The organism is Acinetobacter sp. 1294243 (assembly GCF_000588015.1).
Taxonomy (GTDB): Bacteria; Pseudomonadota; Gammaproteobacteria; order Pseudomonadales; family Moraxellaceae; genus Acinetobacter; species Acinetobacter pittii.
Genome location: NZ_JFXG01000002.1, coordinates 288,357 through 346,027, shown reverse-complemented (window position 1 = coordinate 346,027; position 57,671 = coordinate 288,357). Strand labels below are relative to the sequence as shown.

General features: G+C 39.3%; 54 protein-coding genes, 1 tRNA gene and 2 pseudogenes (2 of these 57 cut by a window edge). 22 read left to right on the top strand and 35 right to left on the bottom strand.

What is annotated here, in order from left to right:
• From J655_RS09310 to ahcY, 4 genes are all read right to left on the bottom strand, one after another.
• Positions 1 to 865 carry the 5' end (the start) of a putative bifunctional diguanylate cyclase/phosphodiesterase gene (locus J655_RS09310; RefSeq protein WP_017480722.1) on the bottom strand. It extends 1,988 nt beyond the left edge of the window, so 865 of the gene's 2,853 nt are visible here — the first part of the coding sequence; the start codon lies at positions 863 to 865; its stop codon lies beyond the left edge, outside the window.
• 134 nt (positions 866 to 999) lie between these two features.
• The gene (locus J655_RS09305) at positions 1,000 to 1,722 is read right to left on the bottom strand and encodes a 16S rRNA (uracil(1498)-N(3))-methyltransferase (protein ID WP_032052293.1); all 723 of its coding nucleotides are present in this window, start codon (positions 1,720 to 1,722) and stop codon (positions 1,000 to 1,002) included.
• Between the two features lie 18 nt (positions 1,723 to 1,740).
• Positions 1,741 to 2,577, bottom strand: coding sequence for a methylenetetrahydrofolate reductase [NAD(P)H] (gene metF, locus J655_RS09300; RefSeq protein WP_017386552.1), 837 nt, complete (start codon positions 2,575 to 2,577; stop codon positions 1,741 to 1,743).
• Positions 2,578 to 2,647: 70 nt separating this feature from the next.
• A complete protein-coding gene (gene ahcY, locus J655_RS09295) occupies positions 2,648 to 4,030 on the bottom strand; it encodes an adenosylhomocysteinase (protein ID WP_032035703.1) in 1,383 nt (460 codons plus the stop codon).
• A 221-nt stretch (positions 4,031 to 4,251) separates the two neighbouring features.
• Between ahcY and J655_RS09290 the strand changes: the two genes are divergently transcribed.
• A complete protein-coding gene (locus tag J655_RS09290; protein WP_032052292.1) occupies positions 4,252 to 4,788 on the top strand; it encodes a cysteine peptidase family C39 domain-containing protein in 537 nt (178 codons plus the stop codon).
• A gap of 37 nt (positions 4,789 to 4,825) precedes the next feature.
• Here J655_RS09290 and J655_RS09285 read toward each other — a convergent pair whose 3' ends face one another.
• The 3 genes from J655_RS09285 to lipA form a co-directional block, all read right to left on the bottom strand.
• Positions 4,826 to 5,209, bottom strand: a complete 384-nt coding sequence (locus J655_RS09285) for a carboxymuconolactone decarboxylase family protein (RefSeq protein WP_032005273.1) — start codon at positions 5,207 to 5,209, stop codon at positions 4,826 to 4,828.
• A gap of 106 nt (positions 5,210 to 5,315) precedes the next feature.
• Positions 5,316 to 7,778: an acyl-CoA dehydrogenase gene (locus tag J655_RS09280; protein WP_032052291.1), complete on the bottom strand. Its 2,463-nt coding sequence runs from the start codon at positions 7,776 to 7,778 to the stop codon at positions 5,316 to 5,318.
• 279 nt (positions 7,779 to 8,057) lie between these two features.
• Complete coding sequence (lipA, locus tag J655_RS09275; protein WP_002118167.1) at positions 8,058 to 9,071, bottom strand: lipoyl synthase; 1,014 nt, start codon at positions 9,069 to 9,071, stop codon at positions 8,058 to 8,060.
• 196 nt (positions 9,072 to 9,267) lie between these two features.
• Between lipA and sthA the strand changes: the two genes are divergently transcribed.
• A complete protein-coding gene (gene sthA / locus J655_RS09270) occupies positions 9,268 to 10,680 on the top strand; it encodes a Si-specific NAD(P)(+) transhydrogenase (RefSeq protein WP_002118117.1) in 1,413 nt (470 codons plus the stop codon).
• A gap of 243 nt (positions 10,681 to 10,923) precedes the next feature.
• Here sthA and J655_RS09260 read toward each other — a convergent pair whose 3' ends face one another.
• The 4 genes and pseudogenes from J655_RS09260 to map form a co-directional block, all read right to left on the bottom strand.
• Positions 10,924 to 12,138 (bottom strand): MFS transporter, encoded by a 1,215-nt coding sequence (locus J655_RS09260; RefSeq protein WP_032042287.1) that lies wholly within the window; start codon positions 12,136 to 12,138, stop codon positions 10,924 to 10,926.
• 170 nt (positions 12,139 to 12,308) lie between these two features.
• Entirely contained in the window at positions 12,309 to 13,655 is a 1,347-nt protein-coding gene (locus J655_RS09255; RefSeq protein WP_017480732.1) for an MFS transporter, read from the bottom strand.
• A 404-nt stretch (positions 13,656 to 14,059) separates the two neighbouring features.
• A pseudogene (locus J655_RS09250) lies at positions 14,060 to 15,177 on the bottom strand (OmpW/AlkL family protein).
• Positions 15,178 to 15,381: 204 nt separating this feature from the next.
• Positions 15,382 to 16,209, bottom strand: coding sequence for a type I methionyl aminopeptidase (gene map, locus J655_RS09245; protein WP_002118165.1), 828 nt, complete (start codon positions 16,207 to 16,209; stop codon positions 15,382 to 15,384).
• A 210-nt stretch (positions 16,210 to 16,419) separates the two neighbouring features.
• Between map and rpsB the strand changes: the two genes are divergently transcribed.
• The 6 genes from rpsB (at position 16,420) to J655_RS09215 (ending at position 20,790) form a co-directional block, all read left to right on the top strand.
• Positions 16,420 to 17,172 (top strand): 30S ribosomal protein S2, encoded by a 753-nt coding sequence (rpsB, locus tag J655_RS09240; RefSeq protein ID WP_002118204.1) that lies wholly within the window; start codon positions 16,420 to 16,422, stop codon positions 17,170 to 17,172.
• 137 nt (positions 17,173 to 17,309) lie between these two features.
• Entirely contained in the window at positions 17,310 to 18,185 is an 876-nt protein-coding gene (tsf, locus tag J655_RS09235; RefSeq protein ID WP_002118238.1) for a translation elongation factor Ts, read from the top strand.
• 65 nt (positions 18,186 to 18,250) lie between these two features.
• Positions 18,251 to 18,736 carry a DUF3465 domain-containing protein gene (locus J655_RS09230; RefSeq protein ID WP_032005281.1) on the top strand — a complete coding sequence of 162 codons (486 nt, stop codon included), beginning with the start codon at positions 18,251 to 18,253 and terminating at the stop codon, positions 18,734 to 18,736.
• Positions 18,737 to 18,841: 105 nt separating this feature from the next.
• Entirely contained in the window at positions 18,842 to 19,666 is an 825-nt protein-coding gene (locus tag J655_RS09225; RefSeq protein WP_032052290.1) for a helix-turn-helix transcriptional regulator, read from the top strand.
• Positions 19,667 to 19,754: 88 nt separating this feature from the next.
• Positions 19,755 to 20,471 carry an AzlC family ABC transporter permease gene (locus J655_RS09220; RefSeq protein ID WP_032005283.1) on the top strand — a complete coding sequence of 239 codons (717 nt, stop codon included), beginning with the start codon at positions 19,755 to 19,757 and terminating at the stop codon, positions 20,469 to 20,471.
• A 1-nt stretch (position 20,472) separates the two neighbouring features.
• Positions 20,473 to 20,790 carry an AzlD domain-containing protein gene (locus J655_RS09215; protein ID WP_016145923.1) on the top strand — a complete coding sequence of 106 codons (318 nt, stop codon included), beginning with the start codon at positions 20,473 to 20,475 and terminating at the stop codon, positions 20,788 to 20,790.
• A gap of 43 nt (positions 20,791 to 20,833) precedes the next feature.
• Here J655_RS09215 and J655_RS09210 read toward each other — a convergent pair whose 3' ends face one another.
• The 11 genes from J655_RS09210 to J655_RS09160 form a co-directional block, all read right to left on the bottom strand.
• A complete protein-coding gene (locus tag J655_RS09210) occupies positions 20,834 to 21,283 on the bottom strand; it encodes a DUF962 domain-containing protein (protein WP_032004595.1) in 450 nt (149 codons plus the stop codon).
• A gap of 573 nt (positions 21,284 to 21,856) precedes the next feature.
• Positions 21,857 to 22,468, bottom strand: coding sequence for a septal ring lytic transglycosylase RlpA family protein (locus J655_RS09205; RefSeq protein WP_002118141.1), 612 nt, complete (start codon positions 22,466 to 22,468; stop codon positions 21,857 to 21,859).
• A gap of 289 nt (positions 22,469 to 22,757) precedes the next feature.
• Positions 22,758 to 23,759 (bottom strand): lytic murein transglycosylase B, encoded by a 1,002-nt coding sequence (gene mltB, locus J655_RS09200; protein ID WP_032052289.1) that lies wholly within the window; start codon positions 23,757 to 23,759, stop codon positions 22,758 to 22,760.
• Between the two features lie 19 nt (positions 23,760 to 23,778).
• Positions 23,779 to 24,921 carry a rod shape-determining protein RodA gene (gene rodA, locus J655_RS09195; protein ID WP_005068220.1) on the bottom strand — a complete coding sequence of 381 codons (1,143 nt, stop codon included), beginning with the start codon at positions 24,919 to 24,921 and terminating at the stop codon, positions 23,779 to 23,781.
• A gap of 126 nt (positions 24,922 to 25,047) precedes the next feature.
• On the bottom strand, positions 25,048 to 25,698 hold the full coding sequence (locus J655_RS09190) for a hypothetical protein (protein WP_002118229.1): 651 nt from the start codon (positions 25,696 to 25,698) through the stop codon (positions 25,048 to 25,050).
• Positions 25,699 to 25,721: 23 nt separating this feature from the next.
• Positions 25,722 to 26,534: an NADPH-dependent 7-cyano-7-deazaguanine reductase QueF gene (queF, locus tag J655_RS09185; protein ID WP_005068224.1), complete on the bottom strand. Its 813-nt coding sequence runs from the start codon at positions 26,532 to 26,534 to the stop codon at positions 25,722 to 25,724.
• Entirely contained in the window at positions 26,531 to 27,304 is a 774-nt protein-coding gene (locus J655_RS09180) for an ABC transporter permease (protein ID WP_002118099.1), read from the bottom strand. The genes queF and J655_RS09180 overlap by 4 nt, the downstream gene beginning before the upstream one ends.
• Positions 27,301 to 28,236 carry an ABC transporter ATP-binding protein gene (locus tag J655_RS09175; protein WP_002118101.1) on the bottom strand — a complete coding sequence of 312 codons (936 nt, stop codon included), beginning with the start codon at positions 28,234 to 28,236 and terminating at the stop codon, positions 27,301 to 27,303. Before J655_RS09175 ends, J655_RS09180 begins: the two co-directional genes overlap by 4 nt.
• Positions 28,237 to 28,353: 117 nt before the next feature.
• Positions 28,354 to 28,430, bottom strand: a tRNA-Arg gene (locus tag J655_RS09170).
• Positions 28,431 to 28,532: 102 nt separating this feature from the next.
• Positions 28,533 to 29,162: a hypothetical protein gene (locus J655_RS09165; protein ID WP_080612825.1), complete on the bottom strand. Its 630-nt coding sequence runs from the start codon at positions 29,160 to 29,162 to the stop codon at positions 28,533 to 28,535.
• Positions 29,163 to 29,306: 144 nt separating this feature from the next.
• Positions 29,307 to 29,993: a putative quorum-sensing-regulated virulence factor gene (locus tag J655_RS09160; RefSeq protein WP_017480755.1), complete on the bottom strand. Its 687-nt coding sequence runs from the start codon at positions 29,991 to 29,993 to the stop codon at positions 29,307 to 29,309.
• Positions 29,994 to 30,111: 118 nt separating this feature from the next.
• Here J655_RS09160 and J655_RS25130 point away from each other — a divergent pair.
• Positions 30,112 to 30,264, top strand: a pseudogene (locus J655_RS25130) (alpha/beta hydrolase); the annotation flags it as partial.
• A gap of 14 nt (positions 30,265 to 30,278) precedes the next feature.
• Here J655_RS25130 and J655_RS24430 read toward each other — a convergent pair.
• Entirely contained in the window at positions 30,279 to 30,440 is a 162-nt protein-coding gene (locus J655_RS24430) for a hypothetical protein (protein ID WP_081311970.1), read from the bottom strand.
• Between the two features lie 60 nt (positions 30,441 to 30,500).
• On the opposite strand from J655_RS24430, the gene glyA reads away from it, so the two are divergent.
• Positions 30,501 to 31,754, top strand: a complete 1,254-nt coding sequence (gene glyA / locus J655_RS09155) for a serine hydroxymethyltransferase (protein ID WP_032052288.1) — start codon at positions 30,501 to 30,503, stop codon at positions 31,752 to 31,754.
• A gap of 62 nt (positions 31,755 to 31,816) precedes the next feature.
• Here glyA and J655_RS09150 read toward each other — a convergent pair whose 3' ends face one another.
• Genes J655_RS09150 through adeF form a run of 3 tightly spaced genes read right to left on the bottom strand, consistent with a single transcriptional unit; the run spans position 31,817 to position 37,711 of the window.
• A complete protein-coding gene (locus J655_RS09150; protein WP_032052287.1) occupies positions 31,817 to 33,292 on the bottom strand; it encodes an efflux transporter outer membrane subunit in 1,476 nt (491 codons plus the stop codon).
• Between the two features lie 12 nt (positions 33,293 to 33,304).
• Positions 33,305 to 36,484, bottom strand: a complete 3,180-nt coding sequence (gene adeG, locus J655_RS09145; protein ID WP_032052286.1) for a multidrug efflux RND transporter permease subunit AdeG — start codon at positions 36,482 to 36,484, stop codon at positions 33,305 to 33,307.
• A 6-nt stretch (positions 36,485 to 36,490) separates the two neighbouring features.
• The gene (gene adeF / locus J655_RS09140; protein WP_032052285.1) at positions 36,491 to 37,711 is read right to left on the bottom strand and encodes a multidrug efflux RND transporter periplasmic adaptor subunit AdeF; all 1,221 of its coding nucleotides are present in this window, start codon (positions 37,709 to 37,711) and stop codon (positions 36,491 to 36,493) included.
• Between the two features lie 200 nt (positions 37,712 to 37,911).
• Between adeF and J655_RS09135 the strand changes: the two genes are divergently transcribed.
• From J655_RS09135 to J655_RS09115, 5 genes are all read left to right on the top strand, one after another.
• Positions 37,912 to 38,940, top strand: coding sequence for a LysR family transcriptional regulator (locus J655_RS09135; RefSeq protein ID WP_032005296.1), 1,029 nt, complete (start codon positions 37,912 to 37,914; stop codon positions 38,938 to 38,940).
• A gap of 176 nt (positions 38,941 to 39,116) precedes the next feature.
• Positions 39,117 to 39,902 (top strand): ABC transporter substrate-binding protein, encoded by a 786-nt coding sequence (locus J655_RS09130; RefSeq protein WP_032042290.1) that lies wholly within the window; start codon positions 39,117 to 39,119, stop codon positions 39,900 to 39,902.
• Positions 39,903 to 39,993: 91 nt separating this feature from the next.
• Positions 39,994 to 40,683, top strand: coding sequence for an ABC transporter permease (locus tag J655_RS09125; protein ID WP_032052284.1), 690 nt, complete (start codon positions 39,994 to 39,996; stop codon positions 40,681 to 40,683).
• Complete coding sequence (locus tag J655_RS09120; protein WP_032052283.1) at positions 40,680 to 41,393, top strand: ABC transporter permease; 714 nt, start codon at positions 40,680 to 40,682, stop codon at positions 41,391 to 41,393. The genes J655_RS09125 and J655_RS09120 overlap by 4 nt, the downstream gene beginning before the upstream one ends.
• Positions 41,394 to 41,402: 9 nt before the next feature.
• On the top strand, positions 41,403 to 42,179 hold the full coding sequence (locus tag J655_RS09115) for an ABC transporter ATP-binding protein (RefSeq protein ID WP_005068251.1): 777 nt from the start codon (positions 41,403 to 41,405) through the stop codon (positions 42,177 to 42,179).
• A gap of 74 nt (positions 42,180 to 42,253) precedes the next feature.
• Here J655_RS09115 and abeS read toward each other — a convergent pair whose 3' ends face one another.
• From abeS to J655_RS09095, 4 genes are all read right to left on the bottom strand, one after another.
• The gene (gene abeS, locus J655_RS09110; RefSeq protein WP_004791191.1) at positions 42,254 to 42,583 is read right to left on the bottom strand and encodes a multidrug efflux SMR transporter AbeS; all 330 of its coding nucleotides are present in this window, start codon (positions 42,581 to 42,583) and stop codon (positions 42,254 to 42,256) included.
• A 236-nt stretch (positions 42,584 to 42,819) separates the two neighbouring features.
• Positions 42,820 to 43,083 (bottom strand): YfhL family 4Fe-4S dicluster ferredoxin, encoded by a 264-nt coding sequence (locus J655_RS09105; RefSeq protein ID WP_002118193.1) that lies wholly within the window; start codon positions 43,081 to 43,083, stop codon positions 42,820 to 42,822.
• A gap of 2 nt (positions 43,084 to 43,085) precedes the next feature.
• Positions 43,086 to 44,456, bottom strand: coding sequence for a tRNA 5-hydroxyuridine modification protein YegQ (gene yegQ, locus J655_RS09100; RefSeq protein WP_032042294.1), 1,371 nt, complete (start codon positions 44,454 to 44,456; stop codon positions 43,086 to 43,088).
• 56 nt (positions 44,457 to 44,512) lie between these two features.
• The gene (locus J655_RS09095) at positions 44,513 to 45,979 is read right to left on the bottom strand and encodes a PLP-dependent aminotransferase family protein (RefSeq protein ID WP_081403780.1); all 1,467 of its coding nucleotides are present in this window, start codon (positions 45,977 to 45,979) and stop codon (positions 44,513 to 44,515) included.
• 229 nt (positions 45,980 to 46,208) lie between these two features.
• Here J655_RS09095 and J655_RS09090 point away from each other — a divergent pair, with 229 nt between their 5' ends.
• On the top strand, positions 46,209 to 47,078 hold the full coding sequence (locus J655_RS09090; RefSeq protein WP_032005304.1) for a PhzF family phenazine biosynthesis protein: 870 nt from the start codon (positions 46,209 to 46,211) through the stop codon (positions 47,076 to 47,078).
• A gap of 55 nt (positions 47,079 to 47,133) precedes the next feature.
• Here J655_RS09090 and J655_RS09085 read toward each other — a convergent pair whose 3' ends face one another.
• Positions 47,134 to 47,913, bottom strand: coding sequence for a ferredoxin--NADP reductase (locus tag J655_RS09085; protein WP_002118187.1), 780 nt, complete (start codon positions 47,911 to 47,913; stop codon positions 47,134 to 47,136).
• Between the two features lie 101 nt (positions 47,914 to 48,014).
• On the opposite strand from J655_RS09085, the gene tsaA reads away from it, so the two are divergent.
• Positions 48,015 to 48,755 (top strand): tRNA (N6-threonylcarbamoyladenosine(37)-N6)-methyltransferase TrmO, encoded by a 741-nt coding sequence (gene tsaA, locus J655_RS09080; protein ID WP_065421955.1) that lies wholly within the window; start codon positions 48,015 to 48,017, stop codon positions 48,753 to 48,755.
• Between the two features lie 5 nt (positions 48,756 to 48,760).
• Here the strand turns inward: tsaA and J655_RS09075 are convergent, their stop codons facing one another.
• The gene (locus J655_RS09075) at positions 48,761 to 50,032 is read right to left on the bottom strand and encodes an MgtC/SapB family protein (RefSeq protein WP_002118218.1); all 1,272 of its coding nucleotides are present in this window, start codon (positions 50,030 to 50,032) and stop codon (positions 48,761 to 48,763) included.
• A 255-nt stretch (positions 50,033 to 50,287) separates the two neighbouring features.
• Between J655_RS09075 and J655_RS09070 the strand changes: the two genes are divergently transcribed.
• The 4 genes from J655_RS09070 (at position 50,288) to J655_RS09055 (ending at position 54,593) form a co-directional block, all read left to right on the top strand.
• Positions 50,288 to 52,045 (top strand): GspE/PulE family protein, encoded by a 1,758-nt coding sequence (locus J655_RS09070; protein WP_032005307.1) that lies wholly within the window; start codon positions 50,288 to 50,290, stop codon positions 52,043 to 52,045.
• A gap of 80 nt (positions 52,046 to 52,125) precedes the next feature.
• Positions 52,126 to 52,485: a NirD/YgiW/YdeI family stress tolerance protein gene (locus tag J655_RS09065; protein ID WP_017398588.1), complete on the top strand. Its 360-nt coding sequence runs from the start codon at positions 52,126 to 52,128 to the stop codon at positions 52,483 to 52,485.
• A 108-nt stretch (positions 52,486 to 52,593) separates the two neighbouring features.
• Positions 52,594 to 53,256 (top strand): response regulator transcription factor, encoded by a 663-nt coding sequence (locus J655_RS09060; protein WP_014207221.1) that lies wholly within the window; start codon positions 52,594 to 52,596, stop codon positions 53,254 to 53,256.
• The gene (locus J655_RS09055) at positions 53,253 to 54,593 is read left to right on the top strand and encodes a sensor histidine kinase (RefSeq protein ID WP_032005311.1); all 1,341 of its coding nucleotides are present in this window, start codon (positions 53,253 to 53,255) and stop codon (positions 54,591 to 54,593) included. Before J655_RS09060 ends, J655_RS09055 begins: the two co-directional genes overlap by 4 nt.
• Before the next feature lie 72 nt (positions 54,594 to 54,665).
• Here J655_RS09055 and hemP read toward each other — a convergent pair whose 3' ends face one another.
• Positions 54,666 to 54,836, bottom strand: a complete 171-nt coding sequence (hemP, locus tag J655_RS09050; protein WP_002118129.1) for a hemin uptake protein HemP — start codon at positions 54,834 to 54,836, stop codon at positions 54,666 to 54,668.
• A 136-nt stretch (positions 54,837 to 54,972) separates the two neighbouring features.
• Between hemP and J655_RS09045 the strand changes: the two genes are divergently transcribed.
• A complete protein-coding gene (locus tag J655_RS09045) occupies positions 54,973 to 55,869 on the top strand; it encodes an NUDIX domain-containing protein (protein ID WP_032005313.1) in 897 nt (298 codons plus the stop codon).
• Positions 55,870 to 55,894: 25 nt separating this feature from the next.
• On the opposite strand, the gene J655_RS09040 is transcribed toward J655_RS09045, so the two are convergent.
• A complete protein-coding gene (locus tag J655_RS09040) occupies positions 55,895 to 56,443 on the bottom strand; it encodes a tetratricopeptide repeat protein (protein ID WP_002118198.1) in 549 nt (182 codons plus the stop codon).
• Between the two features lie 21 nt (positions 56,444 to 56,464).
• A protein-coding gene (gene mrcB, locus J655_RS09035) for a penicillin-binding protein 1B (protein WP_032052280.1) crosses the window boundary here: on the bottom strand, positions 56,465 to 57,671 show its 3' portion. It continues 1,190 nt past the right edge of the window; only the last 1,207 of its 2,397 coding nucleotides appear in the window; its start codon lies off the right edge, out of view — the gene reads right to left on this strand; it ends in the stop codon at positions 56,465 to 56,467.

Here is a 57,671-nt window from a genome sequence, read left to right as displayed (position 1 = left end):
CCCAATCCCAAGGTCGAATACCCGCAGTTTCATGTGCAAAAGCTAAATTATAGTGATGGCTTTCGAGTTGCTCATTCATTTTGGTGAGGTCATAGGTACGTTCACGTACTTTTTGCTCAAGTAAATGATTATTAAATTGAAGCTGGGCTTCAATATCTTTGGACTTATTCACTTCTTGTTGGAGTTGTACACATAATTCTTCAGCCCATTGGGTATGCTGGTCTGAAATTTGAACAAGCTGTTTATTTTTTAATAATAATTGAGAGATCTTTTGGTAATTGCGTTGAGTTGCATATGCACAAAGCACAGTTGCGACAAAGGTGAGGTTATAGGCGAAATAAAAAGGTAGCTGAGTAATTGGATTATGTGTGAATTGAGCAATTAGTAGAGGGAGGGTACTAGGGATAAATAAGAGATAAAAATATCGGGGTTGCTGTGTTAAAAAAGTAAGGCCAATGATATGAGCCGAAGTAATAAATAAAGCAATTAAAATATGAGCATCTGGTAGTGCAATTAAGTCAGGAGGTAGATAAAAATGAATAATTGTGACATTTATTCCAATTAAAATTCCTGAGAATAAACAAATACTTTGTAAGGCACGATCAGCTTTTTTTGTAAAATCAATCGTGCGATAGTGAGTTAAAATATTTGGAATAAATAATAAGCAGACAAGAGCGACGACGGTAAGGCCAATAGACCAGCTAAATATTGTTATTGTAGATGAAAAATAGTAAGAAAAAATACCATATGAAATGAGGCACAGTAATATCAGGCTAATTAAATACCAGCGGATATATTGAGTTGAAAGTTTCAGCTGTTCAATTTTTGTTTGATGCTGTAGATATTCTTCCTGAAGCCCAGACATAAGATTTTTCTATCCTATTTTTTTACATATATACAGAAAGAATCTGATTTATCAGTGAAAAAGAATTTGAAATTTTATTCATACAATAAAAGTAAGTTAACTTTAAATAATGATTTAATCAATGTGCAGAGAACTTAGGTGGATAAAAATCGATAATTTAAAATAGATAAGGCAACAATAGGGGCAGTTTCTGTACGCAAAACTCGGTCACCAATGCACCAGTTCATGAATCCAGCTTGATTGGCTTGGGTAATTTCATTTTCACTTAGGCCACCTTCTGGGCCAATCAATAAGGCAAGTTCAGGCTGTATCCCCGCCAATACATCTTTTTGTTCTTTTTCTGGTGCTAAAACAAATTTAGATTGAGGAAGCTCAGAAGAACTTAACCATTCATGAAGAGAAATAGGCGCTAATACTTCTGGAACCAAATTGAGGCCACATTGTTCACATGCTGCAATTGCAACAGCTTGCCAGTGATCTAATTTTTTTTGATCTCGATCGTATTTTAAGCGCATTTCACAACGCTCACTTGTTAGCAATTGAATCTGGCTTACACCTAATTCAGTGGCTTTCTGAATGGCATAATCCATTCGATCGCCTTTACTCATGACTTGACCTAAAACAGCTTTAAAAGGGGCATCACGGTTTGCAGGGTTAAAATCCTCAATGGTGACAAACGCATTTTTTTTATTAATTTCGGACAAAGTCGCGAGATATTCACCACCTTGTCCATTAAATAGAGTCGCTTGTTCTTGTAGTTGTGCACGTAAAACGCGCACCCAATGATGGAATACTGATTCTGTCAGTTGAATTGTTGAGCCAACTGTAAGTTCAGTTTCGATAAAAAAACGGTTCATTGGGTACGCCTTACAAAATTAATTTAAACCAAGATCAACAACAAGTTGACGAGTTGGTTCGACTTGATTCATTGAATAGAAGTGTAAGCTTGGTGCGCCGCCTGCAATAAGGCGTTCGCATAACTTAACAACAACTTCATGACCGAAAGCTTTGATACTTTCACTGTCATCACCATAGGCTTGTAATTGCTTACGGATCCAGCGAGGAATTTCAGCACCCGTACCGTCTGCAAAGCGAATTAAGTTGCTTGCATTGGTAATAGGCATGATTCCTGGAGCCACCGGAATGTTAATTCCAGCTTGCTCTAAACGCTCTATAAAATAAAAGTACGAATCTGGATTAAAGAAGAATTGAGTAATTCCTGCATTGGCACCAGCTTGTACTTTTTCAATAAAACGTTGAATATCTGAATCAAGATTTTCAGCTTGAGGATGCATTTCTGGATAAGCTGCAACTTCAATATGAAAATGGTCACCTGAGTGCTCACGAATAAAACGTACTAAATCCTGTGCGTAAGGAAGTTCCCCAAGTCCAACCTGACCAGAAGGTAAATCACCGCGTAAAGCAACAATACGGTTAATACCTTGAGCTTTATATAAATCCAGTAACTCAGCAATACGAGCTTTATCATCACCAATACAAGAAAGGTGAGGTGCAACTGGTGTACCTTTACCATTGAAATCATCAATAGCAGCCAGAGTACGTTCGCGAGTAGAACCACCAGCCCCATAAGTAATTGAGAAAAACTCAGGGTTCAGAAGTTGTAATTCTTGGTGAACAATACGAAGTTTTTCAGCACCAGCATCAGTTTTTGGTGGAAAAAACTCAAAAGAAATAGGTGTACGTTTAGTCATGTCAAATCCTTGTAAACAGCGAAACATTTTAGAAAAAAGGGCAGTCGGTTCACCGTCTGCCCTTAAGTTCTTAGTATTTGTAAGCGTCAGACTTGAATGGGCCCTCAACAGCTACGCCTAAATAATCAGCTTGCTCTTGAGTTAACTGGGTAAGTACACCACCGAAACCTGCAACCATTGCAGCAGCAACTTCTTCATCAAGTTTCTTAGGAAGAACTTCTACACGAATTTTTTCAGCTTTTTCACTTGCAGGAAGGTCAGCAAATTTCTCTTGGAATAAGTGAATTTGACCTAAAACTTGGTTAGCAAAAGAACCGTCCATTACACGTGATGGGTGACCAGTTGCATTACCTAGGTTTACAAGGCGACCTTCAGAAAGAAGGATAAGGTAGTTATTTTCATCTTCTGAACGATAAACTTGGTGAACTTGTGGCTTAACTTCAACCCACTTGTAACCACGTAAATAAGCTGTATCGATTTCTGTGTCGAAGTGACCGATGTTACATACAACTGCACCAGCTTTTAAGCTGTCTAACATTGCTGCATCGCACACGTGGTAGTTACCAGTTGTTGTTACAACGAGGTCAGTGTTGCCAAGAAGATCTTGGTTAATATCTTCTTTTTTACCTGTTTGTACGCCGTTTTTGTATGGAGATACAACTTCATAGCCATCCATACATGCTTGCATTGCACAAATTGGGTCAACTTCAGTGACACGAACGATCATGCCTTCTTGACGTAAAGATTGAGCAGAACCTTTACCCACGTCACCATAACCCACTACAAGTGCACGACGGCCAGACAAAAGCATGTCAGTTGCGCGTTTGATTGCGTCATTTAATGAGTGACGGCAACCATATTTGTTGTCGTTTTTAGATTTAGTAACTGAGTCATTTACGTTGATTGCAGGAACTTTCAAAGAACCGTCTTTCCACATTTCGATAAGACGTTGAACACCTGTTGTAGTTTCTTCGGTAATACCGTGAATACGTTCTAAAAGAGCAGGGTATTTTTCATGAACAAGAGCAGTTAAATCACCGCCATCGTCCAAGATCATGTTGGCATCCCAAGGTTGGCCATTTACATTAATCTGTTGCTCTAAACACCATACGTATTCTTCTTCAGTTTCACCTTTCCAAGCAAACACTGGAATACCGCGAGCAGCAATTGCAGCAGCAGCGTGGTCTTGAGTAGAGAAAATGTTACATGATGTCCAGCGTACTTCAGCACCTAATTCAACAAGCGTTTCAATAAGAACAGCTGTTTGAATGGTCATGTGAATACAACCAAGAATTTTTGCGCCAGCAAGTGGTTTAGAAGCTGCATAGCGTTTACGTAAGCCGATCAAAGCTGGCATTTCTGCTTCAGCAAGTTTGATTTCTTTACGGCCGTAGTCAGCAAGAGAAATATCAGCAACTTTGTAATCTGTAAATGAAGCATTAACCGCGTTCATCAGGATCTCCTAGGAAAAAATAGTATTGATCATTCTGTTCGCGGATGCCGTTGTTGGTTAAAACGACTGTTTAACCGATCGTCGAGCCTGGCAAATTGATCTTTAGTGCCGATCAATTGTCGCAGCATCCCTCGACTAGCGAAACATTGTACTTGGAAAAGCTTTTAGTGCCAATCCAGTTTTGTTTATTATCTGCGTAATTATCACTTTAGATTCTAATTATGGCATTAAATATTCCCGAGTCATTGGCAAGCCTAGAGTCAAACTGTGGCGTTTTTGCAGTTTGGATGGTGCTTCAGCATCATGGAGTACAAATTGATGTGGTTGAGCTGATTAATGTTTGCCGACACGATGAAGGAGGCACCTATACTATTGCCTTAGCTGTTGCTTTAAAGAAACTAGGATTTGAAGTGTCATTTCATTCAGATGAGGATCCTAGCATTAGCCAAAGCGAACGTATGAGCTATAAAGAGGCAAAGGTATTAAAAATTCCAACTGGACCAGCGCTGAGCTATCAAGATATTCAAGCTGCAATTCAAAACGGAAAAATGGTGATTGTCTACTACGATACTTTAGAAGGTATTGGAAATCAGTCGCTCATTTATTCTATAGATCAAAATGAAATCTGCTTTTTTGATAGTTTTGATCCGATGTCAGCGGCAGTTTTTGAAAAGCAGCGTCAAGTAGAGGGGATTTGCCGTCAGGCTATTGTGATTGATGATCGTAATTTTCAGATGCATTCATCCAAAATGAATTAGATAAAAAGAGCCAGTAGAGTGCTGGCTCATATTGAAGTTATTTTTGTTGATATTCTTGAATTATTTCTAAAGCAGCACGAAAAGCTTCTTGTGTAGCAGGGGCGCCGCAATATGGCAGGCTGTGCAATAGAGTTTCTTGAATCTCTTCAACTGTACAACCATTGTTGAGTGCACCACGAACATGGCCTTTGAGTTCGGTTGGTGATTTTAGTGCCGTGAGCATTGCCAAAGTAATTAATGAGCGATATTTACGAGGTAGCACACCTTCACGTTGCCAAGTCGATCCCCATGCATGCTCGTTAATCCAGTCTTGCACAGGCTGGGTAAAGGGTACGGTATTTTCTTGTGCACGCTTTACAAAAGCTTCTCCCATCACTTCTGTGCGAACTTTTAATCCATTTTCGTAATCTTGCTTAGACATTAATTTCTCCTAAAAATAAAAGCGTCGATTGACGCTTTTATAGCTGTTTATTAATTAATGCGAATCAAAAATGATTGCAATAGTGAATTAGTGGAGGCATCAGTCACTAAATTTGATGAGGGTTCGACAAAGGAAGATCTTTATTTAAATCTTCATCAAACACATCTGTAAGCATGCTATCGAATCGAATTGCGTTGTATTGCAATAATTGTTGAGCTTCGCTTTCAGAAATAAAGCCTTCTTTTATCGCTTGTGCAATATTCTCTTCGAAAGTCAGTCCTGTAAATTTGCCTTTAGATTCAGCTTTTTTAAACTTATCCCAAAGCGGTTCAAGCGTTCGCAGAATTTGGAAAGTATGCTCTAAACGACCAGTTACATCATCGGCTTTGGTTGAATAAAATACGTGATGTTTAAGCTGTTCTCTGAAAGGGTGCTCTTGCATCATAAGTTCAGCGACTTGTTGTTTTAATTCATCATCTGGTTTTGAAATGACACGACCAAAAGGGAAACAGATCCATTTTACAAATGCTGCTGGAAGTTTGGCTGGGAAGTTTTCAAATAATCCCCAAAATGCTTCCTGAATATTCAAGAAAGCTTTTTGTAGCGCTAATTTAGCGTGAAGTTGTTCAGCTTCAGTTTTTTGTCCAGCTTCATAAAATTTTAAAATCGCAGTAGAAATAAAGAGGTGCGCGTGAATATCTGCCAAGCGGCCTGATAACATTTCTTTGCGTTTTAGATCTCCTGCAAGTAAGCCAAGTGACATATCTGAAACAAGTGCGAAGTTGGCACTAAAACGATTAATCGTTTTATAGTAACTTGCAGTGAATTGATCTGCTGACTGAGGCGCATCGCTTGAGCCACCTGTCCAACCGTAGGCAAATGATCTAGCACCGCGATTAAAGGTATAGGCTAAATGTTTAAATAACAAATCATCGAATTTTTTGACTGAGTTATTTTTATCTTCAGATTGAAGGAGTTGTAACTCTTCAAATAGATAAGGATGACAACGCATTGAGCCCTGACCAAAAATCATCAATGAACGGGTCAAAATATTTGCGCCTTCTACTGTAATAGCAATCGGAATCGCTTGATAGGTAAGTGCAAGGAAATTACGTGGTCCAAGTTGAATAGCACGTCCTCCAGCAATATCCATTCCGTGATTGACAACTTTACGCATCGTTTCAGTTGCATAATATTTTGCCATAGCAGTCATCACAGCAGGTGTTCCACCTTGGTTTAGGCCACATGTCACTAAATAACGGAATGCTTCAAGCATATAGGCATCGCTGGCAATTTCACTAGTTGCTTCTTGTACGCCTTCAAATTTACCGACAGAAATATTAAATTGCTGGCGAATTTTTGCAAAAGCACCAACGGTTAAATAGCTCATTTCACCTGCGGCTGTGGCTAGAGCTGGAAGGGAAATACCACGACCAACACCTAAGCACTCCATGAGCATACGCCAGCCTTTACCAGCATTTTCTTGACCACCAATAATCCAGTCAATAGGAATAAAAATATCTTCTCCTTCTACTGTTCCATTCATAAATGGTGAACCAGGATAATGTCGTGCTCCAATTTTCACACCTGTATGACTTGCAGGAATTAAAGCACAAGTAATACCGTATTCTGTTTTGTTTTTATCTCCGAGTAGGCCTTCTGGGTCATAAAGTTTAAATGCTAAGCCAACAACGGTGGCAATTGGTGCGAGCGTAATCCAGCGTTTAGAGAAATTCATTCTTAGCCCAAGAACTTGAGCACCTTCATATTCGCCGTAGCAAACAACACCCGAATCTGGAATCGCGCCTGCATCTGAACCTGCTTCTGGACTGGTTAAACCAAAGCATGGGATCTCTTCACCTTTAGCAAGGCCCGGTAAATACTGCTGTTTTTGTGCATCTGTACCGTAGTGCATGAGTAGCTCACCCGGACCTAATGAGTTTGGAACCATACAACTCACAGCTGTGGTGAGTGAGCGGGAAGCAATTTTGCTCATAATACGACTTTGGGCAAATGAGCTAAATTCTTTGCCGCCAAAGGATTTTGGAATAATGAGTCCTAAAAAACCCTTATCTTTAATAAATTGCCAAACTTCTGGTGGTAGATCTTTTAAGTGATGATGAATTTCCCATTCATCTAGCATGCTACAAAGGAGCTCAACTTCATTGTCGATAAAACTTTGTTCTTCTGCTGACAAGGTTGGGTAGGGATATTTTTCAAATTGTGACCAATCGGGTGCCCCCATAAATAATTCTTTTTCCCCCCAACTGGTACCTGCCTCTAAAGCCTCTTGTTCAGTCGTACTGATGCTCGGCATTGAGTTTGCTAATGTTTTATATGCAGGTTGAGTAATCAGATTAAAGCGTAATGGTGCAAATAAAATAATGATACTAAGGGCAATAAGGGGAATACCTAAAAGGAGAGCCCATGGCGTTAATATGAGTGCAGTAAGTATGGCTACAGCAATCGTAATAACACTACCAATGGTTCTGTTTAGATTAAAAAAGAAAATTGCCCATATTGCAAAAAGCTGAATGACAACGCTTAAAACAAAGAGTAGGAAAATCATACTTGCTCCTTGCTAGATAAGCCCTCAAGTTAGAAGTTACAAAAAAGCGAGGAGAGATTTAAGGCTTAACTAGCTAATTTTTAATGCTGTTTAAATTTAATTTTTTATGTCGCAATTGATGTATATGCTAGAGCAGGGATATATCGTACTTTTAGGTATAAGATATTTTTAAGTGAAAGTGTAATGGGTTGTTTTATCGATTTGTCAAGAAATGTTATTGATTTTCTTATACAAATAAAAAGCCCTCTGAAGTAGAGGGCTTTTATAGATATTTAAATTTTAAGCTTCGACAACTTGAACAGCGATTTTTTTAGCTGGATCTACTTTGCGACGAACTTCCGGTACTGGTTCACCGTGGTATTGACGATCAGCAAAGTAACTTGAACGAACCATTGGTGCAGACCAAATATTTCTAAAACCAAGTTTACGGCCATGCTCTGCATAACGTTCGAACTCTTCTGGCGTTACAAAGCGGTCAATTGGCGCGTGTTGTTTAGAAGGTTGTAAGTATTGACCAATAGTCACATAGTCAACATCATGAGCACGCAAGTCATCAAGCAATGCAATAACTTCTTCTTCAGTTTCACCGATACCCACCATCAAACCGCATTTTGTTGGGATGTCAGGACAATATTCTTTAAACATTTTTAATAAGTTTAAAGAATGTTGATAGTCTGAACCTGGACGCATTGCTTTATATAGACGTGGCACAGTCTCAATGTTGTGGTTAAATACGTCTGGCGGACATTCAGTCATAATGCGTAAAGCAATGTCCATACGTCCACGGAAATCTGGTACTAAAATCTCAAGCAATGTATTTGGGCTTAGTGCACGAGCTTCTTTAATACAGTCCACAAAGTGTTGTGCACCGCCGTCAAGTAAGTCATCACGGTCAACCGAAGTAATTACCGCATATTTGAGCTTAAGATTAGCAATTGTCTCTGCCATGTGACGAGGTTCATCTGCATCGAGTGCATTTGGACGACCATGTGCTACATCACAGAAAGGGCAACGACGTGTACAAATATCACCCATGATCATGAATGTTGCTGTACCACCACCAAAACATTCTGGTAGGTTTGGACAAGCAGCTTCTTCACAAACGGTATGGAGTTTTTGAGCACGTAAAGTGGTTTTAATACGCTGAACTTCTTCTGGTGCCGTCATCTTGACACGAATCCAGTCAGGTTTACGCGGCACTTCAACCGTAGGTACAACTTTTACAGGAATTCTTGCGACTTTTTCTGCGCCACGAAGTTTTACACCCTGTTCAGGTTTACGGTGTTCTGACATATTTAACTTTTCCACTCGTTTATAGAGACATTGACATTGTATTATAGCGAACTTCTGCAGTTAATAGCGGAAAATAACTATTCATATAATAAATGTGGTTATTCAGAAATATAGGGTTGAGAAATACATAAATTCACCGCATATTAGCCATAATTTATTATAAAATATGGTCATTCAAGTGAGGAAGGAGCTTTCAATGCCACGTAAAAAAGAGGTCGTTAGTGGGAATTTCGTTAAATACGATGCGGTAGTTCTCGGTTCTGGACCTGCAGGTGAAGGCGCGGCAATGAAGCTTGCAAAAGCGGGTAAGCGTGTTGCAATTGTAGATGTGCGTGATCAACTGGGTGGTAACTGTGCACACGTTGGTACCATTCCAAGTAAAGCATTACGTCAAACAGTTTCTAGTATTATCCGCTATCAGCGCGATCCAATGTTTCAAAAAGTAGGTGAATGGAAACAGTTCACCATGAAACAGGTTTTGCGTAATGCACACAAAGTAATTCAACAACAGGTTGATACGCATACACGTTTTTACGATCGCAATAAAATCGGTGTATTCCACGGCCGTGCATATATTCAAGATAAAAATACAGTTTTAGTTTTTAGCCATGAAGGCATTAAAGAAACAATTATCTGTAAGCAAATTGTGATTGCTACAGGTAGTCGTCCTTATCATCCGCAAGGTTTAGACTTTGATCATCCTCGCGTATTCGATTCGGACAAAATCCTTGATCTTGATTATTCAATTCAAAAAATCATTATTTACGGCGCAGGTGTTATTGGCTGTGAATATGCCTCAATCTTTATTGGTCTAGATCATAAAGTTGACTTGATTAATACTCAGCAAAAATTATTAAGTTATCTAGATGATGAAATTGCTGATGCTTTGTCTTATCACTTACGTGAACAAGGTGTATTGATTCGTCACAATGAGCAAATGGATCATCTTGAAACGTTTGATGACCATGTTGTACTGCATTTACAAAGTGGTAAAAAGATTAAAGCCGATGCGATTCTTTGGTGTAACGGCCGTTCAGGTAACACAGAAGGCTTAGGTCTTGAGAATGTTGGGTTAGTACCAAATAACCGTGGTCAACTTTCAGTAAATGATCAATACCAAACTGAAGTTGAAAATATTTATGCTGCTGGTGACGTGATTGGTTGGCCATCACTTGCTTCTGCTGCTTATGACCAAGGGCGCTGTGCTGGCGCAAACATGAGTGGTGAAGATGCGAAGCCAGTACGTGATATCCCAACAGGTATCTATACCATTCCAGAAATCTCATCAATTGGTAAAAATGAACAGGAACTAACGGAAGAGAAAATTCCGTATGAAGTAGGTCAAGCTTCTTTCCGTCATTTGGCTCGTGCGCAAATTACTGGTGATACAGTGGGTGAGTTAAAAATTCTTTTCCACCGCGACACTATGGAAATTTTAGGTATTCATTGTTTTGGTAATAACGCTGCCGAAATTATCCACATTGGGCAAGCAGTTATGCACAGCCCAAACAATACTCTGAAATATTTTGTTGAAACAACGTTTAACTATCCAACAATGGCAGAAGCATATCGTGTAGCTGCGCTTAATGGTATGAATCGTTTGTTTTGATTTTAAATAAGTTTTCCATAAAAAAGCCCGCAAACTTGCGGGCTTTTTTATTTTCATTAGACCATAGGTTTTTTATATTTTTATGACAATTTGCAGTATGCGTCTGGCTGTCTATATCTCTAGTGGGCACAAAATGCTTGATTGAAATATACAAATAAATCAGGAGTTTGTTTCCATAAAATGATTGAACATGCCAGCAGAGTAATCACGAGCAAAGTCATAATTGTTTTCAAAAGTAAGGCATTATGCGTCATGAATAACAGCCTCCTCATTTACAAAGAAATGTACGATTACCCCTAATATACTCAAAGCTATTGAACATAGCCAAATCGCATTGTAATTACCTGTTAAGTCATGGTTAACACCGCCAAGCCAACCGCCAAAGAAAGAACCGACTTGATGGGTGAAAAACACAATACCACTTAACATTGAAAGGTATTTAACACCGAACATATTCGCTACAATGCCGTTGGTAAGTGGAACTGTAGAGAGCCATAAAAGTCCCATAATGACGCCAAAAGCATATACCGTATAAGTGCTTAGAGGTAATAATAAAAAGGCGATGATTGCGATGCCACGGCTACCGTAAAGTGCCATCAATAATTTAGGTTTTGAGAAACGATCTCCTAACCAACCAGCACCATAAGTCCCCACAATATTAAATAGTCCAACTAGTGCCAGAAACACAGTGCCTGTAGCTGCATCAAAGCCGTGATCGATTAAATAGCCCGGCAGATGAACACCTAAAAAGACCACCTGAAATCCACACACTAAAAAGCCTAAAGCTAACCACCAGAACGGCTTATGTTTTCTAGCAATATTCAGTACTTGTTTAAATGTGAGTTGAGGTTGAACAATTGCTTTTAGCGTTTGATTGCTTGGTCCTTTTAGCATCCATGCTAGGGGAATGATAAACGCAATTAACAGCGCACTCACCATTAAAGCTGACGACCATCCTACCGTTTTAAGCAAGAGAAGGGTGGAAGGTAGCATAATAAACTGACCAAAAGAGCCTGCTGCACTGGCAATACCCATTGCCATACTTCTTTTTTCTGGAGGGGCAGCTCGGCCTACTGCACTCAGTAAAACCGTAAAAGAGGTTGCTGATAAAGCTAAACCAATAATAAGACCTAAGCTTAAATTCAAAATGAGTACACTTGAACTAAAAGCCATTAAAAGTAGGCCTAGGGTATAAAGTAAGCCACCAACAGCAACTACAACTTTACTGCCATATTTATCTGCAATTGCACCGGTAAAAGGCTGAACAGCTCCCCAGATCAGGTTCTGCATGGCTATCGCAAGACTAAAAACATGCTGTCCCCAGCCAAATTCATGGCTCATGGGTACAAGGTAGAGACCGAAACCATGACGGACACCTAATGAAAGGGCCAAAATAATTGCACTGCCAATCAGCATATAGATGAGGGACTGAGAAAATTGGTTGCCAGTTTTAGTCATGATTAATGGAAAATTATAATAATGATGATTTATTGTAGAAGATATATCGAAAAATATCGATATAGTTAGAGGGAATATTTAAGAAGAATTAAAAAGTTCTTAAGGATCGTATTTTATGAGAAGGAAATTAAAGAAGCAGACACCATTTTGATCTCTGCTTCTTGTAGAAATTATGCTGCGGAATTACGTTCAAGTAATGCTTGTTCAAAAAGTACTTGTTCTTTTTCTTTATGTTCAGTCGTGAAGCGAATTAGAATTACGCTACAGCCAGCGATTATAACCAACCCACCTAAAATAAATAGACAAGTTTGAATATCGAGTACACCTTTTAATAAGAAACCAGCTGCAACTGCACCAACATTACCACCTGCACCAATAATGCCTGCAACACCACCTAATGCATTACGATCAATAAATGGTACAAGAGCATATGTCGCGCCACAAGCCATGTGAGTAAACAGGGCAAAAATCGTCATAGAAATAATTGCAAGAGCTATCACATTCATTTGAGAGAAAAGAATTAAGAATAAACCTTCACCTAAAATCATGAGTACTAGTACTTTAGTACGGCCATCTAAACCTTTTTTGAGTGCGACTTTATCGGAAATAATACCGCCAAGTGCACGAGCAAAGAGTGCAAGAAGACCAAATATCCCCGCGGTTAAACCAGCAGTTTTTAAATCCATTTTGAAGTGATCAACATAGTACATTGCTGCAACGTTATGGATAAAAATTTCAATACCGAAACATGCACCGTAAGCCACAAATAAAATCCAGACACGGTAGTTACGAGCAGCTTGCATCAAAATTGCCATGCCACCTTTTTTACCACTGCCAACTTCAATACCTTGTGCGCGGACTTCTTTGAAGTTTCCTTGAGGACAGTCTTGGGTGAGTTTCCAATAAAGAATACCAACAATGACCATCATTACGCCTGGTACGATTAATGCAACACGCCAACCCATAGTTTGTTCGACACCGAACATGACAATTGCACTAAGTAATAAAGGCATTAGAGCTTGGGTTGCACCGCCACCAGCATTACCCCAACCAGCTGCTGCCGCATTTGCTGTACCTACAACATTAGGTGCAAACATAACGCTTGTATGATATTGCGTAATAACAAAGCTTGCGCCAATTGCACCAATCAGTAAGCGGAAGAATAAAAAAGACTCATAACTGTTAGCAGCAGCAACGCCAAATACAGGAATACTGCCAAGCAAGAGAAGGGCTGTATAGGTAATCCTCGGGCCATATTTATCACAAAGCGGACCGACAACGAGTCTTACTAAAATCGTAATTGCAACGGCGGCAATATTGATATTGGCAATTTGATCTTTGGTTAAGCCGAACTCACCTTTAATAACCGGCATGAGTGGTGCGCAAGCAAACCATGCGAAGAAGCACACAAAGAATGCGAGCCAAGTCATGTGGAAAGCGCGCATTGCAGGAGTAGAAAAGCTAAATAATTTTATTTCAGTTGCTTTTTTTGCATCTAGATTGATATTTGAAGACATACGCCGTCCCTCTGAACTGAACGAAATTTTAATTTGCATGGCAATTTATTGCCTATCTGCAGACCGATCAGAGCGGACATCGTTGGCCGTCTTGGTTTATTCATTGAATCATCGTTGACTCATCATGCTGTAAATAAAGCAAGGGTCGTGCCAAAAAATTATTTTTACTAAAAAGGAAAAATTACTTTCTAATTCTATTGGGTTAGTTTATTAAAAATAAAATTAATTAAAAAATAGAAATAAATCAGTAAATGCTCATAAGAGAGGAATACGGTAAATTTTTTCTATCGGCTTTATAAAAGTGCTCATTTTTTTAGCATTTTGATTTAAAAAGAAGCAAAATGTAAAAAAAAGAAAGCTATAAAAACATGCATAAGTTTTTATAGCTTTGGGTGACACAAAAATTAGAAGCGGTAACCGACACCAACATATGTAATGAGGGGGTCAATATCAATTTTGGTATTCGCTTTAATTAGCTCTTTACCTGTATTTTGGTCAGTCACATAGATTTTTGCTTCATTATTCATTTTGGAATATGAAACTGAACCAACAACAACCAGTTTGGGTTGAAGTCATAAGATGCACCTAAAGTCACAATAGGGGCAAAAGTATCGGTTGCTTCTAGTTTAACGATAGGGTTTGCTGATGATGTTTTTCGATCTAATGCTGCACCTGCTTTACCATCATGGATATTCTGGATCATGTGACCCGCTTGAATTAAATCGGCCTCAATACCGGGATTCATTTTTAAATCATTAAAGTATGCATACATCACGCCAGCCCCGATATAAGGACGGAACTTATTTACCCCTGATTTACCAAATTGATAATGTAGTTCAACGGCTGGTAACCATGCACGAGCAGTCGCAGCCTTCCCCCCCTGAGAAAGATCAGTAATATGCAGGTCTTGTTTTAAAGGAATATCTCCACCTGCCTTGGAAATTCCATCTCCTATGATTCCTCCAATCGAAGATCCATCTTTTAGTGGAGTCGCTTTTCCAGAAAGGGGAGCGTAAATATTACCTTTTCCATTAATATCTACTTTAGGAGGAATACCACCTTTAATTTCTAAAGATAAATTGTCCGTAAAGTTGTAATTAAACATAAGACCAACAGTATCAACATCAGCAGCTTCTAAGCCAGAACCTTGTTGTTGCCATTGAGAAAGACCATTAACTTCTGCTGTACCTGCAAGTGATGAGGGAAGAGTGTCTGTAAACTTATCAAGAAGGCTAATAGTGCTATACCAGAATTTTCCTGAAGTTTTACTTTGGTCGATTGCATCTAAAACGGCTTTTGTAGATACATCTCCAACTTTAGATGTTGTACCTTCTGCAACGCTAGTATTGATATTGACAGGGTTTCCTGAGCCTTGAGGCATAGCATGGAGCCAACCAGCAGAGACAGAAAAACGTTTGAAGCCATCGCCATCTTTAAAACTAAAATATGGTGAAGCGGCATAAGTGAATGTTGGCAGAGCAAAAAAGGCAACTGTCATACAAAATAATGACTTTTTCATCATAAAAGGACTCCATGTCCGAGCATTTGTTTACTGATTTTTATTGAGCTCACCATAACGCGTTTTATTGAAATAATTGTGTATTAAAAATTAATAATTGTAATTTTTTTGAAATATTTGTTTATATTTAGAAAGATTTATTAATAAAAAGTACATAATAAATAATAAAAGACTACACAAAGTAGCCTTTTATTTAAGTTTTTTAAATTATTGGTTGAAGCGAGATAAGTCTTCTTCAGGACGAGCAGTTAAGACTTCAATGCCTGTTTGGGTGACTAAAATAGTATGTTCATACTGAGCTGAAAGTTTATGGTCTTTGGTTACGACAGTCCATTTGTCACCTAACAATTTAGTTTGCCATACGCCAGCATTTACCATAGGTTCAATCGTAAAAGTCATACCTGCTTCTAAACGCATACCTGTACCAGCTTGACCATAATGGAGTACTTGAGGTTCATCATGGAAAACAGTTCCAATACCGTGACCACAATATTCGCGTACTACACTAAAACGTTCTGATTCGACATACTTTTGGATTGCGTGGCCGATATCACCTAAATATGAACCATCTCTAACAGTTGCCATCCCACGATACATCGCTTCTTGAGCAACTTTGCATAGACGGTTGGCTAAAATAGAAGTTTCACCACCAACGACATACATCATGTTGGTATCGCCGTGATAACCATCTTTAATGACAGTAACGTCAATATTAAGGATGTCACCATTTTTTAAAATTTTATTTTCAGAGGGAATACCATGACAGACAACATGGTTAACCGAAGTACAAATAGAGTGTTGAAAAGCAGGGCGCCCAGGAGCTCCACCATAGCCTACACATGCAGGAATAGCATGTTGCACATTTTCAATGTGATTACGACAAATGGTATCAAGTTCAAGTGTACTTACACCTGCCTTAATATGGGGCTTGATCATCTCTAGAACTTCAGCCGCCAGTCGTCCTGCAATGCGCATTTTTTCAATTTCATCTGGAGTTTTGATTAATCGACGTGGAGCTGTATAAGTACTGTTCATGATCTCTAAAAACTTTTGGTAATTTACAAGTGTCTATGGTATAAATAGCCGCCCATTTTATCAAATGCTTTTCGTGAATATCTTTTACGAACAATTTTGATAGATGGAGTAAAAAATCCGCACATATATCGTCACATTACTCTGGGTGCCCGTAAAAAGGTGGAGAATGCGGATATATGGAGGCCTAACCCAACTTTTAAGGTAAAGAAAATGGCAGATTACAACGTAAGCATGCGCGACCTTCTTCAAGCAGGTGCGCACTTTGGTCACCAAACTCGTTTCTGGAACCCAAAAATGCGTCAATACATTTTTGGCGCGCGCAACAAAATTCACATCATCAACCTTGAGCACACTGTTCCTGCGTTAAATGATGCTTTGAACTTCGCTAACCAATTAGCAAGCAAAAAGAACAAAGTTTTGTTCGTTGGTACAAAACGTGCTGCTTCTAACATCATCCGTGAACAAGCTCAACGCGCTGGTCAACCATATGTAGATCACCGTTGGTTAGGTGGTATGTTGACGAACTGGAAAACACTTCGCCAATCTATCAACCGTTTAAAAGATCTTCAAACTCAATCTCAAGATGGTACTTTTGCTAAGCTTACTAAACGTGAAGCTTTAGAACGTGCTCGTGAGATGGAAAAACTTGAGCGCTCTTTAGGCGGCGTTAAAAACATGGGTGGTTTACCTGACGCATTATTTGTAATCGACGTTGATCACGAAGCGATTGCAATCAAAGAAGCGAAGAACTTAGGTATTCCTGTTATCGGTATCGTTGATACAAACTCTAACCCAGACAACGTTGATTACGTTATTCCTGGTAACGACGATGCGATCCGTGCAGTAACTCTATATGCTTCAGCTATGGCTGACGCAATTCTTGCTGGTAAAGAATACGCTCAATCTCAAGCGAACGCTCAAGCAAAAGGCGATGACGCTGCGAAAGACGCTTCTGAGGCTTAATGCGTTTTGACGCAGGCTTGTCATTTTTGCGACATGTAATGGTGGCAAATTAAGCGTCGAGAGTGCAAACGGCCCAGAGTTTCTTTGGGCCGTTTTTGTTGAAAAGATTTATTTTCTACCGATTTTAGGAGATCAACATGACTGCAATTACTGCAAGCATGGTAAAAGAATTACGTGACCGTACTGGTCTTGCAATGATGGAATGCAAAAAAGCATTAACAGAAGCGAACGGTGACATCGAGCTTGCTATTGATAACCTTCGTAAATCTGGTCAAGCTAAAGCTGCTAAAAAAGCTGGTAACATTGCTGCTGACGGTGCAATCACAATCGTTCAAGAAGGCAACAAAGCAATTTTAGTTGAAGTTAACTGTCAAACTGACTTCGTTGCTAAAGACGAAAACTTCTCTAACTTCTCAAAAGCTGTTGCTACTGCCGCTTTAGCTGCTGGTGAAACTGATGCTGCTAAAATCGCTGAATTAAAATTAGCAGACGGTCAATCAGTTGAAGAAGCTCGTATTGCACTTGTTCAAAAAATCGGTGAAAACATCCAAGTTCGTCGTGCGAAAATCGTTGAAGGCGAAAACTTGGCTATCTACAAACACGGTTTAAAAATCGGTGTTGTAGTTTCTTATACTGGTGATGCTGATACTGGTAAAGGTATTGCAATGCACGTTGCTGCATTCAACCCAGTAGCTGTAAATGCTGAAGCTGTTCCTGCTGACCTTATCGCTAAAGAAAAAGAAATTGCTGAAGCGAAAGCGTTAGAATCTGGTAAGCCAGCTAACATCGTTGAGAAAATGGTAACTGGTTCAGTTGATAAATACTTGAACGAAGTTGCTCTTGATCGTCAAATGTATGTAATCGACAACGACAAGAAAGTTGCTGATGTATTAAAAGCAACTGGTACTACTGTTGCTGAATTCGTACGTTTCGAAGTTGGTGAAGGTATTGAGAAGAAAGCAGAACTTAGCTTCGCTGAAGAAGTTGCTGCTGCTCAAGCTGCTGCGAAGTAATTCGTATCACAATAAAAAAAGCCCCATTGGGGCTTTTTTTATCTCAGTTAAAATAAGGGTATACAATGACAAATAAAAAAAATCTCAGTATTGCTGGTGTGATTATTTTATTGATTGCTGCGTATTTTGGTCTAGATTTATCTGGGCATAAGCAAAGTCAATCACCCTCATCAACTATACCCGCAGCTCAGCGTAATGAAACTACATTTTTAAATAATGGGGTGGACACTGTAAAAGCTGCTTATGAGCAGAGACAAAGTAATGTTCAAGTGCAGGGAAGAGGTCGAGTCAAAACAATTTTAAGAGATGATAATGATGGGTCAAGACACCAGAAATTCATTCTAGTATTAAAAAATGGTCTTTCAATTTTGGTTGCACATAATATCGATTTGGCACCTAAAATTTCTAATCTAAATAAAGGTGACATCGTTGAGTTTTATGGCGAATATGAGTACAACCCAAAAGGTGGTGTACTACATTGGACTCATCACGATCCACAAGGTCGTCATGAAGGTGGATGGCTTAAACATGACGGACAGATCTATCAATAAAGCTCACGTGAACGTTTAATCAGATTATTTTCATAGAGCAATTTTGTTCTATTCAGTTTATTAAAACATGCTATGGTTTTTTTATTGAATAGATGAGACGTATTTATGCAGCGGGAGCAAGCCGATTATCTGCATGTGCGAGAGTTGGGCGGTTTAGAGTTATTAAAAGCACATTATCACCAAACACAATTTTCAAAGCATACTCATGAAGGGTACTGTATTGGTGTGATTGAAGAGGGAGCACAGTCTTTTTTTAGGACGGGACAGCTGCATGTAGCTCCTAAAGGCGACATTATTTTAGTAAACGCTGACGAAATTCATACTGGTTCATCGGCTGTTGAGTCAGGGGGGCGTTATCGAGCGATCTATCCAACACCTGAAATGTTAGCAGAAGTTAGTCAAGATTTTTTTGAAAACCCACATGGAGCACCATGGTTTCCTCAAGCTGTGATTCGCGACCTAGGTTTGGCTCAACAGCTTTGCTTACTTTTTGATTTATTAGAACAAAAAGATAATTTTCTACTCAAAGAAACGATGTATTTAACAACGTTAGCTTGTCTTATGAAGAGACATGGTAAATCAAATCATACTTTTTGTGAGTTACCAGAAGCATATTCAAAAATATTAAGAGTTAAAGAATTACTCGTAGAAATGCCTGAAACAAACTTTTCTTTACAAGATTTGGCTGACATGGTCGGCTTGAGCGCTTGGCATTTCTTAAGGCAATTTAAAAAATATGTAGGTCTGCCACCTCACGCTTGGCTTGTACAAGCACGTTTACAAAAAGCAAGACAGTTATTAAAACAGGGGGACCAAATTGCCATGGTGGCACAACAATGTGGTTTTTCTGACCAAAGCCATTTTAACCGTCACTTTAAAAAAGCAATGGGCGTCACACCCACTCAATATGTAGCAAGTTTGAACATATAAATAAATTAGTTTTAAAGCAATTTTATCCAATATAAGTCGGCACTCATCAAGCATGGTATAGAGATGTTTCTTATATTGGATTTTATATATGAATATTCAGCTTAATCAGCCGGTTGGGTTTTCAAAAAATAAGCCATCCTATTTATTTTTACGTGGTGTAATGGATATTTTGCCCTTATCAATTTCTGTTATTCCGTGGGCAATCTTAGCGGGATCTATGGCAATTCATGCAGGATTATCTTTCTATAAAGCATTAGCAATGTCTGGACTCGTCTTTGCTGGAGCTGCTCAGTTGGTTAGTTTAAGCATGGCTATGGAAGGTGCTTCTGTTTTTACAATTTATTTGACTATTTTCTTTTTAACGGCTCAGCATTTTATTTATGCATTAACTTTAAGAAATGACATTTCTATTTTGTCTTTACCTAAACGATTGAGTTTAGGCTTTTTATTAACAGATGAATTGTTTGCGGTGAGTGCTCCATTTGAAAAAAGAAGTTCGGAATATCTGTTGGGAGCCGGTTTATGTTTTTATTTATTTTGGGTTGCTTTTAGTTTGGTGGGAATACTGCTGGCGACAGTGATACCTGATCTTTTAAATTACCATTTGGATTTTTCGATTGTTGCTATTTTTATTGCCATGATTGTGCCGTTATGTAAAGGATTTCCAGTCATAGTTGGTGTGCTAACAACTTGTTTAAGTGGGTTTTTATTTAAATTTTATCAAATTGAGGGTGCGATTTTACTTTCAGGATTAATGGGAATGTTAATTGCTGTTTTAACTGAAAAAATAGGTAAGGAGCAATAATATGTCTTGGTTTATGATTTTAGGCTTGGCAGCAATCGTCTTTTTTAATCGCTATTATTTTTTAGAACCTCAAGTAAAAATTAAACTGCCGCTTATTCTGAATAAGATGCTTAACTATTCTGCACCTTGTTTGTTAACTGCAATTTGTATTCCAGTTATTTTTTTCGATGGTAATCATTTAAGAGGCGTGATAAATAATCCTTATATTTATGCAGCAATCTTTTGTATTGTAATCGCTATGTACCTAAAAAAAGTTCTTTTAAGTGTGATAGCAAGTTTAGGATTTTTTTATTTTATAAATTTTCTAATAAATTACTAACATGCAAAAGCTGAATCGAAAGGATTCAGCTTTAAGTTAATCTTTAAGCAGGAGCTTGTTGTTGTCTGCTTTTCCATTTAGGTAAAATTTTTGAGAGATAAGCATCCATACACCAAACTGGTCCAATTAGTAGGAATTGTAAATCTTTAAAGAACGAAGGTTTTTTGCCTTCGACTTTATGTCCGTAAAATTGTCCAACCCAAGCAATCACAAAAATAGCGATATAAAACCCGACTCCTACAGGTAGGGTATAAATGAGCCATGCCATAACAACAAGTAAAGCAGCCATTGCCACAGCAAGTACAAGATCTAAACGTGCATAAAATACTAAGGTCAACACAAGTAATAAAGCAGTAAGCAATGTGCTGAAATGTGCAATGATTCCAATAATAGAAAATAAAATGGCGGGAACGCAAAGCCAGTGAATTTGTTTATTGGTTGGATTTTGATGACTTTCGCTATATTCATCAAACCATTCAGTAATGGATTTCATTAGTAGCACACTCCTTGTTTTAACTTTGATTTATTTTTTTTGAGTATATTTTAGCCTGTTCTTGAGGATCTCGACAAGAAACTAACACTATTCAACTATAGGGAGCGTTGTATTAAAAAAACTAAGAAAGGGCAAATGAAAAAATAAAGCGAGTGTGATTGACAAGGTGGACAATTCGACCACAAGAATGGGGCTATTTTTCATAATATTTTTTCTGTGTTGCTAGATGATGAAATCATCTAAAAAAGCGTAATTTTGAGATTGATGGGAAAATTGTATGAAAAAGCTCTACTCATCTACTCTAAAAACGCCATAAATAGCCTTTATTTTGGAAAAATGGTACTAGGGTAGCGCAAATTTAAAAAAGACGCTCTAAACGCAAATTAGACGTAAAATTAACTGGTATTAAATAAACATAGTTTTTTGTTTAAAAAATATTCAAATTCAGAGCTGGATAAGGGTCAAAAAAAGAGGATTTTTTAACTTTACGTTAGGAATTATTTTGATAACTTAAAATATAAAAAAGCCGCAGAAAAAATTGCGGCTTTTTACATGAACTCGAGAGGCTATAACTTATGAAGTTGGGCCATCAACACGCTCAATATTTACTTTAGCTGTACCAGCATTGGTAATACCAAGACGTTTAGCTGCACCGTATGATAGGTCAAGTACACGGTTGCCATGGAAAGGACCACGGTCATTTACTTTTACAACCACACTTTTACCATTGTCTTTATTCGTTACTCGAATGTAACAGTTCAACGGTAGGCTACGGTGAGCAGCAGTTAAAGCATTCATGTCGAATGTTTCACCACTTGCAGTTTTACGACCATGGAACTGGCGGCCATACCAAGATGCCATACCAGTTTGGCTAAACTTACGAACAGTGTTTGAAGCTACTGTGTTAAGTTTTTCAATCACTGAAGGCTCATCTTCAGGGATTTCAATTTTTGCTGCGATAGCTTGACGACGGATTTGATCGCCAGAACGTTCAGTGATTGAAAGACTGTTAATGTTAGAAAAACGAGAATTAAAGTTTTGAGTATCTTTACTCAATACACGTGCTGCTAGATTAGGACCATCTACATCACTGTTTAATGATGATGACTGCACCATTTCAGCGTGCAGTGGGGCCATACTTAAACTAGCCGTCAGTGCAAGAACGTATTTCAGCGATAACTGCATTTGTATAAACTCCTGAGAACATGTACTTTTTTCTTTCAGCCATTGACTGAAATTTAAAGTGAACATGCCTTATTATTCACTTTTGCAATTGCTATATTGGGGTGGATAATATTCATCGGTTACGGAGAGTGTCTAGTCTTTAACGAGAAATCTTTACAAAAAGGGCAAAAACTTACAGTTTTAGGTTAAAAAATAATCAATAATGTAACAAGTTATTAAAAATGTATGTATTGTGATCTATTTAACAAAAATATTTATTGACTTTTACATAAAGTATAAAAAAGCTAGCCTATCGGCTAGCTACTTCGGTGCCTAATAACCATACAGCAGTAGCGTACATACGGCTCTTATTATAAGTCGTAATCACTTGAAAATTCGGGTAAGTTAAATAGTAAATTGGTCCATTATAGTCTTGTAATTGAATAACATTTACCATATCGAGATCATCAATTTTAACTAAAGGATTTAATGGAGAAATACCGAGTGTCTTTAGTGCACCATATGGGAAAGGTTGCGTTAAATCTTTAGCAATAATACTTTCTGGATTTGCCCCAGTGTAACGAGCCATAAACCCGATCGGTTGATCGCGTTGCCAACCTTGTTTTGCTAAGTAGTTTGCAATTGATCCAATAGCATCTTCTGCTGAGTTTCTTAAGTCGATATGTCCATTACCGTCATAATCCACCCCATATTTACTAATATTGCTTGGCATAAATTGTGGATAGCCAATCGCACCTGCATAGGAACCTACAATACTATTTGTTGGGTAGCCTTCTTTATAAGTCCATGCAATAAGAGCAGCTAGCTCATCACCAAAATATTCAGCACGGCGAGGGTAGCCAAAAGCAAGGGTAGCTAAAGCATCACGTGTAATAAAAGAACCTTTATTTGCGCCATAACCTGTTTCAACGCCCAAAATACCTAAAATGACAGCTTTAGATACGCCATATTGTTGTTCTGCGCGATTTAATGCATCTGCATATTGATTTTTAAAACGGACACCACGTTGAATTGTGCCTTCAACCAAGAACATAGAACGATAATCATACCAAGGCTTACTTTCACCTGGACGAGTCATAATATTTAGAATGTTTGGTAAATTTTTTGCGCCACTCATGGCTGCATCAACTTGATCGCTACTTAAACCATAAGCATTCATCGTTTTTTGTTTAAAATTTAAATAATCAGGATGTGTTGCAAAATCGTTGGCCTGAGCGAAATGACTTGTACTGATTAAGCCAGTACACAAAGCGAGCATTTTTAAAGTTTTATTTAAGTGTTGAGACAACATATCGTTTTAAAATTCCAGATTATCGATGTGTATGAATGGACATGACTAAACCAAAGGTGGCCATTAAAGTAATAATAGCTGTTCCGCCATAACTCATAAAAGGTAAAGGAACACCTACTACAGGTAAAATACCACTGACCATTCCCGCATTTACAAATACATAAACAAAAAAAGACAAACCAAAGGCGCCAGCAACTAAACGTCCATAGTTATGGAAGCTTTGTAAACCGATCTGGAATGTTCTAAAAATAATCGCAAAATAAAGGATTACTAAAATAAGTACACCGATGAGCCCAAATTCTTCGGAATATGCAGCAATAATAAAGTCAGTATGTCCTTCGGGTAAAAAGTGTAAATGTGATTGGGTGCCTTCAAGGAAACCTTTACCTGAAAAACCACCAGAACCAATTGCAGTTTTAGATTGAATAATATTCCAACCCGTACCGAGTGCATCTGCCTCTGGATCAAGTAAGGTTAAAACCCTTTGGCGTTGATAGTCGTGTAAAAGAAATTCCCACGCAATTGGAATTACGATTGCTGCACATGCGGCAGCTGCACCAATCATTCGCCATGATAGTCCACTTAAAAATAAGACAAATATACCGCTTGCTAATACTAAAAGTGATGTTCCTAAGTCAGGTTGTTCTGCAATCAGTAAAAAGGGAATACCAATTAACATTAATGATAAAACAACTTGTGAAAAACTAGGGGGAAGAGGTTTTCGTGCTAAAAACCATGCAATCATCATCGGCATGCCGATTTTCATGAACTCACTGGGTTGGACACTCCCGAAACCGGGAATATCAATCCAGCGCTGAGCACCCATTCGGACTTCACCGAATACCATAACTGCCACAAGCGAAAATAGGCCGAACAAATAAAAGTATGGGGAAAACGCTTGATAGACCTTAGGCGGAATTTGGGCTAGACCAAACATCACTAAAAAGCCAATACCAAAACTCATGGCTTGTTTACTGACCAGACCTACATCCTGTGCCGAAGCACTATATAGTACGGTTAAACCTAATAGCGCATTTAATAGCAAAAATAGACATAACCACGGGTCAATGTGGAGTTGTTGCCACCTTGATGGTTGCATAGCGGTGCTAAGACCATCTCGAGGAGCTTGGCGTAAAAACTTATATTGTGGGCTAGGAGACATGCGGCGTTAACTAGGTCAATCAGTGCTTGGCGCATGCTAACATAAACCTGATTAATGGCAATGTATATCAATATTTTGCAATAAAAAAACCTAGCTCTCGCTAGGTTTCCGATAGGCTACTTTTTATTAGTTAAAGAATAGACTTTCGTGATATTCAGCCATCGCTTTTAGTTCAGTGCGATTTAAGCTAGGGATCAGTTTATCGATCGCAATATGAACTGCTTTTGTTACAGCTGCCGCACCAATATCAGCTGCTTTACGCTTAATCATGCCAAGGTCTAATGTCTTATTAAAATCAGACATAAAATGTTTAACCATAGCATCTCCAAACTGTTTATACAGTTCAGCCAATGCAGCTTTATTGATATCGTTACCCGCCTTAAGCTCAGTGAAGTTATGCTGAAGATTAGTGACTAAACTAGGATCTAGAGTTACACCTACTTTATATTGACCTTGTGGATCTTTAAATAAGCTTTTTTCAGAGAACTCTACTGACTGTTTAACAACATCGTTTGGCGCTTTGCTTAACAATTGTTTTAAAAGAACAGCGACTGTTGATTTGACATAGCCTGCTAGTTTTTCGGCAGTATCGCGCTTTTCACTTGCAGGGAAGTGCTGAACTAACTGAATTAAGACATTATCAATAATCTCTTCATTAAGTTGTAAAGCAATCTTATCGCGAAGTGGATATAAAGGCTCACTAGAATTTTTGTTCGCAATTCCAGTTTGTATATCGTTCAATAAGCCTTCAGAAGGGGTAAAACCAAAAAACGGCATGGTGTATCCTCAAATTATTCGTTTTATTGTCGTGCCAATCGAATCGGTTTTGGCATCCATGAAAGATCCGATACTCGGCAAGGGTTAATATCAAGTCCGCCGCGACGAGTATAAGTTGCATAAACCATCAGCTTCTCAGGCTGCAAATTTTGCCAAATATCAGCAAAAATCTGCTCGACACACTGTTCGTGAAAGCCGTTATGCTGACGGTACGAGATAATATAAGCTAAAACACTACGATAACAAGGTTTTTTGCCCTTAAAACGGATAAAAACTGTACCCCAATCCGGTTGTCCCGTGACTGGGCAGTTACTTCTTAAAAGATGAGAATACAGTTCAATTTCGACTTCTTCATCAGACGCATCTCGTTTTAAAAGAGTCGCATCTGGATGTTGCTCTAAACGCTCTGGATCTAGGTCATCAATACAAATGCCTTGAGGCTTAGAAATCTCTAAATCATCTACTTGAAATAAGGTTAACTCAACTTTTGTCCCTGCCGCAGCAGATAGATCCTTTTCAACCGTTTCAATAAACGACTGTTTAGAGTCAAACTGAGTGAAGTTAAGGCTATTGAAGTAAAGTTTTAATGACTTTGATTCAATCAAATTTGGTGAAGAAGCTGGCAGTGTAATTCTGCCAATAGCAACTTGCGGGATGGCATGAGCGTTTAACCATGAAATTTCAAAAACATGCCACCAATCTTTACCTTGCGTAATACCTTCAATATGCGAGTAAGCTTCACGAGACTGAGCACGAGCAATTGGAAATAAAACATCAGGTTGATAGTTAGTTGGATATTGAGTTTCTTTACCCAATAAAGACTGTTCGACACTCATTCACGCATTCCTGAACCACGAGCAAGTAAATAGTAGGCAATTCCGTAAAGTACAGCACAGCATAATGTCACAATGATTAAAGAGAACGTAACGTTCACATCACTATGACCTAAAATGCCGAAACGGAAAGCGTTAACCATATACACAATAGGATTAATTAAAGAAAGTTTTTGCCAAAAAGGGCCAAGTGCGCTAATGGCATAGAACACACCACCTAAATAGGTTAAAGGTGTAAGGACAAAAGTTGGAATAATAGAAATATCATCAAATGATTTTGCATAGACTGCATTAATGAAGCCGCCTAAGGAAAATAAAACAGATGTAATTAAGACTGTATATATAGTCACAAACCAGTTATGTATAAAAAGGTCTGTAAAGAACATGCTCATTGTTGTCACAATTGCTCCGACCAATACACCACGGCAAATACCACCAATGACATAGCCCCACAAAATAATATGTAGTGGCACAGGACTCATAATCAGTTCTTCAATGCTCTTTTGGAATTTCACACTAAAGAAACTTGAAGATACGTTAGCATAACTGTTGGTAATAACCGCCATCATGATGAGGCCGGGTACGATAAACTGCATGTAGCTCACGCCGCCCATTTGTCCAATGCGCGAACCAACCAAATTACCAAAAATGACAAAGTACAAACTCATCGTGATCGCAGGTGGTAACAAGGTTTGCGGCCAAATACGTAGAAATCGGCGTACTTCTTTACGAACTAGAGTCCAGAGGGCAATTTGCAGTTGGCTAAAATTCATTTTGCCTCTCCTTCAAGATTTTTCTCGACCATTTTGACGAATAGCTCTTCTAGACGGTTCGATTTGTTTCGCATACTACGAACACGAATACCTTGTGATTCTAAAAGCTGGAATAAGTCATTTAATGTATGGGCCTTATCCATTGTCACTTCTAAAGTGCTGCTATCAATTAAGTTGAACTTCACACCAATAATATTTAACTGGAGTGGGGCAATGGGTTCTGCCAAATCGAAAATAAAAGACTCTTCACTCAGCTGGTTTAAGAAACTTTTCATGCTGGTGTCTTCTTTAATGACACCGCGGTCAATGATAGCAATTTGACGACATAACATTTCTGCTTCTTCGAGATAATGTGTAGTCAAAATAATAGAAGTACCACTTTCGTTCATTTCGGTTAGAAAATCCCACATAGAGCGGCGTAATTCAATATCAACACCCGCAGTAGGCTCATCTAAAATAAGAAGTTTAGGCTCATGCATCATAGCACGTGCAATCATGAGTCGGCGCTTCATACCACCTGATAGCATACGTGCTTGTATATTGCGTTTTTCCCAGAGGCCTAGCTTTTCTAAATAATGTTCGGCACGTTTTTCTGCAATCTTTTTATGAATGCCGTAATAGCCAGCTTGGGTGACTAAAATATCGAACGCTTTTTCAAACTGTCCAAAGTTAAATTCTTGAGGGACAACGCCAAGTTGTTGTTTTGCCAAGGATGGATGAGTGTCGAGATTGTGTCCAAAAATCTCAACTGTTCCTTCGGTTTTTTTCGTGAGGGAACTGATAATACCAATGGTTGTTGATTTGCCGGCACCATTTGGGCCTAACAACGCATAAAATTCACCTTCAGGCACAGTGAGGTTAATACCTTTTAACGCCTGAAAACCATTACGATATGTTTTGGACAAATCTCTTAAAACCAAAGCATCAGTCATGAAATTCTCACATTATGAAAGAGGGGTATATTTTGAGCGATAATGATTAATAAACCAAGTAAAATAGTCGGAATTTTATAAAATTGAGATAAATTTATGAAGTTATTATATATAAACTGGTGCGCCCGGCGGGGATCGAACCCACGACCCCAGGCTTCGGAAACCTGTACTCTATCCAACTGAGCTACGAGCGCACATGTGTGGGCCACATCATAGGAAAAAAACACCAATAGGTAAAGCACGAAATAGGTAACAAGTGAGTTTAATGCTTAATTAAACAGCAGCTTGTTGTTTTTTTAGTTGCGTTGTTGAATAAGTTGAATTGAATAATTAATAGAATGAAGCGTATGTGCTAGCTCATTAGGCGGAATACGCGACTCCTGTAAGCTGGTAATCCATTGCATTTGGCACATTTTAAGCTCTTGAAGCGTTTTTATTTGCTCTATTTTCTGAATAAGTGGTTTTGCCATAAGCCCACAATATTGACTCAAGCTTTGCTTCATCAACTGTTGTATCTCTTCAAAAGAGAGCTGTTGAACTGGAATTGATGGCTGGGTAATTTCAGTAGGTGAAAGTTGAAAAGATGATGATTGAGTAACCTGAATTTCTCCAACTATATCGCCACTTTTATTATCATCAATAGTATTTTTTTGATGAGCTTCTATTGGAGTTATGGATGATTGTGGGAAAGATATTTGTTCATTTAATTCTGAATAATTTTCGCCAGAAGGAGCAATGAGTTTTAAGTCGATAAGCTGTTGAATAAGCTCTGGAGATGCAATACGTTTTTTAAATTCGCTACTTAAATTTTGAAAATCCTCGTGATCTATTAATAGTAGTAAACGTCTTTGTTTTGCATTTAAAGTAATGTTGCGTTGTTGAAGCGCGACTCTTCCTAAATTAGTTCGATAAAAACCAGCCATCATTTTTCCCCAAATAAAAAATAAATCAGACTGTCCAATTTTCTTGGTTGAACAGTACTGTTTTTAATAAAATATAAATGGGGTTAACGATAAAACTCAAAAATGACAATATAATGAAGAATTGATGAATATCATCTATTTAAGACTTTAAAATGCGCCTTCTAACGCTTTACGTAAATAGATGTCAAGTTCATCTTGACGTAATAACCATTGAATATAGTCTTTAGGAAGTTCAGCAATTGCTGTGCCTTTATGCTTACCAAAATTAATAGTCGTAGGGATACGTGCTTCTTCAGAAACTCGGTAAAGCTCTTCAATGTCTTGAATATTTAAATGATAGACAATATGCATCAAAATATTAGCAGTCAAAATAATATCCGCATCGGCTCGGTGCGCGCCTTTGAGCAATTCTCGCGCTTTACTGCTGCCTTGAGAAATCATATAGATGAGTGCTGAAATATTATGTGCTTCTGCTTCAGGCCAAGTTTTGCGTGCTAAAGCTAGTGTACAAATCGGTTTGATATGAGAAACATCTACACCACAACGAGCAATCGCAGCAATATCGTAATCAATATTGTGACCAATAATATAAGTTGTAGTTTCTGGCAATTTAAAGTTTTTATAGTGGGGTTGGTTTTCTAAATCTGACTCTAATATATGGTGTACTGCCATAGCCGCGTAAGAGATAGGTGCACCAACCTGATAAAGTTGATCAAACAATTTGCTCTTATCTAAAGTCAGCTTACCTTCGTTAATTTCAATTGGTGCATACGCAATTTCAATAGGCAAACCATTTAGCGTATGTGTTTCTGTATCTAAAATAATGGTTTGCATAACTGGCCCTTTAAACAATCACGAGTAATCAAGAATGTTAACAGTTGGCTATCTACTTTAAAACATTTTCTAAGGAAAGAATTAGATTAAAGTAGGCTACTAGATATTTGGTTGGAAAACAGTTTTATTGATATCTAATGCCACTGTCGTAGGCACTAAAATTAATAGTTATGTGACGGGTAACTGGGACCATGGCACGGTGATGAGCAGTAATGTAGATAATATTGTTGGAAATGTTCAGACTTTACTGATGGCTCAATATGGTTATTGATAGTTAAAGGATTTTTAATGTTTTTCTAAGCTAAAATAAACGCTAGAAAAATTTAAAATATAAGCTTTAAAGCAGCTTTTTATTTGATTTATAAACAATGGCTCATTTTTTATAAGACTTGAGCCATTTTTATTTAAAACTGAGCTAACTTCATTCTGTTTAATTATAAAGTTCATGCTACAATATGCCGCAATCTTAGCACGGCTTAAAAGCCCTAATTTATAGGACCCCCGCTAATGTTTGCCAATATTTCCATTTCTGAATTTGATCCAGAATTAGCTCAAGCAATTGCTTCTGAAGGTGAGCGTCAAGAAGCACATATCGAGTTAATTGCATCTGAAAACTATTGCTCTCCTGCTGTGATGGAAGCGCAAGGATCAAAACTTACGAACAAATATGCAGAAGGTTATCCAGGCAAACGCTATTATGGCGGTTGCGAGTATGTGGATATCATCGAGCAAATGGCGATTGATCGTGCTAAAGAACTTTTTGGTGCAGATTACGCAAACGTTCAACCACACGCTGGTTCACAAGCTAACTCTGCTGTTTATTTAGCGCTTCTTAACCCAGGCGATACTGTTTTAGGTATGAGCTTGGCTCACGGTGGTCACTTGACTCACGGTGCTAAAGTAAGCTTCTCTGGTAAAACTTATAATGCAGTTCAATACGGTTTAAACGCTGAAACTGGCGAGATCGATTACGAAGAAGTTGAACGTTTAGCATTAGAGCACAAGCCACGTATGATCGTTGCTGGTTTCTCTGCTTACAGCCGTGTTGTAGATTGGCAACGTTTCCGTGACATCGCGGACAAAGTTGGCGCTTACCTTTTTGTTGATATGGCTCACGTTGCAGGTCTTGTAGCTGCTGGCGTATATCCAAACCCAGTTCAAATTGCTGACGTAACTACAACTACGACTCACAAAACACTTCGTGGTCCACGTTCTGGTTTAATCCTTGCGAAAGCGAATGAAGAAATCGAGAAAAAACTTCAATCAGCTGTATTCCCTGGTAACCAAGGTGGTCCATTGATGCATGCGATTGCTGCTAAAGCAATCTGCTTCAAAGAAGCAATGTCTGATGAGTTTAAAGCTTACCAACAACAAGTTGTGAAAAATGCTCAAGCTATGGCTGAAGTGTTAATCGCTCGTGGTTATGACGTTGTTTCTGGTGGTACAGAAAACCACTTATTCTTGTTATCTTTAATCAAACAAGACGTAACTGGTAAAGATGCAGATGCTTGGTTAGGTGCTGCTCACATTACTGTGAACAAAAACTCAGTTCCAAATGACCCACGTTCTCCATTTGTGACTTCTGGTATCCGTATCGGTACTCCAGCGGTAACAACTCGTGGTTTCGGTGAAGCTGAAGTTCGTGAACTTGCTGGTTGGATCGCTGACGTGATTGACAGCAAAGGTGACGAAAAAGTTATTGCTGACGTAAAAGCGAAAGTTGAAACTGTTTGTGCAAAATTCCCTGTATACGCACAATAAGTTGTAAATATAAAAAAAGCGCCGTATGGCGCTTTTTTTATATCAAGTTAATTAGGGGGAAATTAACTTTCAGATTTTACCGATGACTCGGCATTATGCCAGCCACCACCTAATGCGCGGATTAAATTTACACTAGCCATCATTCTAGTGCCGTTAAGCTGTGCAGAAAGTTGTTCTTGTTGCAAAATAGTCCGATCCGAGTCAATCACATCCAGATAGCTAATAGCACCTTCTCGATAACGTAAATGAGACAGCTGATTTGCATGACGAGAAGAAGAAAGTGCTTGGCTTTGAGCCTGAATTTGCTGATCGAGAATTCTTTGATCAGATAAACCATTTTCAACTTCGCGAAATGCATTCAATACAGTTTGGCGATAGTTTGCGACGCTTTCTTCATAGGCAGCTCGTGCTTGAGCGACTCCAGCTTTACGTTGTCCGCCGTCAAACAATGGCAAAGATAAAATAGTGCCTGCGACTGGACCAAGTAAGAATGTACGGCTCGACCATTTACCTAAATCACCTAAAGTTGATGATTCATAACCGAGTGCACCTGTCAGGTCTAGTTTTGGGAAGAAAGCAGCACGTGCAATCCCAATACGCGCATTATCTGCTGCCATAGCACGTTCGGCAGCAGCAATATCAGGTCGTCTTTCAAGTAAAGCTGAAGGTAAACCGGCTGGCAGACGGAGGCTGTTTGCAGTTAAAGGTTCAATTGCCAAGCTAAATTCAGCAGGTGTTTTGCCTAACAATACTGCAAGTGCATGCTCTGCATTGGCCCGGTTACGAGCAATGTTCAGTGCATTGGTTTGGGCGGTAGCAAGTTCAGTCTGTGCGCGAGAAACATCTAATTCACTGACTAAACCATTTCTAAAACGTGTTTGAACTAAGTCACGTGTCTCGCCAAGCAATTTAATAGTGCGATTATAAATTGCTTGTTCAGCGTCAAGCTGACGAATGAGAAAGTAACCTTGGGCAACATCTGCTTGTAAGGCTAAAAGTGCCGACTGATATAAAGCTTCTTGTTGCTGTACATCAGCTGTTGCTGCATTAACACTACTGGCGATACGACCAAATAAATCGAGCTCATATGAAACATTTGCTTGAGCACGCCATAGGGTTTGTGCAGATGTATGGGCATTGTCATCTAAACCCAATGAAGCAGGAGAGGGTTTTTGACGAGTTGGGCCAAAGCCAGCACCAATACTTGGCAAACGTTCAGCTTGTGCTGCGGAACGTAACGCACGTGAAGCTTGAATATTAGCCGCTGCCGCTTTAAGACTCTGGTTTCCAGAAATGGCTTGTTGTTCGAGCTCATTCAGTTGAGCATCATTAAAAACACGCCACCACTCACCTCGAATCTGCTGATCGGCAGGTTGGGCAATTTTCCAATTATTGTCTTCAAGTTTTGGGGTAGACTCTTTAAATTTGACTGGAACTATCACTTTTGCAGGTTGATATTCTGGAGCCAAAGAGCAGCCTGCAAGCAGCAGGCTCCCCATGAGTGAGGACAATAATAAGCTTTGTTTTGCTGTAGCCATCAAATGTCCTCCTTAATGATCATGTGGGGTAGATAAAGGTGCTTCATGAACTGCTGCCGAATGCAATTTATGTTTGCTGTTCAGTGTGCGAATGAGGACATAAAAGGCAGGGGTCAGGAACAAACCAAACAGCGTTACACCGATCATGCCGAAGAACACCGCAATACCCATGGCATGGCGCATTTCAGAACCTGCACCAGTTGAGGTAACAAGAGGGACTACACCCATAATGAATGCAATAGAAGTCATTAAAATTGGACGTAAACGTAGACGACTTGCTTCAACAGCAGCTTTGAATGCAGTTGCACCTTGCATTTCAAGTTCCCGCGCAAATTCGACAATTAAGATGGCATTTTTACAGGCCAGCCCGACCAGTACCATCAGACCAATTTGGGTAAAGATGTTGTTATCTCCGCTTGTTAGCCAAACACCTGTTAGAGCCGCCAAGATTCCCATTGGTACAATTAAAATTACAGCTAAAGGCAAAGTTAGACTTTCATATTGAGCGGCTAAAACTAAGAACACCAGTAAGACGCTAATTGGGAATACCCAGAGTCCTGCATTACCAGCCAAGATTTTTTGGTAAGTTAAATCTGTCCATTCAAACTTGATACCACGTGGTAGAGTTTGAGCAGCAATACGTTCAACCGCAGCTTCTGCTTGGCTAGATGAATAACCCGGTGCAGGCCCACCGTTAATATCGGCTGATGTGTAGCCGTTATAACGAACTACCATTTCTGGACCATAAGTCTGAGTTACATTCACCAATGAAGATAACGGCACCATTTGTCCGGCACTGTTGCGGGTTTTAAGCTGTAAAATATCTTCAGGGTTAGCACGGAAAGGGGCATCTGCCTGTGCTCGAACCTGATAAACACGTCCAAAGCGGTTAAAGTCGTTAACGTACTGAGAACCTAAATAAATCTGCATGGTGTTGAAAACATCAGTCACAGCAACACCTTGTTGTTTGGCTTTTACACGGTCCAGATCTACGTTTAGTTGAGGTACGTTAATTTGATAACTTGAGAACATTGGACCAAGTTCAGGGGCTGATTGTGCTGCTTTCATAAAGTTTTGAGCAGCATCGTTCAAGGCTGAATAGCCTAAGGCACCTCGGTCTTCAAGTTGGAGTTTAAAGCCGCCCATGGTGCCTAAACCCATCACAGGTGGTGGTGGGAAAACCGCAATATAAGCATCTTGAATGGCTGAGTATTTCTGGTTGAGCGCACCAGCAATTGAATTTGCAGATAAGTCTTTCGCCTTACGTTCATCGAATGGCTTTAAGGTCACAAAGACAATACCGGCACTTGAGCTGTTGGTAAAACCATTAATTGATAGACCAGGGAAGGCAACTGCACTTTCTACACCAGGCTGTTTAAGTGCGGTGTCACTCATTTTACGAATGACAGCTTCGGTACGATCTAAAGACGCGCCGTTCGGTAATTGAGCAAAGCTAATCAAATATTGTTTGTCTTGAGCTGGAACAAAGCCACCCGGAACAATATAAGAAATACCAACAGTTAAGCCCAGAAGAGCAGCATATACACCCATTGCCGATGCTTTATGGGAGATAACACGACTTACGCCTTTGCCATAGTTGTCTGACGCACGTGTAAATACTCGGTTAAACAGCGCAAAGAAACGTCCAAATACACGGTTCATAAGACGTGTTAATGCATCAGGTTTAGCATCATGTCCTTTCAGTAACATGGCTGCTAAAGCAGGAGATAGAGTAAGGGAGTTAAATGCCGAAATAACAGTTGAAATGGCAATAGTCATGGCAAATTGTTTATAAAATTGCCCTGTTAAGCCTGTCATAAAGGCAAGTGGAACGAATACGGCAACCAGCGTTAAAGCAATGGCAATAATCGGTCCGCTCACTTCTCTCATCGCGCGATAAGTTGCATCTCTTGGGCTTAAGCCGGCTTCAATATTCCTCTCGACATTTTCGACGACGACAATAGCGTCATCGACCACAATCCCGATGGCAAGTACCATCCCGAACAGTGAAAGCGCATTGATTGAGTAACCAAAAGCAAGCATGAGCGCGAATGTACCAATAATTGAAACTGGTACAGCAAGCAATGGAATGATTGAGGCACGCCATGTCTGTAAGAATAAAATAACAACCACAACAACCAGTGCAATCGCTTCAAGCAAGGTATGAACAACCGCTTTAATACTTGCACGTACGAATTGAGTCGGATCGTAAACGATGTCGTATTTAATTGAAGATGGGAAATCTTTTGAAAGTTCTTTCATCGTGCTACGCACTTGATCAGAAACTTGCAAAGCATTAGCACCCGGTGCTTGGAAAATTGGAATGGCAACCGCTTGTTTATTATCGAGTAATGAACGCAAACCATATTGTGAAGCTGCAAGTTCAACACGAGCAACATCACCTAAGCGAGTGACAGCGCCATCTGGTGCAGTTTTTAAAATGATATCTGCGAATTCTTGCTCAGTGGTTAAACGACCTTGAGCGTTCACTGAAAGTTGTACAGGAGAATTAGTTGGCGATGCACCAATGGTACCTGCTGCAACCTGAATGTTTTGTTCGCGGATTGCACTCACAATTTCAGTGGCTGTGAGATTACGTTGCGCTACTTTTTGTGGGTCGAGCCACACACGCATTGCGTAGTCACCCGAACCAAATAAACCGACTTCACCTACACCTTGTAAACGAGCCAAGCGATCTTTTACGTTGAGCACCGCGTAGTTACGCAAGTAGGTCATGTCATAGCGATTATCTGGTGAGGTCAGATGCACAACCATGGTTAAAGTCGGTGAACTTTTTAACGTAGTGACACCTAAACGCTGTACGTCTTCAGGCAAACGAGGCATGGCCTGAGATACACGGTTTTGAACCAATTGCTGAGCTTTGTCTGGGTCAATACCAAGCTTAAAGTTCACCGTAATGGTTAAGTTACCGTCACTGTTTGCCTGAGATTGCATATACAGCATGTCTTCAACGCCGTTGATGGATTCTTCAAGCGGAGAAGCAACAGTTTCAGCAATTACTTTTGGGTTTGCACCTGGATATTGAGCACGTACCACCACAGATGGTGGAACAACTTCCGGATATTCTGAAATAGGTAATTTAAATACCGACAGTAAACCGGCAAGTAGAATCAATACTGATAACACACCAGCAAAGATCGGCCGATCAATAAAGAATTTAGAAATATTCATATGTGATTAACCTTTTGCCGGAGTTGATGTTTTTTCTGTTGGCTGAGGTTGAGGAGTAGTGCTGCTCGCAGTGATTTGTGCATTTGGCATTGGAACAAGATGCGGGGTAACAGGGTCACCTGGACGAATCCGCTGTAAACCATTCACTACAATACGGTCACCCGCTTGTAATCCGCTATTTACGATTTGCAAGCCATCTTGTTGTGTGCCAAGTTTTACTTCACGGTAAGCAGTCTGGTTTTTAGCATCGACTACCACAACAAAACGTTTATCTTGGTCGACGCCGACCGCTGTTGGACTAATCAGAATTGCTGAACGAGGTTGACCACCACCCAGACGGATTCGAGCATATAAACCCGGTAATAAAACTCCGTTTGGATTGTCGAAAGTCGCGCGAACACGAATCGTACCTGAGGTGGTATTTAAATTATTGTCGATTGAGTTGATGACTCCTTCACGAGAAAACCCGGTTTCATTGGCAAGTCCCATATAGACAGGAACTTGTGCTGAATTACGCTGATTACTGATGTATTTCAGGTAAGTTTGTTCATCAACATCGAAAGATGCGTAAAGGCGGGATACAGAGACTAAACTTGTTAAAACCTGTGCTCCGTTGCCAGCAGAGACCACGTTGCCCACAGTCACCTCGGCACGAGAAATTCGGCCACTGACTGGTGCAGTAATGCGCGTGTACTCAAGATTTAAACGTGCAGATTGAACGGCTGCTCTAGCGGCTTGCAGGTTGGCACTGGCTGAGCGCGCATCATTTTCAGCTAGATCTAGCTCTTGACGAGATACAGCATTACTTTGAATTAAGCGTTGAATACGAGAAAGATTAGAACCTGTATAAGTCACTTGTGCTTCAGCTGAAGCGAGTTGAGCTTGGGCACGATTGAGTTCTGCTTCGAAAGGACGCGGATCAATGGTAAAAAGTAACTGGCCTTTTCTAACCAGACTGCCATCTTTGAAGTGTACGGAAATGAGTTTACCTGAAACCTGTGGCCGAATATCGACTTGATCAATGGCTTCTAAGCGACCGGAATATTCTTGCCAATCGGTAATGGTTTTACTGATGACATTAGAAATATCAACAGTAGCAGCTTGTTGAGCTGTGGTCGGTGCAGCTTTTGCATCGGCATTTTCATGTAAAAACATAAAACTGCCACCCGTTGCCAAAATGGCGACAAAGATGGCAGACAGCGCAAACTGTTTGCGGGAAAATGACATAAGGTGCTCCTACTTATTTGGATACCTGTTTTCAGACTTTTAATTATGGTCCGTATGGGAGAAACAGGGTTTATGGGATGGACGGAGCATAAAAGTTTGTCAATCACGAATAAATATATTAAATTCGATAACACTATTCGTATTTTTATAACAATTGATGTGTTTGATTAAAAAATGCATTGATTGATAGGAGTGTGCGTGTGGATCTATTTCATGCCATGAAAGTATTTAACAAAGTTGTCGAAACAAATAGTTTCAGTTTAGCGGCTGACAGCTTAGGCCTACCGCGTGCTTCAGTGACGACAACCATTCAGGGTTTAGAGAAACATTTACAGGTTCGATTGCTTAACCGAACAACCCGTAAACTTAGTTTGACACCGGATGGAGCGGTTTATTATGAGCGTACTTCGCGAATTTTAGCTGATGTCGAAGATGTAGAATCAACTTTTCATGATTCGGAGCGTGGACCACGAGGAAGACTGCGTATTGATGTTAAAGCTTCAATCGGGCGGCTGATTCTGATTCCGATGCTTTGTGATTTTCATGCCAAATATCCTGACATTGATTTGGTGATTGGAATGAGTGATCGTCCGGTCGATTTGGTTCAAGATGCGGTGGACTGTGTCATTCGTATTGGTCAACTTAAAGATTCAAGTTTAGTTGCGCGCCGTATCGGAACAATTCAGTGTGTGACTGTGGCTGCACCACGTTATTTGATGGAGCATGGGGAACCCAAAACCATTGAGGATCTACAAAAACATCAGGTCGTGCATTACTTTAACAGCCGTACAGGACGCAATATCGACTGGGATTTCATGGTGAACGGTGAGATTCATAGCGTTGGTGTGAAAGGGCGTGTTTCTGTCAACGATGGTGATTCATATATTGATTTGGCAGTGCAAGGTTTTGGCTTAATTCAATGCCCATATTACATGGTAGCAAAACATTTGGAATCTGGTGCACTTAGGGAAGTATTGACTGAATGGTTACCTGCACCTATGCCAATATCAGTCGTTTATCTACAAAATCGTCATTTATCGCCTAAAGTTCGAGTCTTTGTCGATTGGGTAGCCGAATTATTTGCAGGTTGTCCATTGTTGAGTGGTTGTTCAATGTCATTAGATCAAAAATGTGAATTTGCCAGTGTTAAAGAACATAATCATGAATACACCATTCGGACATTGGTCGAAAATGAAAATATGGCAGAAGCCTATGCACTCAAAAATTAGCTTCATATTTTGAGTGATTTTTCAACAATTAATCAATTAATAGAATCCACTGTTTAGTCATCTTCATAAATCCTTAATTTACTGGTATAGAAATTGCAATTCTTTCGGCAGAAGAGTAATTTAGAAATTGCTCAAGTTTTTATCACCTTATTAGGATTTTAAGGAGAAGCTTCAAGATGGCAAGCTTTATGAAAAAAATGTTCGTTTCAACAACCCTAGTTTTGGCTACTGTTGCGACGAATGTTCAAGCAAAGGATTGGAAGGTGATTCGTTTTGGTACTGAGTCGTCTTATGCGCCGTTTGAATATAAAACACCAGATGGCAAGTTAACTGGTTTTGATGTTGATTTGGGTAATGCAATTTGTGCAAAACTCAAAGCCAAATGTGTTTGGGTTGAAAATTCTTTTGATGGGATGATTCCAGCACTTAAAGCGAAAAAATTTGATGGCATTCTTTCATCAATGACAGTCACTGATGAGCGTGCAAAACAAATTGCATTTAGTAGCAAAATCTACAATACACCAACCCGTATGGTTGCAAAAAAAGGCTCGCCTTTATTGCCTACCGCTGCCTCTTTGAAAGGCAAACGTGTCGGTGTACAACAGGGCACAATTCAAGAAACTTATGCTAAAACCTATTGGGCACCAAAAGGTGTAACGGTTGTACCTTATCCAGTCCAAGATTTGATTTATCAAGACATGATGTCAGGTCGCTTGGATGCAACTTTACAAGATGCAATTATGGTTGATGGCGCTTTCTTAAAACAACCAAAAGGCAAAAACTTCAGTTTTGCTGGTGGCAATGTGGTTGATGCAAAAACACTAGGTGTAGGTGCAGCGATCGGTTTACGCAAAGAAGATGCGGATTTAAAAGCCAATATTAATAAAGCACTCGCTGCAATCATTGCAGATGGTACATACAAAAAACTCGAGAAAAAATATTTCTCCTTTAGCATTTACTAATGATGTGAAAAATGTCGGCTTTAAGCCGACATTTTTAGATCTATTCTCATCTCATCAATATTAGATATTGTTTTTAAGGAGAAGATGAGTCATGTTTTTTTCTGGCTTTGGGCCACTCCTGCTCAGCGGGACATGGATGACCATACAGCTTGCGTTGTTGTCACTTTTACTTTCTGTGATTATTGGCTTAATTGGTGCGAGCTCAAAACTCTCTAGTATTAGAATTTTACGTTATATAGCAACAGCTTATACTACGCTCATTCGAAGTGTGCCTGATTTGGTCATTATGCTGCTGTTATTTTATAGCTTGCAGTTGGGTCTCAACCAAATTACTGAAGCACTGCAAATGGACCAAATTGATATCAACCCATTTGTGGCGGGTGTGATTACTTTAGCGTTCATTTATGGTGCATATTTTACCGAGACCTTTCGTGGTGCATTTCAATCGGTTCCAAAAGGTCAAATTGAAGCAGCAATGGCTTATGGTATGTCGCTTTGGCAGGTTTTTCACCGTGTATTATTCCCTCAAATGATGCGTTTCGCTTTGCCTGGTATTGGTAATAACTGGCAAGTTTTGATTAAGGCGACCGCACTAGTTTCTATTATTGGCCTGACTGACATTGTAAAAATTACACAAGATGCGGGTAGAAGTACCATGCAGTTGTTCTTTTTCAGCATCGTGGCTGCTGCCATTTATTTAGCGATTACCACCGTGTCGAATCTGATTTTAATGTGGCTTGAACGTCGTTATTCTGCTGGTGTAAGGAAGGGACAATTATGATTGAAATCCTTCAACAATATTGGCAGGCATATCTTTGGACCGATGGTTTGCAAATGACTGGCGTAGCGATGACGACTTGGTTATTGGTGCTTTCTATTGGTATTGGATTTGTGCTTGCTGTGCCTTTATCACTTGCACGAGTATCAGAAAATCTTTGGTTGCGTGGCCCAGTTTGGTTATATACCTATGTTTTTCGTGGCACTCCACTTTACATTCAATTGCTGATTATTTACTCAGGTATTTACAGCTTTGATTATATCCATGAACACCAGACACTTGATGCTTTTTTTAGAGAGGGCATAAATTGCACCATTTTGGCATTCGCGCTCAATACTAGTGCATATACAACTGAAATCTTCGCTGGGGCGATTCGTTCTATTCCCCATGGAGAGATTGAGGCTGCACAAGCTTTCGGTATGTCAAAATGGAAACGGTACACTCGCATTATCATTCCATCGATGTTACGCCGTGCTTTACCGTTTTACGGCAATGAAGTCATTTTAATGTTGCACGCGACAACCATTGCATTTACAGCAACTGTTCCTGACATTTTAAAAATTGCGCGTGATGTGAATGCGGCAACCTATGACACCTTCAATGCTTTTGGAATTGCCGCGGTGTTATATGCAGTGTTGGCTTTTATTTTGATTGGGCTATTTCGTAAGCTTGAAAAACGTTGGTTGGCATTTTTAAAGCCATTGAATCATTAGGAGACATAAATGGAACAAGTTGCAAAACTAGTGATTCGCGATTTACATAAGAAATTCGGCGATCATGAAGTGCTTAAAGGAATATCACTTGATGCAAATGCCGGTGATGTGATTAGTATTATTGGTTCATCGGGTTCAGGTAAAAGTACTTTACTCCGCTGCATTAACTTTTTGGAACAACCGAGCAATGGCACGATTAAGCTCAATGGTGAAAAACTACGCACAGTCTTTGATAAGAAAGGCAATTTAAAAGTAGTTGAACCAAAGCAACTACAAAAAATGCGTACGCAGCTCATGATGGTATTTCAGCATTTTAATTTGTGGTCACACATGACAGTGCTAGAAAATGTCATTGAAGGGCCGATTCACGTACTTGGGGTAAAACGTGCAGAAGCAGAAGAGCGTGCACGGAAATATCTACGCAAAGTTGGATTACCTGAAAGTGTTGAAAGTAAATATCCGGCATTTTTATCTGGTGGTCAGCAGCAACGTGTAGCGATTGCTCGTGCTTTGGCTATGGAACCAGAAGTTATGTTGTTTGACGAACCAACCAGCGCGCTTGATCCAGAGCTGGTGGGTGAAGTACTAAAAGTAATGCAGGGCTTGGCTGAAGAAGGACGTACCATGATTGTGGTCACACATGAAATGGGCTTCGCGCGTCATGTATCTAATCAAGTGATTTTCTTGCATCAAGGGAAAATTGAGGAACAGGGTCATCCTGATGAAGTACTCAATAACCCGAAAAGTGAACGTCTAAAACAATTTTTGACGGGCAGTTTGAAATAAGCTGTTCATACCGAGTAAGGTGAAATTTTTTATAAAAAGAGTTTCATCGTACTCGGTTTCTTTTTATTTATATTTTATAAATGGGTATTTTTAGAAAACACATTAATAATCACAATACCTGCAATCATTAAAGTAAGACCAATACAGGCCGCCAAGTCTAAATGTTGTTTGTAAAATATCCAGCCAATTGCAGAAATTAAAATAATACCCGCACCCGACCAAATGGCATATGCAATTCCGATCGGAATCGTTTTTAGTGTAAGGGACAATAAATAAAAAGCGATCGCATAGCCCACAACTGTAATAATGGATGGAATAGGAACAGTAAAACCTTGAGATGCTTTTAAAGCTGAAGTTGCAATGACTTCACAAGCAATCGCAATTGCTAAATAAAGATAAGACATGGGGAGCTGCGCCAGAATGATTTTTGATCAATCTACATGAAATGTTGAAATGGTTTGGCAGTTTTAACGATTGTTTAATTTTTTTGGTACAAAATGACCATTAAATCAAACTGAACTGATAAATTGATTTTATCTCTAGCAAAGTGTTCTCAGCTATTTTATTCATTTATTTAATCATTGATCTGTATAGTCATAAAAAGAGGATCAGCAATCTTAGCCTGATCCTCGATAGACTTTTAAGAGATAGATTCGCCGAGTATATTTAAATCCTTAAATTTCTCTAGCAGTTGCTCTTTATTTTCAATATGTGCAGGGTCTGGTTTTATGCAATCGATTGGACAAACCGCCTTACATGTGGGGGCATCATAAAAGCCTACACATTCTGTACAACGAAGTGGATCAATTTCATAAACTTTGTTGCCTTCAAAAATAGCTGTATTGGGGCATTCCGGTAAGCACATATCACAATTGATACAGTCATTTGTAATCAAAAGTGCCATGTTTAACTCGCTGAATAAGCTAATGTTGAGGCAGTAATGTTTTCCTTAGCATGCGGCAAATTGCGTATGAGTAGGGCATAACTAACATCAACATCTTGTGAAAGTGGAATCTCAACAAAATGCCCCGAACCTTTAGCATCGGTAATTGGGTTACCTTTTAAATCGCGCATTTCGGTTAAAGTAAAGGTGATATTACCTTGAGGCGTCATCAGCTCAAGTGAGTCGCCCACCACAAAACGGTTTTTAACTTCAATGCGAATATAATCGCCTTGACGTTCTAAAACCTCTCCACAAAATTGTTGGTAGTCGAAATGCGATGAACCATCAGCATAGTTTTGATATTCGCTATGCACATGACGTCTCAAAAAGCCTTCGGTATAACCACGGTTTGCCAAACCTTCGAGTTGGTTGATTAAGCTTGGGTCAAATGGTTTGCCTGCTAAAGCATCATCAATAGCTTTTCGATAAATTTGGGCGGTACGGGCACAGTAAAAATAGGATTTAGTACGGCCTTCAATTTTTAATGAGGCGATGCCCATTTTGGTTAAACGATCTACATGTTGTACCGCACGTAAATCTTTAGAGTTCATAAAATAGGTGCCGTGTTCATCTTCTTCGGCAGCAAACATTTCTTCATCATTGCGTTGTACCAGCAGCGTTTGAGCCGAGGTTGTTTCTGATTGTGCTGATGAGCAGCAAGACTTTTCTGACTCATTGAGCTGAGTAACTGGAATCACATCACCGTTTGCATCTTCTTGGGTTTCATGCAACTTATAGTCCCAACGGCAAGCATTGGTACAAGCACCTTGGTTGGCATCACGCTTGTTCATATATCCGGAAAGTAAGCAGCGGCCTGAGTAGGCCATGCATAGAGCACCATGTACAAAAACTTCAAGTTCAATATCGGGTACGTGTTGCTGGATTTCTTCTATTTCTTCTAAAGATAACTCACGCGATAAAATCACACGGCTTAGACCGTAATCTTTCCAAAACCTAACAGTGGCCCAATTAATAGCGTTGGCTTGAACTGATAGATGAATTTGCACATCAGGAAAATGCTCTCTCACCATCATGATTAAGCCCGGATCAGACATAATGAGTGCATCTGGTTGCATAGCTACAATTGGTTCAAGATCACGAATAAAGTTTTTTAATTTGCTGTTATGTGGCTGAATATTCACTACAACATAAAACTTTTTACCCAAAGCATGGGCTTCATCAATTCCGATTTTTAAGTTGTCATGATCAAAAGCATTATTACGAACACGTAAGCTATAACGTGGTTGGCCGGCATATACGGCATCTGCACCATAGGCAAAAGCATAGCGCATGTTTTTAAGTGAACCTGCGGGAGAGAGAAGCTCAGTTTTCATAAAATAAAAGGCATAAAAAATATATGGTTTTATTTTATTAACTCCAGATTTGGGATTCAACCTACTGAATTAGTAGGGATTTGATCATTATCCTTTTGTACGGGCAGCATATTTTTTGCTAGCTCTCCTAAGCGCATCAAAGCATTTAACATTTTGGGATTTAACTCAAAACAAGCTGCTATACGTAAACAATGACTAAAACGTTTATCAGCTGAACACAAAATTCCCGGCATACATAAGATTTTTTCATCCATTGCCTGATGAAACAGTTCTAATGTATCGATAGATTCGGGGAGCTCTAACCATAAAATAAATCCCGCTTGCGGACGACTGACTCGGGTACCGAGTGGGAAATAGCGGCAAATATAAGATTTGATGGTGTCAATTTGTTGTTGATAGCGTTTTTTGAGTTGACGTAAATGTAGATCATATCCGCCATTCTCTAAGAAAAGTCCTAAAGTTTCTGTGAGTAAAGCAGGCTCAGCAACAGTGGTTGTAAATTTAAGCTGCTGCACAATATTGCGGAAACGTCCAGCTTCTAGCCAACCAATCCGATAATCAGGTGCTACAGTTTTGGTATAGCTGCCACACACCAAAACCCATCCATTTTGGTCAAACGCTTTGATGTTGGGCAAGAGAGGCTCGGGGGGTTGCAATTCGGCATACATCGCATCTTCAATAACAGGAACTTGAAACTGATTAGCTAACTCTGCCAAGCGACGACGGTTACTTTCAGGCATGCTAAAACCGAGAGGATTGTGTCCTGTTGGAATGGTTAAAATGGCTTGTACACTTTGAGATTTTAAGAGTTCTTCAAGTGCATCAAGGCACATACCTGTATGTGGCGAGGTCGGTACTTCTACAATTTTTCGACCTAAATTATGAAGGAGTGGGTACAGGTTGTGAAATGTAGGAATCTCAAGCGCTACACTGTCGCCCGCTTGAGTTGTTGCCATAATCGCGAGACTTAAAGCCTCCATCGTGCCATGAGTGAGCACAATATCATCTGCTGAAAGAAACATACCTAACTGTAAGCTTCGCCTAGCAATTTGAGTACGTAAACGTATAGAACCGGGCGGCAAGGTATAGCTTTTAAAAATATCTGATTGAGAGCGCAGCACCTGGGCAGTTAAGCGTTTTAAGCGTTCAATTGGATAGAAATTTTCCCCAGAAGGGCAAGCTAGGGCTAAATTGACATAGTCGGGGTCCATTTGCTTTTTAACAATTTGTGCGAGAAAACAGCTAATTCCTGAAAGAGATACTTTTTCTTCACTGACATAACGCTCTTCGAGTTCTAATAAGTTTGAAGGGGCATGACAAACATAGTAGCCAGACTGTGGACGAACTGAAATTAAACCTTGATCTTCAAGCTGGCGATAAGCTTCTTTTACAGTGTTAATACTGACCTGATAATGCTGGGCACAATCTCGAATTGATGGCAACCGAGAACCCACAGGTTGCCTGCCATTCTGAATTTGAAGGGTGAGGTCATCACTCACTTTTTTATATTTGTACATATCCATTCATTAAAAAGCCAAAGCAATGGATACACTTTATAGCGATCCCTGATTTATCTCAAATATTGTTAGTTTTATAGATTTATCCATTTAATCTGAATCTATTTTTAACAACTGTGTCTATTATTTTTAATATTAACTGATACTGTGACCATTAAAAATAAATCAGTAAGATCAAGAAATGGTGAGGATTTAAAGCCATATTTTTTAATATTAAAATCAGTAGGAGAGGTCTATGTCTGTTGTTGCATTTAAACAAGTTGATGTTTTTACTTCACAAGCATTTAAAGGAAATCCTGTTGCGGTCATTATGGACGCCAGCACCTTAACGTCTGAGCAGATGCAAGCCATTGCGAACTGGACCAATCTTTCTGAAACCACATTTGTACTCCCTGCGACCGATTCACAAGCTGACTATCAGGTTCGAATCTTTACTCCGCAAAATGAATTGCCATTTGCAGGCCATCCTACAATTGGTACTGCCTATGCTTTGCTTGAGGCGGGGCTAATTAAAGCGAAAGAAGGTAAGCTGGTACAGCAGTGTGGTGCTGGTTTGGTGACTCTGACTGTGAGTGAATCAAGTCATATTTCATTTGAACTACCTAAGCCTAAAATTACTCCACTAGATGCTATGCATACTGAGAAATTAGCAGAAATTTTAAAATGTGAAATTAATACTCAATGGAACGCTGCATTGGTAGATGTAGGGGCGCGCTGGATTGTATTACAAGCTGTTAATGCTGACGCTGTTTTAGATAGCCAACCAGACTTTGCCGCTTTAAAAGAACATGACTTAGAAATGAAAGTTACGGGTGCGACAGTTTTTGGTTTTCATGAAAATAATGATGAACAAAAACACATAGAAGTTCGTTCATTTGCCCCTTCATGTGGAATAAATGAAGATCCTGTTTGTGGTAGTGGTAATGGTAGCGTAGCTTCATTTATTCGTTATTATGGGATTCTTCCTGCACAAAATGATGTCGTAGTTTCTTCACAAGGTGGGGCGGTAGGTCGAGACGGACAACTTCAACTTGAATTGTATCAAGATAAAATTTTGGTGGGTGGAACCGCTGTCACCTGTATCGATGGCACAATTAAGTTATAAAAACAGAAATAAAAAAACCGAGGACTTTGCCTCGGTTTTTTATGTCTAGAAAAAATTATTTTTCTACGAACGCACGTTCAATGACGTAGTCGCCCATTTCACCCATACGAGGTGATTCAACTAAACCGTGTTGGTCAAGTAATGCAGCCACGTCTTTTAGGAATGCAGGGCTACCGCAAAGCATTGCACGGTCAGTTTCACGGTTGAAGCGTGGTAAACCGATTTTTTCGAATAAAGCGCCAGTTTCAATTGCAGTTGTTACACGGCCTTGAGTGTGGAAAGGTTCACGAGTAACAGTAGGGTAGTAAACAAGCTTGTCTTTAATACCTAACTCTTCAAAGAATTCGTGGTTTGGTAATTCGTTTAAGATAAGGTCTTGATAAGCTAATTCAGAAATATAGCGTGTACCATGAACAACGATTACTTTTTCAAAGCGTTCGTAAGTTTCTGGATCACGAATAATTGATAAGAATGGAGCAAGACCAGTACCAGAAGATAAAAGGTATAAGTTTTTACCTGGTAAAAGGTCATCATGAACCAAAGTACCTGTTGGTTTTTTAGAAACTAAGATTTCATCACCAACTTGTACTTTTTGCAAAATCGAAGTTAAAGGACCGTCTTGTACTTTAATTGAGAAGAATTCTAACTCTTCTTCGTAGTTTGCACTTGCAATCGAATACGCACGCATTAACGGTTTGCCATTCACTTCAAGTCCGATCATTACGAACTGACCATTTTTAAAACGTAAGCTGGTATCGCGTGTAGTTTTAAAACTGAAAAGAGTGTCATTCCAGTGGTGAACATGAGTAATGCGTTCAACGTTAAAAGCAGCCATTAAAGGTCTCGATCACGATTAAAAGAAAACAGATTGCTATTCTAATCTAATTTCATTCCCGATAAACTGAATATATTTAATTGTGTTTATAAGAAAAAGTGATGATCAATTCTGTCACCTTCCCCATCATTGGCCATATGTGTTCTCCCTATCGTGAAAAATTTGGTATTCCACGCCAGCCCAATTTGGTCAATATTGAGTCTTATATTGATATGGTTGAACCTTATAACGACTTGTTAGCATTTGAGGGAATTGAGCAATTTAGTCATCTCTGGTTAGTTTGGCAGTTTCATGACAATAAAAATCAAGGCAGTGCAGATAAGTTCCGGCCACAGGTTCGTCCACCACGTTTAGGTGGTAATGAAAAAATTGGAGTATTTGCTACACGAAGTATGTATAGACCTTCTCCAATCGGGCTTTCAGTTGTAAAGCTTAATAAAGTGGAAAAGGTGGGCAAGTCTGTCCGTGTCTATGTCACAGGAAGTGATTTATTAAATGGCACTCCAATTTTAGATATCAAACCTTATATTCAATATTCTGATGCAATTGAGGAGGCTCAAAGTGGTTATGCACATGCAGAACCTGAACGAAAGGCAGTTATTTGGAATGAAACTGCGTTAACAGCTCAAAAATATTTTCTGCAAAATAAAGAAATAGATTCGCAATACATTGATGAGCTTGAGCAAGTATTGGCTTTAGATCCTCGGCCTGCCTATCAAGAAGACCCTGAAAGAATTTATAAAATGAAATTTTCAGACTTTGATATTCATTTTAAGGTCGATCAATTTGTAGTTACCGTCATTGATGTGGTTAAGACTAAGACTTCTTCGCTTACACAATAGATATTTTAAAACCAGTGGATGTTAAGCCAAAGTAAAGTAATAAAAATAGCCATATGAATGAGCTGGGCGGGAACGAAAGCAAGGGCATAGCGTAGTCCGCCCGAAATTGCAGAGTTCACACTTTTAGCAAGAGCATGAACTGCAAAACCTCCTAAAAAGGCAATTAATAAAGGTGTCATATGTGCGCTATCAGGTTCACCTTGCACAATGACCGCCGCTATAGCTGCATGTATTTCAAATAATGAAGCAAGTAAAGTCCCCGCGATTAATCCCGCATCGCCTAAAGATAGACTTAAACCATAAACACCTGCCTGAATGAGGGTGAGTGTGCCTGCAATAATAATGGCTTCTTTTAAGCTGAACATTCTTGAGTCAAGCTCGGGCGAAGCCGTACTAGGCTCGGCTTTACGTAATAAAATAAAGGCCCATACTGCTAAAACTACTAAGGCAATAAGTGTAGGAAATATAATCAGCTTGAACCAAGCAAAGCTAATACCGATCACAATAATTAAGGTTTGAATCAGTGTTGAAACGCAAGACATCAATGCAGCACCTGCATTTGTTGTTGCGTTGGCTTTGCCAGAGCGTACTTCTAAACCTAAACTGGCAATAGTTGCTGTACTAGACACAAATCCGGAAGCTAAAGAAGAAAGCAATAAAGCATTTTTAGATGACAAAAGTCGCTTTGCTATATGGGCGAGAGCTTGTACAAATAAGATTAAAGTCAGTAATTTTAAAATCACATGTGGATTTAAAACCGGCCCCCAAAAAGGCTTATTAGGTACTAAAGGCTGAGCAATTAATAGTAAGGCAAGTAGAAAAATACCATCACGTAATTCAGATTCAGTAATCCACTGACTGGCAATACCATGCATAGACTGCTTAGCTATTAAGATAGTTGTCATGATCACAGCTAGGCCAGCAGCGAGCGAAATATTCCAAATACAAAGTGCCCCAATGAAATAAGTCATAATAAAGGCGAGTTCGGTGGTCACGCCCGGGTCATTGGGTTGATTTTTGAGGGAAACAATACTAATGGCACCAATGAGTAAAGCACCCACAATTCCAATTTCAATGCCAAATAAAAAACAGACCGCTCCTAATAAAGCACTAATTGCAAAAGAACGGAAACCCGCAAAGGTTTTATATTCATGTTTAAGCTTGCTTCGTTCTCGTTCTAAACCAATTAATAAGCCACAACCAAGCGCCGCAGCAATCACTGTAATGAATTCTTCAAATGATGCTGTTTGTAATGACATTGTCATTGGAAGTTCCATATTACTTCCTCTTCGCTTATTGTTATATGTGGATTTGAATCATTTTAAAATCATGTATTCATATTCAGTTTATGCTTTTTATTATAGTGAGCATAGTGTCTTTTTTAGACAAAACTATGTAGAAAATATTTCTATAAATATGACCTGTGACACAAAAAAATATTAAGATGAGAATTGGTTTAATTAACTGATGTTAAAGGATATTTAAATATAAAACATCTCTGCTATATTATAAAAATATATTGGGGATAACGCATGAATGCACATGTAGAAATAGATACGTATTGGTGTCTAGAACAATTATTACAAGAAGGCCGTATAACAGAACGAGATAAATTACTGGTACAGACAAGTCACCGCCAAAAAGACCAGTTAAAGTGGCATCCATTACAGTGGATTGCACATTTTAATTTAAAAGATCAGCAACATACGCATGCCCATTTGAGTTTAAACCGCTTATGTGTATGGTTTGCAGATCGGGTTCAGCTCCCTCTATTTGTGATCGATCCTTTAAAGGCAGATGTCAGTGCTTTAACGCAGGTCATGTCACAAGAGTTTGCCATTCGTAACCATATTTTAGCTGTTGAAATTCGTGCTGACCGAATTGTGATTGGAACAGATCAACCATTTCAAACAGATTGGCTTAATAACCTTGAACGAAGTCTAGCGCCTAAAAAAATTGAACGGGTACTGCTTAATCCCGAACAGTTACAACGCTATTTGCGCGAATATTATCAGGTGAGTCGCGCGGTAAACTCTGCTCAAAAAGATGCAGCTCATGACCGTGACAGTAAAAATGTTGAAGCGCTTTTGCAGCTTGGCGATAGCCAAAACCCAGATGCTAATGATCAGCATATTGTGAAATTAGTCGACTGGATTTTACAGTTTGCATTTGAGCAGAGTGCCAGTGACATTCACATGGAACCGCGTAAAGATAATGGTAAAGTCAGATTTAGGATTGATGGCGTTTTACACACCATTTATAACATGCCTTCAAATACGCTGACCGCCGTGATTTCTCGGATTAAAATTTTAGGACGTTTGAATGTAGCGGAAAAACGTAAACCACAAGATGGCCGGTTAAAAACACGTACACCTAAAGGGCAAGAAACCGAATTACGTTTATCAACCTTACCAACCGCATTTGGTGAAAAACTGGTTATGCGTATTTTCGACCCTGATGTGTTGGTACGTTCTTTTCAGCAATTGGGTTTTGAAGAGCGTTTATTACAACAGTGGCAACAATTAACCAAAAATAGCCACGGTATTATTTTAGTCACGGGTCCTACAGGCTCCGGTAAAACAACTACGCTATATTCATCTTTAAAGCAGCTTGCAACCGAGCAGGTCAATGTCTGTACCATTGAAGATCCGATTGAAATGCTAGAGCCTAGTTTTAACCAAATGCAGGTCAATAATGCAATTGAATTAGGCTTTGCAGACGGTGTACGTGCACTGATGCGTCAAGACCCTGACATTATTATGATTGGGGAAATTCGTGATCAAGATACAGCGAATATGGCCATTCAGGCAGCATTAACAGGTCATTTGGTTTTATCAACTTTACATACCAATGATGCACCGTCTAGTTTGACTCGGTTGCATGATTTGGGTGTACAGCCATTTCTGACAGCTGCAACAATTTTGGGTGTTCTCGCGCAGCGCTTAGTCCGCCAACTTTGTCCACACTGTAAGAAAAAAACTCACATTAATGAGGATGAGTGGGAACACTTAACCTTTGACTACATTATGGAAATGCCTGAAACGGTTTATCAAGCGGTAGGCTGTGAAGAATGTCGTCATACAGGCTATAAAGGGCGAGTCGGTATTTACGAATTTATGCCGGTCAGTCTTGAGCTTAAACACCTTATTAGTAGTCATGTGACATTAAATGATTTAAGAACTCAAACTAAAAAAGAAGGTATAGAACCTTTAAGAATTGCAGGAGCCCGTAAAGTGATTGAAGGACTTACGACATTAGAAGAGGTCTTGAGGGTTGTGCCATTAAATTAAGTTTTTCTTAAGATTCACCTCATTTATGGTTGATTTAATTGCTTTATCCCAAGAGGGAACCATAAACAGAGGGTAATAATATGAATATGCTTAAAGTAATGTTGATGACTGCTGGTATGACTGCTGCTGGCGTAGTTGTCGCGAATACACCAGTGAATCAAGCTGCAATTGCTCCGGCAACTGTCACCACAGTAAAACAGGCATTAACCTCAAAAGATAATACACCGATCAAATTACATGGTCAGGTTGTAAAGTCTTTAGGTGATGAAAAATATCAATTCCGTGACAAGACAGGTAACATTACAATTGATGTAGATGATGAACTTTGGCAAGGTCGCCCTATTTCAGCCAATACAAATGTGACTTTAATTGGTGAAGTAGACATTGACTATAAACCTTTAAAACGAGTAGAAATTGATGTGGATCAAGTTCAGTTCTAATGAATAAGGTCTGTAGATCTACTACTTTTAGCCGCATTTAAATCATGCGGCTTTGCTTTTTTTATAAAGGCTTGGCAAGATCAAATCAGGATATAACAGGAAAAATAGATGAGAATTTTGCTTGCAGAAGATGATCGCTCTCAAGCTGAAAGCATTCAATCATGGTTAGAGTTAGACGGTTATCAGGTAGATTGGGTCGAAAGAGGTGATTATGCACTTACGGCAATCGAACAGCATGATTATGACTGTATTTTGCTTGATCGGGGACTACCTCAACTGGCTGGTGAAAAGGTTTTAACAACGATCCGCCATAAACAAAAAAATGTTCCTGTTATTTTTATTACTGCACGTGACAGCATTCATGATCGGGTAGAGGGGCTAGATTTAGGTGCAAATGATTATTTGGTTAAGCCTTTTAGTTTAGAAGAATTATCGGCTCGCATCCGCGCTCAATTACGCAAACAAACTTTGAGTCAGCAATCGGTTTTAACATGGGGTGACCTACAACTTGATACACAAGCGAAAGTCGTATTAAGCGCTGGCAAGTCTATCGATTTAACGGCAAAAGAATTCCAAATATTGCGTAAGCTTATGGTGCATCCCGAGCATATTATTACCCGTGATCAATTAGAAGAAGCACTCTATGCATGGGGCGAGGAAATTGAAAGTAACGCAATCGAAGTATTTATTTATCAACTTCGAAAAAAAATCGGAAGCAGCAGTATTAAAACCATACGGGGGCTAGGCTACCGTATGGGAGATGTAAAATGAAATCGAATCGCTCATCTTTGCAGTCTCAACTGGTTAAAACTACGATGTGGAGTAGTATCGTGGTGGGATTACTGGCTTTAAGCTTACTCACCATATTTTCGATCTATCACAACATGTCAGTGCAAGACGAAATCATGGATGAAATTTCAGATACTTTGCTGGTTTCCGATCTTTCTGAACACTCCATGAAACAGTTTGATGAGCTGAGTGATGAATTTGATATTCAGTATGAGTTATTAAACACAGGCCAAGTACTTACTCATTCTCATACCTATCAGCATGAACTTTTTGAACAAGGTAACTTATCGGAAGGTTTTTCATATTTTTGGTTTGATGGTCAATTATGGCGTAGTCTGGCTGCACAACAAGAAGATTCTCAGTTACAAGTTGAAGTTTTTCAACCAATGAGTACGCGTGTGGAAGAGGTACTTAAAGCACTTGCTGGATATAGCGGTCTTATGGTGTTGTTCTGGCTATTACAATGGGTGATTATAAGTTGGCGTACCGAACATGAGTTGGCCGCGTTAAATCTACTCTCTAGACGGATTGCTCAAAAAACTGCATCAAATTTAGAACCGATTCAAGAGCCGGATGTCATTACAGAAATTCAACCTGTTATAGATGCTTTAAATCAATTGCTTGCAAGACTGCAAAGAGCTCTCGTTGCTGAACAGCGTTTTACCGCGGATGCTTCGCATGAGCTACGCTCTCCCTTATCTGCCATACAAATGCGTCTTCAGGTTTTGCAGCGTAAATACCAACATCTTCCAGAACTTCATCAAGATTTTGAACGCATACAAGAAGACGTTTCTAGAAGTACAAAAATACTTGAAAATTTATTACTTCTGGCCCGCTTAGAACCTAATGAAGCTGAACAGCCTGAACTTCCTAAGACAGTTATCGATTTAAATTACTTACTAGCAAGAGTCATTGAAACTGTAGATTTAGACGCGAAAGCTAAACAGATGTTGATAGAGACCAATACTTTATCGACAGAAACTAAAACATATGCGAATGAAGAATTACTGTTTATTGCTTTTAGAAATTTATTTGATAACGCCATTCGTTATAGCCCGACACTAGGCTCTATTCATGTTGAGATTAGTCAATATGAACAGCAAATTAAGGTGTGTATTGAAGACACGGGAAATGGAGTAGATGATGAAGTGCTATTACGGTTAGGGCAGCGTTTTTTTCGGGTACTGGGTACTCAGCAGCAAGGTTCTGGCTTAGGAATTTCAATTACTCGAAAAATTATTGAATTGCATAATGGCAAATTACGTTTTATGCATGCTGAACAAGGTGGTCTGAGGGCAGAGATTATTCTTCCTTCATAAAAAATAGCATGGTTACCCATGCTATCCATTTTTTGTTTTCCCACGAATATTATTGAAACGCGAGTATATTTTTTATTTAGTTAAAATTAGGCGATTGTTGCGAGTGAGGCGTAAACGATATTCCTCGCCAGCATGCATAATGCGAATTTCACGGCCTAATGCAAAGAGGTTATTAGAATGTAACATTGGTAAGGCGTGAGCTGTGTCATTGTTACGGGTAAATAAGCTAAAAGGTGCGTTCATTTGTTGTGCTCCGTGGTATGTTCTTGAACGATTTAAATGATAATCATTATCGAATAGATCTGTCAATGAGATTTTTAAGATTTTATAAAATGATAAAATTTGCTTACACTTGAGAAAAGTTTTAGAGAGTAAAAAGATGCCCAAACCAATAGTCGATGTCGCTATAGCAATCTTGATCCATCGTGGAAAAATATTAGTTGGATGGCGCGAAGAGCAGCAACATCAAGGTGGAAAGCATGAGTTCCCTGGTGGAAAGGTTGAACAAGGTGAAACACCAGAAGAAGCCTGCCGCCGTGAGATTTATGAAGAGGTGGGTATTGGTTTAAAAGATTGGCATCAGTTTGATTATATTCACCATGAATATGATGACATTATCGTCAACCTTCATTTGTTCCATAGTTATGTACCTGATGAGTTATTAAATCTTATTCACCAGCCATGGGCATGGTACATACGTGATCAGCTACTTCATTTAAACTTTCCAAAAGCCAATAAAAACATCATAAAACGACTCTATTGGCCTCATCTCATCAAAATTAGCAATACGCTTTCAACGGTAGAAAGTAGTGATGCTTTATTGTACTGGCGTATCGAAGAATTTGAGCCGCAGTATATAGAGCAATTAACTGCTTTAGATGAAGGGCAACGATCAAGTTTAATTATAAATGTAGATATCTGGCATCAATTAAGTCCTGAATTACAAAAACAAATAAAGACAGTTCATTTAAAGCAATCTCAACTCATGAATTTGCATAAAGGCGATTTAACAGTGGGCGTACGTTATATTGCTGCTTGTCATGATGCCGTTTCTTTAAAACAAGCTCAGCAGATTGGTTGTGATGCTGTTTTTATTAGTCCTGTAAAACCAACAACGACTCATCCAGATGCTGTTGTATTAGGTTGGGAACGTTTTAGTGATCTCGCTCAAAATAGCCAGATTCCAGTTTTTGCATTAGGAGGAGTGCATCCGGATGATTTAGCCACTGCACAGCAGCATGGTGCATATGGCTTAGGAGGTATTCGTAATTTCTAATGAGAAAATAAAAAAGCATTAAAAGCTAAAGGGCTTTTAATGCTTGCTGTGCTTCTTGAACAGTTTTTTGATTATTGCGTTGTTGCCCAGCTTTTAAGATAACCAACCAAAGCTGCTTTTTCATTGGCTGACTTTGGGCAAAACTCAAACCACGTCTTGCTAAAGACTCAGCATTAGAATATTGCTGTTTATGATTTGCCGTAAGTGCAAGAAATAAATAAGTCTCAGCGGCCTGTGGTGCTAAACGCTGTGCTTGAAGTGCATAGCGCTCTGCCTCTGACCACTGCTGATTTTTATAAGCCTGCTGTGTTTTTTGCATTAAAACTTTAAATGCAGGTAACTGGCTGCCATCATCACTAAAATGTTGAGGCTTTTTTTGCTGAGGAACAATCACCTGTAAATTTTTACGTTGAATTTCTGGGTGATCATAAGGCGTAATTTTTACACCTGATGGAGTTTCCGTCTTTTTGACTGGAGGAGTAGGTGTTTTCTCTTTGGAGTCAGAATGATCGGGCAGAGTTGTACAGCCGACCATAAGAACAGCACCAATATAAAAAACACCTTTCTTCAACATATCCTAATTTCCTGTTAACGCTTAGTTGTTATAACTACCACTTGAAATTACTCGTGAGTTGTTTGACAGATCTTGTTCCATCTGGTTTTCACTTTCACGAATATAACTGTCGGTATTATCATCCTGAGAGTCAGGAATTGTGTTATCACTTTGTGGCGTATATGTTGGATCAACTTGATAATAAGGTGCTCCACATGGAGTAGCACGGTGCGGAACCGTATGCGTTAGCATCGGAATATACATAGCACCATCACAAGCTTGAGCAGATAAATCACCCGTTGCACGGTCAATCCACTGCCACTGTACTGTGTCTGGTTGACGTAGATTTACAGGCGTTTGACGTAATTGTTTCATCACATTAATCCATACTGGCAATGCACCCGATGAACCTGTTAATCCAGTCACTTTGTTGTCATCTAAACCTAACCACACTACAGCAACGTGGTTACCTGAGTAGCCCGCAAACCATGAGTCACGTGTATCGTTAGTCGTACCTGATTTACCTGCCAACTTTAAAGCAGGAGACAAGCTATTATAAGCTGCGCTACCAGTACCCGAAGACATGACCTGTTGTAGACCATAATTCATAATATAGCCAACAGATGGATCAATGGTTTGTTGAACATTCAGGCCATAACGGTCAAGCAGGCGGCCATTGGCATCTACGACAGATCGAATTGCACGAGTCGGATATTTAAAGCCACCTGTAGCAAAGTTCTCATAAATTCCAAGAACCTCCATTGGTGACATATTGACTGCCCCAAGGAAAATAGAAGGGTAGGCAGGAATGGTCGATTCAACACCAAACTTTCTTAAGTTGTTTGTAAATGTAGATAAACCAAACTCTTGACCCAAGCGCACAGCAGATAGGTTATATGAATTTGCTAAAGCTTCACTCAGGCTGACTACACCATGTCCGCCACCACTGTAGTTTTTAGGTGTCCAGCTTTTACCGCCATCTACAGGAACACTAATCGGTGCATCTTCAATTTGGGTTGCCCAGTTGTAACGCCCCGATTCAATAGCGCTTAAATAAATGACAGGTTTCAATAAAGAACCGACTTGGCGTTTTGCATCTAAAGCACGGTTAAAACCAGTAAAGTCTTGTGTAGAACCAACAGCAGCAACGAGCTCGCCGTTTTCTGGATGTGCAATGAGTACCGCACCCTGTAAGTTTTTCAAACGGGCTGGGTTGCTGTTTGCTAAACGCTCTACAGAAGCTTTAAAC

Bases quoted from the DNA above. Each gene is read 5' to 3' on its own strand.
- mltB (WP_032052289.1), bottom strand. From the start codon at position 23,759: ATGTTGTCTCAACACTTAAATAAAACTTTAAAAATGCTCGCTTTGTGT.
- metF (WP_017386552.1), bottom strand. From the start codon at position 2,577: ATGACTAAACGTACACCTATTTCTTTTGAGTTTTTTCCACCAAAAACT.
- J655_RS09150 (WP_032052287.1), bottom strand. From the start codon at position 33,292: ATGGCTACAGCAAAACAAAGCTTATTATTGTCCTCACTCATGGGGAGC.
- J655_RS09230 (WP_032005281.1), top strand. From the start codon at position 18,251: ATGACAAATAAAAAAAATCTCAGTATTGCTGGTGTGATTATTTTATTG.
- J655_RS09305 (WP_032052293.1), bottom strand. From the start codon at position 1,722: ATGAACCGTTTTTTTATCGAAACTGAACTTACAGTTGGCTCAACAATT.
- J655_RS09160 (WP_017480755.1), bottom strand. From the start codon at position 29,993: ATGCAAACCATTATTTTAGATACAGAAACACATACGCTAAATGGTTTG.
- J655_RS09280 (WP_032052291.1), bottom strand. From the start codon at position 7,778: ATGATTTTCCTACTCTTTGTTTTAAGCGTTGTCATTCAGCTTTTTGCA.
- J655_RS09040 (WP_002118198.1), bottom strand. From the start codon at position 56,443: ATGTTGAAGAAAGGTGTTTTTTATATTGGTGCTGTTCTTATGGTCGGC.
- J655_RS09095 (WP_081403780.1), bottom strand. From the start codon at position 45,979: ATGGATATGTACAAATATAAAAAAGTGAGTGATGACCTCACCCTTCAA.
- glyA (WP_032052288.1), top strand. From the start codon at position 30,501: ATGTTTGCCAATATTTCCATTTCTGAATTTGATCCAGAATTAGCTCAA.
- rpsB (WP_002118204.1), top strand. From the start codon at position 16,420: ATGGCAGATTACAACGTAAGCATGCGCGACCTTCTTCAAGCAGGTGCG.
- hemP (WP_002118129.1), bottom strand. From the start codon at position 54,836: ATGAACGCACCTTTTAGCTTATTTACCCGTAACAATGACACAGCTCAC.
- J655_RS09190 (WP_002118229.1), bottom strand. From the start codon at position 25,698: ATGCCGTTTTTTGGTTTTACCCCTTCTGAAGGCTTATTGAACGATATA.
- J655_RS09055 (WP_032005311.1), top strand. From the start codon at position 53,253: ATGAAATCGAATCGCTCATCTTTGCAGTCTCAACTGGTTAAAACTACG.
- J655_RS09205 (WP_002118141.1), bottom strand. From the start codon at position 22,468: ATGCAGTTATCGCTGAAATACGTTCTTGCACTGACGGCTAGTTTAAGT.
- J655_RS09085 (WP_002118187.1), bottom strand. From the start codon at position 47,913: ATGGCTGCTTTTAACGTTGAACGCATTACTCATGTTCACCACTGGAAT.
- J655_RS09070 (WP_032005307.1), top strand. From the start codon at position 50,288: ATGAATGCACATGTAGAAATAGATACGTATTGGTGTCTAGAACAATTA.
- J655_RS09060 (WP_014207221.1), top strand. From the start codon at position 52,594: ATGAGAATTTTGCTTGCAGAAGATGATCGCTCTCAAGCTGAAAGCATT.
- J655_RS09285 (WP_032005273.1), bottom strand. From the start codon at position 5,209: ATGTCTAAGCAAGATTACGAAAATGGATTAAAAGTTCGCACAGAAGTG.
- J655_RS09090 (WP_032005304.1), top strand. From the start codon at position 46,209: ATGTCTGTTGTTGCATTTAAACAAGTTGATGTTTTTACTTCACAAGCA.
- J655_RS09165 (WP_080612825.1), bottom strand. From the start codon at position 29,162: ATGATGGCTGGTTTTTATCGAACTAATTTAGGAAGAGTCGCGCTTCAA.
- ahcY (WP_032035703.1), bottom strand. From the start codon at position 4,030: ATGAACGCGGTTAATGCTTCATTTACAGATTACAAAGTTGCTGATATT.
- abeS (WP_004791191.1), bottom strand. From the start codon at position 42,583: ATGTCTTATCTTTATTTAGCAATTGCGATTGCTTGTGAAGTCATTGCA.
- sthA (WP_002118117.1), top strand. From the start codon at position 9,268: ATGCCACGTAAAAAAGAGGTCGTTAGTGGGAATTTCGTTAAATACGAT.
- J655_RS09255 (WP_017480732.1), bottom strand. From the start codon at position 13,655: ATGTCTTCAAATATCAATCTAGATGCAAAAAAAGCAACTGAAATAAAA.
- lipA (WP_002118167.1), bottom strand. From the start codon at position 9,071: ATGTCAGAACACCGTAAACCTGAACAGGGTGTAAAACTTCGTGGCGCA.
- tsf (WP_002118238.1), top strand. From the start codon at position 17,310: ATGACTGCAATTACTGCAAGCATGGTAAAAGAATTACGTGACCGTACT.
- rodA (WP_005068220.1), bottom strand. From the start codon at position 24,921: ATGTCTCCTAGCCCACAATATAAGTTTTTACGCCAAGCTCCTCGAGAT.
- J655_RS09045 (WP_032005313.1), top strand. From the start codon at position 54,973: ATGCCCAAACCAATAGTCGATGTCGCTATAGCAATCTTGATCCATCGT.
- tsaA (WP_065421955.1), top strand. From the start codon at position 48,015: ATGATCAATTCTGTCACCTTCCCCATCATTGGCCATATGTGTTCTCCC.
- J655_RS09210 (WP_032004595.1), bottom strand. From the start codon at position 21,283: ATGAAATCCATTACTGAATGGTTTGATGAATATAGCGAAAGTCATCAA.
- J655_RS09215 (WP_016145923.1), top strand. From the start codon at position 20,473: ATGTCTTGGTTTATGATTTTAGGCTTGGCAGCAATCGTCTTTTTTAAT.
- J655_RS09105 (WP_002118193.1), bottom strand. From the start codon at position 43,083: ATGGCACTTTTGATTACAAATGACTGTATCAATTGTGATATGTGCTTA.
- J655_RS24430 (WP_081311970.1), bottom strand. From the start codon at position 30,440: ATGAACTTTATAATTAAACAGAATGAAGTTAGCTCAGTTTTAAATAAA.
- J655_RS09260 (WP_032042287.1), bottom strand. From the start codon at position 12,138: ATGACTAAAACTGGCAACCAATTTTCTCAGTCCCTCATCTATATGCTG.
- J655_RS09120 (WP_032052283.1), top strand. From the start codon at position 40,680: ATGATTGAAATCCTTCAACAATATTGGCAGGCATATCTTTGGACCGAT.
- J655_RS09130 (WP_032042290.1), top strand. From the start codon at position 39,117: ATGGCAAGCTTTATGAAAAAAATGTTCGTTTCAACAACCCTAGTTTTG.
- J655_RS09065 (WP_017398588.1), top strand. From the start codon at position 52,126: ATGAATATGCTTAAAGTAATGTTGATGACTGCTGGTATGACTGCTGCT.
- adeG (WP_032052286.1), bottom strand. From the start codon at position 36,484: ATGAATATTTCTAAATTCTTTATTGATCGGCCGATCTTTGCTGGTGTG.
- J655_RS09225 (WP_032052290.1), top strand. From the start codon at position 18,842: ATGCAGCGGGAGCAAGCCGATTATCTGCATGTGCGAGAGTTGGGCGGT.
- J655_RS09075 (WP_002118218.1), bottom strand. From the start codon at position 50,032: ATGGAACTTCCAATGACAATGTCATTACAAACAGCATCATTTGAAGAA.
- queF (WP_005068224.1), bottom strand. From the start codon at position 26,534: ATGAGTGTCGAACAGTCTTTATTGGGTAAAGAAACTCAATATCCAACT.
- map (WP_002118165.1), bottom strand. From the start codon at position 16,209: ATGAACAGTACTTATACAGCTCCACGTCGATTAATCAAAACTCCAGAT.
- adeF (WP_032052285.1), bottom strand. From the start codon at position 37,711: ATGTCATTTTCCCGCAAACAGTTTGCGCTGTCTGCCATCTTTGTCGCC.
- J655_RS09125 (WP_032052284.1), top strand. From the start codon at position 39,994: ATGTTTTTTTCTGGCTTTGGGCCACTCCTGCTCAGCGGGACATGGATG.
- J655_RS09290 (WP_032052292.1), top strand. From the start codon at position 4,252: ATGGCATTAAATATTCCCGAGTCATTGGCAAGCCTAGAGTCAAACTGT.
- J655_RS09180 (WP_002118099.1), bottom strand. From the start codon at position 27,304: ATGAATTTTAGCCAACTGCAAATTGCCCTCTGGACTCTAGTTCGTAAA.
- J655_RS09115 (WP_005068251.1), top strand. From the start codon at position 41,403: ATGGAACAAGTTGCAAAACTAGTGATTCGCGATTTACATAAGAAATTC.
- J655_RS09175 (WP_002118101.1), bottom strand. From the start codon at position 28,236: ATGACTGATGCTTTGGTTTTAAGAGATTTGTCCAAAACATATCGTAAT.
- J655_RS09220 (WP_032005283.1), top strand. From the start codon at position 19,755: ATGAATATTCAGCTTAATCAGCCGGTTGGGTTTTCAAAAAATAAGCCA.
- yegQ (WP_032042294.1), bottom strand. From the start codon at position 44,456: ATGAAAACTGAGCTTCTCTCTCCCGCAGGTTCACTTAAAAACATGCGC.